Origin of the sequence: Streptococcus gingivalis, from assembly GCF_035544715.1 — a bacterium.
Classification (GTDB): Bacteria; Bacillota; Bacilli; order Lactobacillales; family Streptococcaceae; genus Streptococcus; species Streptococcus gingivalis.
Map to the genome: position 1 here is coordinate 1 of NZ_JAYKTO010000002.1, position 57,671 is coordinate 57,671.

Genomic DNA, 57,671 nt, shown 5'->3' on the forward strand with positions numbered 1-57,671 from the left:
TATCCTTTCTAAGCATACTTTCAAACGTGCGGTCTAATTCACTCTGTGGTAGACTTTCTGGTGTGTAGTGATTCGCTAGTTTTGCAAGCATATATATCGCGTCTACTTCTACTCCTCTAAGAAGCAGACCACCGATAAAACTTGCAAGAGCATTATTTCTACCACCTTTATCACCCAGCCCGTATACGACCTGTTCAAAAAGTTTTGCTGTTTTGCTCGAATACTCACCTTTCTGATAATCCGTGGTAAAATTCACCTTGGATTTTTTCTTCTCAGTTTTTAGAATTTCTAAAATCTCTGGTGGACATTCAGCGATAGGATGCTTATTCTTCCACTTATACTGACCTTTAGAATTATTGCTAGGCGGTACTAAGATGTAATTGTTTTTATTAGCTTTAATGTCTATACCAGCTTTAATCCGTATATCTTGACTTATTTCAACCCCTTGCGGTTTCTTTAAGTAGATATGTTCACCACCGCTTGGGGTTGTAACTCTCAAGGTGTCTGGTATGTATTGTGATAATTCCCAGTCGTTTAATGATTGGTAGCCGTTTTCGGTTTTATTGATATCTATATCAATCACGAAAAAATCTACTGTTCTAAGCGCTATATTCGCTTCTGGTTCTTCGTGCCAAAACCGTTTGATATCGTCAGCGGTAAAGGTGCTATCTTTAAATTTAGTGATAGCACGTTTACTACGCTTGTCGATTGGAATGACAGAAAAACCATTTGCTTGATAATTCAGCGCATAATCTACCATTCCTACCATAGTCTTAGAATGGCAAATCTAAATCTTCGATCTGTTGATTCGTAGATGGTTTGATCTCGCCTGCGAATGCTGGCAACTCTGATTGTTCCATCTTCGTTACGTTCAAATTCTCGTAAGTCTGACCGTTGTACTCAGATGTAACGTTTTTTACGGTTACTTTCAAAGACTTACCACGGATCAGTTCTAGGAATTGGTCGATAGAGTTGATCTCTACCCCCTCTTGGATTTTAACCGCTTTGGCATAACGTTGAAGTGCCCATGTTGGATACTGAAGTGTTTCTTTGTTAATCCAAATCTTGTCAAAAATTAAGTTATTTCGGAATTTTTGCTGAAAATCATCACGAATTTTAAGGCGGATGTCCAGAAAATCTGTACCGTTCTTGCTTGCGTTCTGCTCCGCCTGTGAGACGAATACCTCATACGTTCCATCTGTGATAGATGCGAATTGTTCTGCTGCTTCATAGTTTACTGAGAATAGTGACATAGTAAGTTACCTCCAAATATTTAACCTTTTCTGTTGAAACCACAACCAACCGTTGGCATATCCTTTTAAATTTCGGAACGCTTTTAATTCGGCTAGGTTCTGACATTTTGTATATTGCTTTCCATATTTTTTAACACGACAATATACCATCGCTTCATCTTTTCTGACCTCGATTTCTTCACCATTTACGTTGATGAATACCATCTCTTGGTCTATCTTTGTAAGCTCAATCTCTGAGCGTTTATCGTCTAAGTTTATGACGATTTTTGGTTGAATGATAACCGCCCCACAATATGGACAACAATTATCTTTCATCTGCTCTCTCCAAAATGTTGCAAAACATTGTTCACACGTTTTGGGAGATTTTTCGGCTGGTTTTTTCGTTTTCGAAAGTCCAGTTAGTGTCCAGTCTCGATCATCATTTGGTAATCCGTGTCTTAAATGGTTACCTACGTGGTCGATAAGGATTGCACGTTTCCCCTCTCTGGGGTTAAGTGGTCGCATAGCGAATTGCAAGTATAACGATAATGATGCCGTTGGTCGTAGCATGATACAGACATCTACATTCGGTAAGTCAATTCCCTCAGTAAAGAGGTTAACGTTTACCATGATGGTTATTTCACCGTCTCTAAAGGCTTGCATATATTCTTCACGCGCCTTTTTGTCTGTTTGACCAGTCACGACTACTGCACGATAACCGTTATTATTAAATCGTTCTGCGACTTTATCAGCGTATACTACGCTATGGACATATACGATAGCTTGCTTACCGTCTGCTAATCGTTTGTAGTGGTCAATAAAATCACCATACTCACCTTTAAAATCAAGTGCATCGTCTATCGAACTATTGGTAAATTCTCCAGATCGTTTTCTCAATTTCTTGAGGTCTAACAGATTGATAGAATAGTAATCAAATTCGGATATGTTCCCGTGTTTCTGTAGCCATCGTATGGATTTACCGATGACTAGATCATCTGCTAAATCATCAAACCCAGCCCCGTCTAGTCTGATTGGTGTTCCCGTAAAGAATAACTGAGTAGCGTTTTTAAAGTATTTCAATATCGTCTGATACTGCTTGGCTTTAATGTGGTGAGCCTCATCGACTAATACCACATCGAATTTTGGGAGGGTGTCCAGTTTTCGGACTAGACTGCCAACCGTACCGATGGTTACATAGTCAAGATTGACTTCACCACGTTTAAATGTTTCTTCGACCTGCTCATTTATTTCTTTCCGATGGCTAAAGAATAGTACGTGTTTTTGTTTATCAGTAGCATTTTTCGCGATGTGCGACATGACTACTGTTTTGCCAGATCGTGGTTACGGGGGTGATTGAACCATGATTTTTTTGTTACCGTTCATCATAGATTTTTTAATGTCCATGATTAACTCTTTCTGATAATCACGTAATTCAAACACCACTAATCATCACCCCCTTTAAATAACTCTTCGACCTTACAGCCTTTACGGTTGTCTAAGCGATTTTTAGCATAAACGCTTGCAGATGGTTGTAGGATAAACCCTCGTACTTCTTCACCATCGTCCGTGGTTTTCTTCACCAGACGGGCGACCACATCAGTCAGTCCAAGGAAGTTATTTAAAATTTTAGGGCGAATGTCTGGCATAGCACGGTTGTAGATCATACCGTTTTCGTCCGTCCATTGGTCGCTTGCCTCCCACGCTGTAAATACAATGCGTTTATTAAGTTGTAACAAGGCTCGTAAACTATCTAAGATCGTAAAATCTACCCGTTGGTAATCTGCTTGCGATGGTACACGATGGTTTTTACCGTCACGACCTAAGTTGGCAAGACACGCACGGAATAACTCAGAAACGTTATCAACCACGATTGTGTCGTATGGTTCACCAGCTCCGTTTAACAATTCTTTAACGACTGTTAACCATTCATCCCAGATCTTGTGTGTATCAACATCTGCGATGTCAATGTTTTCGCATCCTGCTAAGACCTTAGCAGACTTGTCGATATTAATGACTAACGTTTTACCATCAATGTATTTAATCGCACTGGTCTTACCAAATCCTGGGTTTCCGTAGATTAAGTAGCACGCATCATCATTCGTGATTTTCGTCGCCTGTGTGATCTTCATTTATCTTTCCTCCATCCATATACTCGCTCAGAATAGCACTCGTATCGCACATCATTCGCACTTGTCTCTTGCGCTCCTTAAAGAGTTCTTCTACTAATTCCTTTGGGATTGTGTGCCGATACCGTTTTAAAACTTCATTTACTGCCAGATTGATTTCTTCTTCCAGCATATTGGTATATGTGCCAGTGTTGATCATCAATGAATCTGCTGTAACATTGCCGAATTTATCGTGATAATCTGGCGCACATACTAGCTCGTATTTTGTGTTAACGTAAAATCTCATCTTTAAGCACCTTTCAAAATTTCAGCAAGTTTTAAAATTTGATTAGCTGTATCTACGACTTCTTCAATAGTTCTAGCATCGCTAACCGAAAGTGCTTTTTGCTTTAGAAATTCCAGATCGTTATCGTTGCCAATAGCTTCAACTTCCTCTTTCACAACTTTAATTTCTTCAATGTTTTCATCTTCATTAATTGCTTCCGATTCCATCATTATTGGCGCAGATAGTCCAGCCAACTCAAAACTTTCGTTAATCATTTCTGCTACGTCAAAATATTCACTATTAATTTTGACCCCGTCCAGCTTTTTTCCTCTTGAAAACATACCAATAGTTTGACAAACTTTCATCGCAATTTTAGCGTTTCTTGGAGTGGGATTGTTATAAGTGTTTACCAGCGCTTGTCTTGGATAACCTTTTGTGTAGCCTAGTCGGTCATCGAGTTCCTCTGCAGAAATATTGTGGTAGCGCCTCAATTCCTTTAAACGGTCTATATTGATAGCTAATAGCAACTTTAAGTGAAAGTAGTAAACAGGATTATCATCAAACACTTTATCAAACCTGTATGGATCATTTGCAAACATTTTTTTGTATTTTTCAGATAATCTTTTGTACTCTTCTTCTTTTTCTGGGTGTTGTTGTCTTACGGCTTTTATAAACATCATTGCAATTTCATCTTTATGTTCTTTCCGTTTTTTATTTTTGTATTTACCTTTAGCCATTGTGTCATCTCCGTTAATTTTTAAATTTCATCATCATCGCCTAACCAGCGTTTGCCAGACCCGTACCAGTGCCATAGATCTGGATCGTGGTAGTCGATTTCTTCGTTTTCGTCCATTTAATAGCACCCGTAGAACATTCGTATGTTCGATGTCCCTTTTCTCGTAGATTTTTAATAGAGTTTCAAGTTCTTTAATTCTTCTTGCTTTCTTAAAGAACATCTGCTGTACCCCAATCATTATCAGAGTGAGAGTGCTTGCGTGCGTAAGCTAGATCAGCTTGAAATGCTTGATAGCCCTCTTCAAACTTCTCTTGCAAATCTTCCTCGTACTGTTGCATGATCGCTTCCTGTTTGGCCAGTCTTGCTTTCTTCCGTTGCGCACGTTTAAAGTCCCAAACCGCTCCGATAAATCCAGCCGTGAAAAATGTTCCTGCGATTGTTATTCCTGCGATAATGTCGTTATACATGTTGTATTTCCTTTTCTAGTTCCAAAATCTCGTGTACATCGTTTAGATCGTACATAATGTATTTTCCTTGCTTGCGAAATTTCAAGCCTTTGCGTTTCAAGCGTTTTAAGTATTCGTTGCTAAAACCAAACATCTCTTGCAATTCTGCTTGACTGATTGGTAACAGTTCTTTCTTAGCCTGTTCTTTCGCTTCGAGGTAAATTTCTCTGATCTGTTCTTTGATTAGTTCTTCAATCATTGCCCACCTCTTCTTTCTGTGGTATAATCAAAGTGGTTAATTTTGTGAAGCGTTCCATTCTGTGGGGCGCTTTTTTATGTTCATAAAGCATGAACTTTATATTTAAAAAAATAAGAGGGGATATCTTCTGGATTCACTCCAAGAATCTCAACCGCCTTTGAAATCTCACTATCTTTCCAAGATGTTCGATTATTCAATTTCAGCGAGATACTGCGTTCTGACATTCCCATAGCCTCAGCAAAGTTGGCTTGTGTTCCAAACTTCTCTGTGATTTTACCTAAAAGCATTGAATAGTCATTGCTCATTTTATCACTCCTTTCTTGTTCACGTCACGTGAACTTTGATCATGGTTAAAGTATATCATGCGTCATGAACTTTGTCAACACTTTTTTTCATTTTTTTTGAACTTTTTTATTTTTTATTTTCAAAATTTGTGTTATACTATAGTAGAAATAAGGAGTAAAGATCATGAGAAAATTTGAAACTGCGGACAGAATCCGAGAATTAATGCAAGAGAAACAATGGAAACAAGTAGATATAATTAATAATTCGAAGCCTTTCCAAGAAAAATTAGGTGTTAAACTTGGAAAAAGTGCGTTGTCTCAATACGTGAATGGTGTACAAGCGCCAGACCAAAAGAAATTAGCTTTGCTTGCTTTGACTTTTAATGTATCAGAAGCATGGTTAATGGGTTATGATGTCCCAAGGGAGCGTGATACTTCTACTTCTACCACCACCACTGGCTATACCGAAACCGACCTCCGCAAAATGGCAGAAAACGCAAAAACATTTGACGGTAAACCACTAAACGAAAACGATATACAAGCAATACAGAACATTATAGAAATATATTTAAAAGGCAGACTATGAGTATAGAAGAAATTTGCGACCTGCATGGTGTCCGTATTGCCTATTTCGATCCCGATCTATGGAATAGGCACGGCATCTATGTGGACGAAATAAAGATAGTATTTGTGAACAAATCACTATCTAGTGAAGCCCAGAAGAGGGTTATACTGCACGAATTAGGCCACCTCGACCATTCGAAGGGAGAATACACCATCAACCCGATTAAATGCGAAAACGAGGCCAATAGAGCCATGATACATGAATTATTGAAGGAGGAATTGAACCACGTAGACAAGGAAAATTTCAACTATTTAAATTTTATGGAACGGCACAAATTAAAAACGACCACGGACGAACTCATGGTCATTGATGAATTTTATAGATTGGTAGGTTAGATTATTATGGATTTAGAACAAGCAAGATTAAAATTAAAATGTGAACACTGTAAGAATGACATTATCTTAACATTCCACACTCAGCGATGCCCAAAATGTGGGTTTAGATTTAATCCAGATGAAGTGAAACAGATTTTTTATGATTATGAAAGTCATGTTGAAAATAGCAAGGCCACGCAAGTAGGCAATGCTCTTGATGGCTGTGGTACTGCTCTGCAAGGCTGTGGACAATCTCTTAGCAGTCTAGGTTGTTTAATCATGATTATCTTGCTACTAATACCACTACTGCATTTTATTTTTAGTTTAATGTAAATAAAAAAACCGCCCCGAAAAACGGGACGGTAGATAGGAAAGATATTGAAATCTATATAGATTATATCATATCAATGGTAGATTGTCATGATCAAAAAATATTTAACAAAGGACGGAGAAACACGCTATATGCTCCAAGCGTATCTGGGTGTTGATCCGTTTACTGGCAAGCAAAAACGAACGACCCGTAGAGGGTTTAAAACTCAAAAGGAAGCAAAGAAAGCAGAACGGGAACTACTGCTATCTATCGAAGAGAATGGCTTTACAGATCACTCTAGCAAGCCTACGTTTAAAGAAGTAGCTGATCTGTGGTTAGAGAGTTATGAAACGACTGTAAAGCCTACGACTTATCAAAATACAAAGAATTATCTTGAAGCAATCATAGAGAATCATTTTAAGGATATCCGAATTGAGAGCGTGTCCGTGGCTATGATGCAAAAGATTGTCATAGAATTAAGCAAGAAGTATGTAACTTACTTAAATTATCTGTCTATCATTAACAGGGTGTTTAAGTACGCTCTGCATCTGGATATCATCCAGACTAATCCAGTTGATAGGATCATACGTCCAAAACAGCAGAAACCACGGAAAGAAAAAATAGCACTCACTAAAAAAGAATTAAACAAATTTCTCACGCTGGCAAAGAAAGATGCACGACCTGTCTTATACACTGCGTGGCACACACTCGCTTACACTGGGTTAAGGCGAGGGGAATTGTTAGGACTTGAATGGTCTGATATTGATTTTAAAACCAAGACGATATCAGTTAGTAAGACACTTGTTACAATTAATGGGAAGCTGTCTACTCAGTCGCCTAAAACCAAACGTAGCACACGGACGATCTCGCTAGATGATAGCACGGTACAGATACTTAAAGAATGGAAATTAGAGCAGAAGAAACTATTCTTTAAATATGGTGTTAAGTCAAAAAATATCGTCATCACCAATACCAAGGGTGGCTACTTCGACTTTGCACATTTTCGGGATGAACTGCGATACTTTCTTGGCAAGCACAAACTAAAACAATTTAGCGTGCATAGTCTGAGACACACGCACGCAAGTTTGTTATTCGAAGCTGGCATAGAACCTAAAACGATATCAGATAGATTAGGTCACTCGAATATCCAAACGACACTCGATATGTACACACACTTAAATGACAAACAGCGGTCAGATGTTGCAGATCGCTTATTAAAATTTCTTGAAGCGTAGTCAAAAACGTAGTCAACATACTAAAACCCTTGATACACAAGGGTTTTTACTTTTATACCAAAAAATGAGAAATAAGGCTGGATTGCTTGATAAGAAAATCTGCAAGAACTTCCTGTAACAGGTTGTAGTCTCATACTGTCTATGGTTTTCATGTTAGGGACTTTGACGTGTTTCCTTTTTTTCCTTGGCAATTTTCCTAAAAAGTGTATAATAGAACTATGCGGAGGTGGTGGAACGGCAGACACGCATGCTTCAGGCGCATGTGCCCCTTCGGGCGTGAGGGTTCAAATCCCTTTCTCCGCATCTTGGAAAGGTGGCCCAGCTTGGTACGGCACCGGACTCGAAATCCGGCAAGTGGATTTTCTTCACGCGCGGGTTCAAATCCCGTCCTTTCCTTACGATGCAAATAAGCCATAGGTTATAACCTATGGCTTTTCTGTTATTTTATTCCTGCTTCTAGAAGACCATCTGCTAAGCGGGCGAAATCTTCTAAGCTAAGAGCTTCTCCTCGCACAGATGGTTGCAGGCCTGCAGCTTCAATCCCTACTTCTAGTTTGGCTTTGATTTCTTCGGTCTTGCCAAAGCGACTAGTCAAGTTGTTCCAAAGCGTTTTGCGGCGGTGGACAAAGCTAGCCTTGCTGACAGAGAAGAAGAAATCTTCATCCTTGACGGCCACTGCTGGTTCTTCGCGACGCACCATCTTGAGGATGGCAGAGTCGACATTTGGCGCTGGCACAAAGACGGTGCGTGGTACGATAAAGGCCACCTTAGCTGTCATATAGTATTGGACTGCAATAGACAAAGACCCATAAGCCTTGGTGTTGGGCTCAGCTGAAATACGGTCGGCGACCTCTTTTTGCATCATGACCACAAATTCTTGGAAAGGAATTTTAGACTCAATCAAGTGCATGAGGATGGGAGTCGTGATGTAGTATGGAAGGTTGGCTACTACCTTAATTGGAAGCTCTGGATTTTTAAACTCTGCGATGTACTGGTTGAGATCCACCTTGAGGATGTCTTGGTTGACAACCGTCACATTATCAAAATCACGCAAGGTATCCGCTAAGATGGGAACTAAGCGGTCATCAATCTCAAAGGCCATCACTTCTGCAGCATTTTCTGCCAAAAACTCAGTGAGAGCTCCAATTCCGGGACCGATTTCGATGACATTGACCTGCTTATCAATCTCAGCAGTGTCCACAATTTTTTGAAGGATGTTGGTATCGGTCAGAAAGTTTTGTCCGAAGGATTTTTTAAAGGTAAAACCGTGACGCTCCAGCACTGCCTTGGTCACGCTATAATCTGCAATTCTCATTTTTTCTCTTTTCTAATATAGTATGCTTCCGGGGTAGAATGATAGAGTAAAACAAACAAGGGAGTCCCAGCAATTCCTTCCAACATCTCTTTTAATACTGCTTCCGGATGGATAATCTCTCGTGTTTTAGTAAAATAAACACCTTGTTCCCCATTTCGATTTCGAAGTTCCCAGGCGACATTGTTTCCTTGAATAGATGGTAAATAACGTTCCTTTTCTAGAAAATCAAAAAATTCTTTCACCGTCATGTCTTCAGAGACTTCAAATTCCACTTCATGAGGTAAAACATCGTCCCCCATACAGACAGATTCTCTATCAACGATTATTTTCATATTGTTATTCCTTTACACATTTCTATTTGATTTTTTTAAGATGAATCTCCTAGAAATAACTTTATTTACTACTATTGCAACACCTTCTACTTACATTTGAGGTTCACTTAGTTATTCTCATAACTTTTCATAGCATCCTCAACCTCAGCCAAGCTGATTCCAAACAACTCCAAGCGTTTGATCAGTTGTTTGCCATTGCAGTAGCCAATACGGAGTTCTTCTCCTAAGTATTCCCGTCGTTTGCGACTATCGTTGCCCATCAACAGGCCAAGACGCATCAAATCAGTCTTTGTGATATCAAAGAAATTCTCATCTTCATAGGAGCCAACCAGTCCAGCCAGGGCTTTTTCTAAGTCTTCAAAACTAGCATGCTCCACTCCCAAGGAACGCCCCTTGGTCTTGGACTTGGGTACTGCTTCGCCACGATTCAAAAAAGCATGCTTGGCTTGCGGAATTTCTTGCATGATGATCTTGCGAATGCGCTCGCCATTATAGTCTGGATCGGTAAAAACAATGACCCCACGCAACTCTTGCAAGGTAGCAATTCGTTCCAAGTCATCTTGATCGATCGCAGAGCCTCGTGTTTCATAGGTATCCACCTCATAATAGCGTTTCAGATTGACCGTATCGTCCTTGCCCTCCACGACAATCACTTCTGGTATTTTTCTTTTCTCAGTCAAGGCCAAATACCTTTCTTGCATTGTCATAGGTTGCCTGAGCCACTTCTTCTGTTGTTAAGCCACGTAGTTCTGCAATGAAGTCTACTACATAACGAGTGTAGGCTGTTTTATTTTCTCGGCCACGTTTGGGAACTGGTGCCAGATAAGGGGCATCTGTCTCAACCAAGATTTTATCGAGCGGCAGGCCAGCTGCGGCTTCTTGGACATCTGTGGCTTTCTTAAACGTCACCACTCCAGAAAAAGAGATCATCATTCCCAGATCCATAAAGCGTTTGGCTTCTTCTAAACTTCCTGAGAAGGAATGCATGATCCCACCGCGAGGCCCGACTCCTTCGCTCTTGATAATGGCATAGGTATCTTCTAGCGCATCACGCGTATGCACTACAAAAGGCAAGTCCAGTTCCTTAGACAGCTGAATCTGACGACGGAAGACCTTTTCTTGAATGTCTTTTGGTGCTGTCATCCAGTGGTAATCCAGACCAATTTCTCCTAGGGCGACAACTTTGGGATGTTTCAACTGTTCAAGTAAATAGGCCTCTACCTCAGGACTATAATCGCCCGCCTCAGTGGGGTGCCAACCAAGCGTGAGATAGAGCTCTGGGTGCTGGTCTGTCAACTCCATGGCTCGCTCAATCGTCGGTTTGTCAAAACCAACAATATTATGAGCTACAACGCCCATTTCCTTGGCCAAGTCCAGCTCTTCTTGTTCTTTTCCTGCGAATTCTTCCACATTGAGATGGGTGTGGGTATCAAAAATCTGCATGATCTTCCTTTTCTTCCGAGTTTTTCTTCTTTCTATTATAGCAGAAAGCGCCTCTAAATTCACTTTCGGATAAAACAAAAACCAGTAGTCTCGAGTTTCTACTGGTTTTTAGGTTTTTATCTGAATTAGGCAGCCAAAACTTTGCGTCCTTTACGACGACGAGCTGCCAATACGCGACGACCATTTTTAGTTGCCATACGGTGACGGAAACCATGTTTGCGCGCACGACGAAGTTTACTTGGTTGATAAGTACGTTTCACGATGAATACCTCCTCATAGATTTTGTATTCGTTTAGCCGGCTAGTTGTGATCAGTTACTAAACATACTTTACTATTCTATCGGATTCAGCTCTATTTGTCAATAGCTATGGCAAAATTGTTGCAAATACAGGTCGGAGAAAACCTTTCTACACCTGACGGGTTGCCAAGTAATAGGGTTCCAGAGCCACCAGCGCCTCTTGCAACTGATCTAGGATATCCTCAAGAGAACCCTCCTTGACTAGAGAAACATCGTATTTGACGAGGACCTTACGAACCACCCCTTCTGCTACTGCTTGCAACAGATCATGGCGATTCTTTTCTGTTCCTTCTACTCTTCGACTCTCCCCGTTTTCCTGAGCTAGATAATAGACTGGCTGAGTGATGGGTACAGATAGAACCTTGTGTTGCTTTTGTAAGCTCTGCTCATCTTTTTTTCTCTCAATGAAACTCACCTCTAGGGAAACACCAAAATCAGTTGCGTCTCCATAAAGTCTCAAAGCAAACATGGGTTCTGCCATCGTCCCTTCACCTTTTAGATAGGCCCAAAAATGAGGCCGCAAGATCTGAGCCTGGTTCATCCACTGGCTGGTTCGATCTTGCTCCAAATAGGGGTGACGCTGCTGAAAGGCTGAGACTAATTCTGTAAACTCCTTACGAGCCGCTTGAGCTAGGGCACGATACTGTTCCATCTCTGGGGCTAGCACTCCTGCCTTTTCTGGTGCTTGGTATTTGATTCCTTGAAGCTTTAAAAACTCTCGAATCGCTGCAAATGCCATCTGTTTCCTTTCTAAACCCAATAAAAAAGAGAGAGAGGCCCAATCCCATCTCTCCCTCATGAGAAATAATAGCTAGATTATCCTTCGATGTCTACCACCACGTAACGATTTGGTTCTTCGCCTTCAGAGTAGCTGGTGACCCCTTCCATCTTAGAGACGATACGGTGAATGATTTTCCGTTCACTGTTTGACATTGGATCTGTCTGTTGGGCTTGCCCGTCTTCAAGGGCACGCGTTGCCAACTTCTGAGCATAGCTTTGAAGAACTTCCGCCCGGTGTTCTACATAGTCATTAACATTAATGGTAATGTAAAAATTCTTTGAGTAGCGGTTATAAAGATAGTTTTGTGCCAAGAGTTGAAGAGCCTTCAAGACTTTCCCATGGTAGCCGATGACACGTCCTGGCTCATTGGTATCAATTTGCATATTGACCGTACGGCGGTTGTGACTACTTGAGATGGTCGCATCCACATCCATTTCATCGATTACTGTTTGAACATAGGCTGTCACATCTGTGACGACTTCTTCGATATTGTAGTTTTCCTCTACTTCGATACCAAGGTTTGAGAAATCAGACTCATTTGATTCTTTTGCTACTGGTTCTTTAACTTTCTCAAGGATATGTTCATGCCCTTTTTCTTCAAGAACGGTATCTGCTTCTTTGTCATGTTTGAGGATTTCTGTCTTGATTTCTTCAGAGACAACTTCTCCTTCTTCTTCGACCTTTTTGATCGCTGCAACGACGCGTCCGAGATCGACCGTTGCTTCGCTCACTGTCTTAACCGGCTCGTTTTGCGCATTGATTTCATCTGGGACACCTTTGACGGCTTTTTGATTGGCTTTCACAACCGTTGTTTCTGCAATCGGCTCAATCTCAACCTGGGCTGGTTTTTTCCCAAACAAGCCAAGAAAACCTTTCTTCTCACGCGCTACAACTGTAATATGTGCCTTCATACGGGGAATATTTAAATCGTTCAGGCCTTTTTGAATAGCTTCTTCAACAGTTGCTCCAGTATATAGGACCATATGTCCACCTCTTTCTTATTTTTTCTTTTTCTGTGCTTTGTTTAGGGCACGGCGTTTTTGTTTTTCCATGTCTCGCGAAGCTTGCTCTTTTGCTTCACGCTCTGCGATAATCTTGAAGGGGTTGTTCAAGAGATAGGTCTGTCCGACTTGATAAGCATTGGAAGTCACCCAGTAGAGTGCGACCCCGCTGGCTGAGAACAAGGCAAAGAAGAAGATCATCACAGGCATCACATACATCATGGTTGTTGCACTCCCATTGCGCTCTGGCATGGCTTTATTGGTCAACCAACTACTGAAAAATGTGAAGAGCGCTGCAAGAACCGGCAAGATGTAAGTCGGGTCGATCGCGCCAAGGTCCAACCAAAGGAAGTGACCGACTTTAAGGAATTCGACACGGCTCAGAGCTTGGAATAAGGCCATCAAAACCGGCATCTGAATCAAGAGAGGAAGAAAGGCTGAAGATGTTTTGACGCCTTTTTCCTTGTAAAGGGCCCGCATCTCTTCAGAAAGCTTGGTCCGACTATCTAGATCCTTTCCAGGATACTTGGCTTGCAATTCCTTGAGTAGGGGTTGAATTTCCTGCATCTTGCGGGTTGAATTCATTTGATATTGGAAAAGCGGCAAGAGGACCGTCCGGATCACAATGGTAAAGACGATAATCCCCACACCGATACTTCCGCCAAATGACAAGAAGCGAATGGCTTCGGCAAAGAAGTAGACGAAGCGTTCCCAACCACCTGTCGACTGAGCTGTCACTTGAGAGGTTCCACAAGCTGTCAAGACCAATAAGGCCGCTCCTAATAATCCAGTTAACTTCAGTTTCTTTTTCACATTATTCCCTTTCTTGGTAGACATGTGCTAATTTTAAGACATGTACAAGATTTTTCTCTACTTGATGAAAGTCGAGCTCCTCCACTCCTTTACGAGCAATGACAACAAAATCATCGGTCGTAAGGAAGGCTTGGTGTTTGATCAAAACATGGCGAATCAAACGTTTGATGCGATTTCTGGTCACAGCATTTCCCAGTTTCTTACTAACAGACAGGCCGACTCGAAAATGCGGTTGGTCTTTGCGCAAGCGGTAAACAACGAATTTCCGATTGGCAACATTTTGACCACTTTTAAAAATAGCATTAAAATCTTTGTCACGTTTGACGCGGTAGCTTTTTTTCAAACCTCAACTCCCTCTTTTAAATTTATTCTATTATACCATATTTTCAAAAAAAACCAATCTCACTCAGGAAATCGGTTGTTACTTAAATACAGATAAAAGTAAAGGCAAGGTGTAGTAGAGATTGAGCAAGATATGAGCCAAAATAGGAGAAAGGAGCGTCTTGCTCCGATAATACAGGATCCCAAAAATCACACTCGGCAGGAGATAGATGATAGAAGCTCCCAGCGAAAAAGGATTGTGGAGAAAATGCAGGCCACTGTAGATGAGGGCTGGAAGCCAAATCTCTGCATAGAGTTTCCAGCCTTTGAAGTAGGCATTCACCAAGGCTCCACGAAAGATCAGCTCTTCTGTCACCGGCCGGATGACGACCATTGCGATCACTAAGATAAGCACCCCTGTGGGACTAATTTCCCGTGGAAAGAGACTCAAAACAGCTGCCCGTCCTTGAACAAAACCACTGATGAAGTAGTCCAACCAGTAAACCAAACAGGCCGCAAAAACGGCTTCTATCAGAGCTTGAAGAGGGTTCTTCCCCAGCTTAAACTGCGCTTTTTTAGAAAAACGGTAGACCAAAAATCCTGTAAAGACTGCATAGAGGCCTTCTAGGCCAAATAAGGTCCAATAATAGCTATTGGCGCTTGCTACACTGTTGGAGACATACTGGGCCAAGGGGCGAAATTGAGGCCGAACATAAAAATAAAACAAGAGCAGAAAGAGGGGATAAAGCAGTGAGAGCTTTCCTTTGATGAATTTCATAGATACCTTTCCTATAAAGTATGACAAATCGTATAGTGCATCTTACCATAATCGTGACAAGGTTTCAATGAAAAAGGATGCCTTCCTACTCTCTGAGATAGGCTACATAACCACCTACGACAGCGACTAAAATCAAGAGACAAAGAAGAGTTTCCAGCCATACGAGAGCTGTCAAGAAAGGCAGTTGCAACAAGCCTTGGGCCATTTTCAAAGAGGTCGCTGTGATGACTGTTGGAAAGGTCAGGGCTGAAAAAGCAGGTTGAAAACCTTCTTTGATCATTTTCGGTAGGCGCGTCAAAACAAAGAAATAAAAACCTTGCGAGGCCACCACCATGATCAGTAAGAACCAGGTGGGCAGGCTTGCTCCACCCACACGAACCAGGGCTGCTAAAAGAAGGGAAAAGGGAGCACAATAGATGCCTTCTTGGCCCAACAGATGACTGGGTAAGGGGGACTGCTTCAAATCATGATAGATAAGGGGATAAAGAAGAAAGGTCAAACCAAAACCAATCACTAAAGCGAGATAAGCAATCTCCCTTATTCCCACAACGGGATAGGTCAAAGCTGCTACTGCAATGCCCACATAGAGAACGGTCCAACTGGGAGTGGCATTGGCTCTTGGTCGCGCTAGGACATGTGTCTTGGTAAAATAGAGAATTAAGCCCAGATCCAAGAGAAAGGCAGACCACCAGACCAACTGTGATAGACCCCCAAAGGCTGGAAAGAGGCGCAAAAGATAGGTGGATAGAATCATCCCTGCCATGGGAAAAGTCGCCATCCCAGATAAAAGGGCTGGTTGTTGGAATTCTATCTTGGTTTCTTGCCAGCGAATCGCATGATAAACGACAAAGAAAAACCAGAAGAACAAACCTGTCAGACTAAAGGCGTGAGCAAGGAAGGGTAGCGAGTCTGCAAGAAGATTTCCAGCGCCAACCAGTCCTAACAGACATCCTGAAAATACTAAGGGAATCTTTTTCATCGGGAGCTCCAATCATGTTGTCGCTTTCAGTATACCATAAAAGAGAAGGAAGCAGGATAAAAAAAGAGAGTGGGACAGAAATCGGTAATTCGTTAGAATTCGATTTCGTCGTCCCACCTCCGCACAGTTGAGTAGGGCTGTAAAAGCTGATGAAATCAGCGTAGTAGAGCCCACTCAACCACTGCGTCTTACTCGACAATCCAAAAATAATTGAGAGGCTAGGACTTTTGTCCCAGCCTCTTCAAATTGTAGATATCTCTTTAATTTTTTAAGTATCATTTAGGTTGCATTATCTAAGAAACAGATGGATTACATTCTAAAAGAAGTTGGAGAATACCAACTTCTTTTTATCCATTCTATTAAAGACTAGGCCTGTACGACCATCATATAAAGAAATAAGGATAGGAGAAAGACGATGCTAACAACAAGGGTCGCTAACTTGAGTCCACGGTGGGAGCGCCAGTAACTTGGCTTTCCTAGGTTACTGGTCGCATCTGTTGAGAGCGATTGTTGTTGGCGAGGCTGCAGGGTGATCAGAACCACAAGAGTGAGGGATAAGATCGAGATCCCGATTGCAAATACCATTTCCATCTTAGGATCCTCCTAACACTCTGAAGAGGGTAAAAATAACTCCCAGCAGAATCACCAAACCAATGATCACATTAAAAGTAACATTGATCTTTTCAGAACGTGTCGTCTTTTCTTTTTCGGCAGGACGGCGTTTGAGAGACTCCATCCGTCCTTCTACTTCTTTGTAAAATAAATCTTTCTTACGATCACTCACTGTATCCACCTATCCCTTCTTGCAAGCGAGCTTTGAAAACAGCTGGCTCAACGCTACTTGATTGGGCAGTTTGTTGCGCGACAGCTTCTCTGTAGTTATCCACAGATTGGTAGATTTCCTGGATACGGGCCACCATATCTGCTTCTTTTCCTTGATCAAAGATATTGGCTTGTGCGAGGAAGTGGCGGTCATGCAGGGTATGGCTAAAGGCAAGGATGACTTGCTGGTGTTCGAAGGCCTTGCGAACAATGCCTTGCACCTCTGCATAGTGGTTGATATCCAGATAAATACTAGAGACCTTAAGCAACTCTTTGATCCGCTCTTGACTGATATTTTGGTACAAGACTACATTTGGATAGCGAACCATAGACAAGAGGCTCGCAGACATCTCCGTCAAAGCTGCTACACGGAAGGTCACATTCGGCAAGTTCTCTACTAGGTAGGTCAAGGCTTCGATCTGATCCGAATTAGTCAAGACAAAGGCGTCTTTACGGATATCGTCTTTCACCTTGAAATCATACAGGTAGCCAAGAGGTCCAAAATAGCTATGCTGATCTTGCGAGGTCAACTGCAAAGCGCGATGATAGGTCGCGTTTTGCGGAATCAAGATCTTCTTGGTCCGGATTTCTGGGCTCTTTAGAATCAACTGCATGTTGCCCGGAAGGCTGTCGTGAAGAGGCTCTTGCCACACCAAGACGTCGCGTCCTTTGATGCCTTTATTGCCTAGCTGGAGACTAATGCTAAAGGAGGTAGCCAGCGTATTGTAGACCAAACCATCTAGATCAAAACCACGATACTCTAGATAAAAGACAAAGTAATCTAAGCGATTCTTGAAAATCCGCATGGGTTGATGGTCCAAGGTCAAGATCAAATCCCCTGTTTGGTGATTCTCTGTCAAGCGCTCGATATCCCCTTCAAAATAAGTGGTCACCAAATACTGTCCCTGATCGCCACAAGTCGTTACAGCAATCTTACGACCGTATTGGTCATAGTGCTCAACCATGACCACTTGCCCTTTGCCATCTAACCACTCTAAGCGCTCGACGATGCGTTTATAAGAAGCAGCATGGTAAACAATCCGAGCCTTTTCTTGACCATAGTAGGTCACTTTCCCCGAACTGTTGTCCCCAGAAACTTCCCAGAAATCAGGCACTGGAACTTCATTAAAGTAGCGTCCCCGCTTCTCCCCTTTTGCTTGTCCTAAGAAATAGATAAAGGGAGACTCGACACCGTCTGGTAAGAAACCATTTGGCTCCAAAATAACGGTCGGATGGTCAAAACCAGACTCTTTCATGGAGTGGAGCAGGTCTTGGCTTTCACGAGAATAACTATCAAATACGTTCAGCATGTGTCACCTCTTCTATCAATTGTGCCCAAGCTTCTTCTACTCGGCTGGTCAAAAAGTCTTCTGCACGCGCATAAGATGCTTGACGCATGCTGGCTAGATCATCTTTTTTGTATAGCTGGATCATTTTTTCCGCAAAGGCAGAAGCAATCTGGTCGACCACTTGATCTGCTGAAGGCGGAATGAGATAGCCATTTTTACCTTCTGTAACAAAGGTCTGGTTGCCATAAGGAACGTCAAAACCGATTATCGGAAGACCAGAACCAATCGCCTCCATCAAGGTCAACCCAAAGCCTTCACTGGTCGACGCTGACAGGTAAACCTCATAGTTCTTATAAATTTCCTCTAAATTGGCATGCCCTTTGAGGTGGATATAATCTGCTGCCCCCAATTCATCAATTAGAGAACGCAACTTGCCTTCTTCTCCACCTTTTCCATAGATGTCAAAAGACAGTTCTGGCAATTCTTTTTTGGCGCGAACCACTGCTCGCACCAACCAGTCAATATGCTTTTCTGTCGCCAAACGAGAGGCAGTAATCATAGAAAATGGGGTGCGATTTTCGTTTTGTGGCAAGCTTGCAAGACTCCCAACTGGAATGGTATAGATAGCTGGCTGATGGTTGGTGTATTTGGCAAACTGCTCGGCCAAGATTTCTTTTTGGCGGTCAGTCGCGACAATAAAGAAGTCCACCTTGTCTGCATTGGTAAATTGGTACTCGTAGTAGTTGTTCCACAGGATATACTGATCATCAACATTATTGGCACTGAAGTGCTCGGCGTGAACGACCACACCCAGACGGGCTTTTTGCGCTTCTTCAAAGATAGGCTGACCGATATTAGTTTCCCGATCCAAAATTACCAGATCTTGTTTGGTCAATTGAAGAGTTTGCATGAAGTAGCGGATCAATTCTTGGCGACCAACTAGGTAGCGATCTGGAAAACGATAAATTTCGCGGCCATCTGCCATCTGCATGCTGTAGGCAACCGTCCCGTCTTCATTGTAAAAACGGCGCTCAATCAAGTTGGCTTGATTGTTTTTGGGAATGAAGTACTCAGTACAATAGCGGGTATAGGAGAAATAATCCTTTCTCACCAAAATTCCTCTAGACACGTACTCGCAACGTTCAACATAGGGACTGTTTTCTGCGCACAGGTAGCAGGTCAAAAAGTTGTCCTGGTCCTCATAAAAGAAACGCTTGATCTTACCATCGACTTCTTCACGAGTCGGTTTCCCGGCAAAACCTGCTAAGACCTGATCAATGGTATAGGTCGTTGGCGCAATTTTTATATCTGTAAAATGGCTATAGAGCCAGATGATTTCATCATTTTTAAAACCGATATTTTCTGTTAAATGTTGGATATTATCGGCTAGAATCATATCCATAAAGACAAACTTGGCTGGTTGATGGATATTGCGTAACAACTGGGCACGGTAGGCCTGGGCATACTCAACACCACTGCTGGCCCAACCGATTCCAAGGTTGATATTGTATACTGTCATAATGTCCTCTTTTATGGGAAATGCAAGACAATTTCCCCTTTTTTATTGATTTCTACTCGACTCAGTAAGAGATTGCGGACCATTTGTTCTTTGGCCGCCTCTTTCATTCGTTCAAAGGATTGGTAGGCTTCTTGGAAAAATTCTACCAAAGGGTTTTTCTGACTGGTGTACTGACCAGAGAGCGCCATGCGCAATTGTTGCAGATAGTCTACCTGCTCTACCCAGTTTTCATCGATAGCTTTTAGGATCGCCATGCGCTGGAATTGGGCGATCACCTCATCGGTGCCTAAGATCTCATACTTAGCTTCCAACTCGCTTTTAGCAATCTCCCATAAGAAATTCTCTTTGGTTTTCTTGCTACGGAAGGTTTGGTGGGCCTTTTCCGGATCTACTTGGTAGCTCACATTGTCTAACATATAGCGATAAAAAGCTACCGGTTCCTTGTATTCTTTTTTATGGGCTACACTTGAAAAGACGGAACGAAGCACTTTTTCAACGATATCATCCAAGCGACCTTCTTGTTTGATCAAGCGATCGCGCTCTTCGTAGACGATGGCACGCTGAATATTCATGCTTTCCGCAAATTCTAGTGTCATCCGACGACTGGCCTGACCAGAACTTTCACTAGCATTTTGAGCTCGCTCCACCAAGTTTCTATACTTGCGCTTGGTCAGAGCTTTGGCTGAACCAATTCGCTCATCCACATCATAGTCTTGATAGGTATCCTGGATCCAGTCTGGCCCCCAGTTTTTCATCAAATCGTCTTCCAAAGAGACGAAGAACTTGGTCAAACCGGGATCTCCTTGGCGACCTGAACGTCCCCGAATTTGAAGGTCAATCCGCTGGTTCATCATCCGCTCAGTCCCAACAACCACCAAGCCACCTAACTCAGCGACTCCTGGTCCCAACTTGATATCGGTTCCCCGACCGGCCATTGAGGTCGCAACCGTCACAGCTCCTTTTCGACCTGATTCCTTAATGATCTGGGCCTCTCGAGGAGCATTGTTGGCATTAAGAAGATTGTGTGGAATCCCTTCCCGCAAAAGAAGATTCGAGTAAAGAATCGACATCTCAACGGATCCGGCAAAGACCAGAATCGGATTGCCCTTTTCGTGGATCTTCTTCACATAATCCAAGGAAGCCACGATTTTCTCTGGCAAGGTCTGATAGATTTCATCTGGCAAATCCTTGCGGATCTTCTTGCGATTGGTTGGGATCTTGATCACTGACATGGCATAGGTATCAAGAAACTCTGCCTCAGCGACCTTCCCAGTCCCAGTCATGCCACCCAACTTCCGAAACATCTTAAAGAGGTTTTGGTAAGTAATAGAAGCCATGGCCCGTGTTTCTTGGGTGAGCTTGAGACCCTCTTTGGCTTCAATCGCCTGGTGGAGTCCTCCTTGCAAACGGGTCATTTCCATCAAGCGCCCCGTCGCCTGGTCTAGTAAGACAATCTCCGGTTGCCCTTCGACATTGGGATGGATGACATAATCCTTATCCTTAATAAAGTTTTTATTGGCCTGCAGGGCTAAGCTGATATGGCGGACCAAGTCACGGTATTGGGGATCATAGAGGTTGGGAATGGCTAGAAAGGCTTCTGCTGCATGAGCTCCTTTTCGAGTCAACCAAACTCGTTTCTTTTCTTCATCAAACTTGAAGTCTTCCCCTTCTTTGAAGGTTTGGATCAGGGTATCAATAATCCCATAAAGGTTGGACTGAACCCGAGGAGAACCAGAAATAATCAAGGGAGTCTGAGCACTATCAAGGAGCACCGAATCAATCTCATCAACAATGGCGTAATTGAAGTCTGCCAAAAATTGGCCATCTGCAGAAGCCGTCAAGTTCTCTGTTAAATAGTCAAAGCCCAAACTGGTATTGGTCGTATAAATGACATCTGACCGGTAAATCTCCCGTTTGACTTCTGGATCTAATTCTTCGTCTTCTGATTGTTTCAAGGGAACTCCAACAGTCAAGCCCAAAAAGCGGTAGACCTGTCCCATCTCTTCTGCATCCCGAGTTGCCAGATAGGTATTGGTCGTAATAACCATGACCCCTTTGCCCTCTAAGGCATTGAGATAAACCGGCATAGTTGCCGTCAAGGTCTTTCCTTCACCGGTATTCATTTCAGCGACATTGCCTTGGTGGAGGACAATCCCTCCCATGACTTGCACGTCATAAGGAAACATGCCCAAGACCCGTTTATCAGCTTCCCGCGCAACTGCAAATGCTTCCGGTAAGAGATCATCCAAGGTCTCACCCTCTGCTAGACGTTCCCGAAATTCCACAGTCTTCTCCTGTAGTTGTTGATCCGTCAAGCGGGCCATGTCATCCTTCCAGCTATTGACTTCTTTTAAGATTTTTTTGATGTTTCTTAATTTAACGTAATCCAATGTAATCCTCTTTTTTTGCAGTGATGTTCGTCTATTCGAGAACTTCTGCTCCCTCAGACGATATTGGTTGAATCGTGAAATAGTGGAAGGTAAACTCTTGCAAACCTGCACTGAGCAAGCGTACTTCATAGGCGTATGCTTGATCTGGATAGGTAAACGGCAAGCGACCTTCTGCGGTTACTCGACGGCCAACGACCTCTCCAAAGCGATCTTTGAAGACGATTTCTACCATAACGGTATGAGCCGGAGTCGCTTCCATCGTGATAACCAGTTCATAATCTTGCTCTCTTTTGAGCAGAGGCAGACTAGGAATTTGACGAGTTGCGCCAAAATTTGTCTGCGAATGCCAAGTTTTCAGCACTTGACCAGATGGCATGAGGGGGTTCTGAAACTGAACGCTTCCTTGGGCAGTCGCCTGAATGGTCGACCCCCAAAGATAATCTGCTAGAACAGTATCGCCCCAGTAGATTCGTCTGCTTTCATTTTCTTTTATTTTTATCATTGGTTTCTTCCAAAGTCTCTTTCCATGATTTCTTTGTACTGGGTCACAAACCACTCAATGATCGGACCACTCGCATCGTTGTGTCGACCAGCACGACTAGTGCTGATAATACGAACCGGCAATTCATACAAGGTCTCTAAAATATCTGGATAAGCCTGCTGGTCGTAGTCATCATCTCTCATATAGGCAAGGGCTAAAATCGTATCCTTGAAATCTGCCTGGTTAAACCGGTCCCAGAAGCGTTGATTGAGCTGACCGATCCCTTCTTGCGACACTTGACCAATGATCAACTGCATCATATCCAAGGACGTTCCAAACTCATCTGGGCGTTTAAATTTCAGGTTGGCAGCGACATCTCCCAGGTTGACAATGGGTTTTCCGACCAAGATCGCATGAGGAGAATAAAGAGCCCCATAGTAAAGGGCACCAAAGGTCCCCATGGACAAGCCAGAGAAATTCATATCTTTTGGCTCAAAGCCGAGCAAGTCCAAGTGCTGATCAATAAAAGCAGTGATTTGACTTTCCAATTCTTCTGAGCCCATATAGAAGGATCCACCTTCCAGTCTTGGGTCAGAAAAGAGAATAAAGGGACTCCCCATCGCACGCATCATCCCAAACCCTTCAAATCCTTCAGCCGGACGATACCCAGAAAAGTAAATGTTTAAAGGTGGCTTCAGATCGCCAGGATGGAAATAAGCAAAAATTTCTTGGCGTTTGTGGTCCCGTAGCGTCTTAGCTCCTACGGTCATCTCTCCTAAAGGACCATGTGACAAGCGCTTATGTAAGGCTCCGATCGTAAGCGTCCCTTCTCCTTTTGCTTCCAGCGAAAAGGCTAAGTAATAAGGTTCTGCTCCGTCCAATTCTAGTGGTTGCTCCATCTCTTCTTCTGAAAAGACTGCATCTTTGACCCACTCTCCCAGAGCACCAAAGCGGTAAAATTGAATCCGCAATTGCAGCTGACAGCTTGGATCTTTTTCATATTCCAACCAAAAATTGATGGGACGACTCGCATCATACACGTAGTTGTAGACCCACTGAGCAATCGGTGTAAACTCTTCACCGTATGATCCATCTAGCTTCAGAAAATGTTGCCCCAGCACCGTTTGCTGGCCAGCAAAATCCGGTCTCACTCGCAGGTCACGAACCGTAAAGGCATCTCCATATTGATTGTCGTATAAAAAGCGCTCTAAGACATAGAGAAATTGATGCTTATTTGAGAAATCCCAGGGTCTTGCTTGCTTGAGTCTTAAAAGGTGGGCCAATTCGTCAGAAGGCGCCTCTAGTTCATGGCTTTGATCATAAAAAACAGTATAAGGCTGAAAATAAGCCAGGTCTTCTCCTAAAGCTAATAAATCTTCTGGCTTTTCTAGAATCAAGGCTTTGAATTTGGAGATTTCCTCTTCTTCCATATATTCTTTGAGCGATGGAAGAGCGGTAGCTTGAAAAAAGTGCCAGCCTAGTCCAGCAGGAAGCTCCACCTGATCCTGCCAACTACTTGAGCCGATTTGGAGAATATGGGGTATTTGTAGTTTTTTATCCATGACGTTCTTTCATCCATCCTTCCCATTTCTCGATCAAGCGTTGACCGGTGTATTCTTGAATTTTTTCGATCGAGTAGACCAAGGCTTCGTTCCAAGGCTTCAATTCCAATAAGAAGTGCGTGATTGCCTTCTCTAATTCCTTGTCTCCCTTTGATAAGACATAGCCATTTTTCAAATGATCGACATATTCTGTCTGGACGCGGTTGACCTGTGGAATTCCAGCAGAGATCCCTGCAATCTGCGTATAGAGGTTGGGTTCCTCGCTTAAATCTACGATCAAGCGGGTTTTTTCCAACTCTTGAATAATGTCATTTTCATTTGAAAAATTCTTAACTACAAAGCGATAGTCCGGTGCGTCTTGTACAGACTCTTCATCGATGATCTGGTTTTCCCCAAGTCCTTCCATTTGGGCTGGTGATTGAACCAGATGCAAGTCCTGCTCGCTAGCGATCAATTCCTCGAGTTGCCCTTCTAATTCCTTAACACGCTCCGGTGATCCATTGTAAAATGCAAAAACAACTTCAAATAAAGGATGTTGCGCCAACACTTCTAGTACCTTCTTAAGCTGGCTCTTACTTGGAAGCTCGGCTTCGTTGACATAAAAGTAAATCTTTGATTCCTTGCGCTCCTGACTAGAGCCCAAACGAAGGCGGGAGTCAAAAGAGGTAATTCGGTGTGTCTTCTGAGCCAAGCTAGGAGAAAAGACCCCAATCGCTTCTTTGGTTTTTTCACTATCTGTAATCAAGAGTTGGGCATCAATCATATCAAAATAGAGGGCAAAGTTTTCGGCAGACAAGGGCTGACGATCCCCGTAGAAAGACAAGACTTTCTTGACACTACTTGCTGTATCTTGTAAAAAAGCCAAATTTGCTGGATGAGCTGCCAAAACCAACTGATCTCGTCCTGGAACCAAGGTTGCTAGCTGCTCCTTCATTTTTTCAGCGACAACGTCTCCCATATTGGCATAGCTTTCTTTTTTGAAGGCATGAAAGAAAGCTTCATTAACCATGACGGAGTGGTTCTCTTCGATCAACATCTCTCTCAAAACCCATTGCCCATCAAAACTCAGATACTCTTGGAAATAGGGTTTTCCCTCATTGTAGTAGATTCTACTAGAGATAAAGCCACGATCATCTAAGTACTCGATGTAGCTGATCTCGTCATTCTTATAACGGGTCAAAGAGAGAAGGTTTCCATCCACTCCCATATCAATTTTCGCTAGGTGGTGGCCCTTACGAAATGCCATTACCAAAAAGGGAGTGTAGGAAAAAGTGGTCTCACTTGGCCATTCGATGTCCTGAAGCTGGACTGGGCGCATAGTCAAATCAGACGGAACCTGTTGGATTTTATCAAAAATCGAGAGCACATCTGTCTCTAACAAATCTTGGCGGTGCAAAAAATAGCGCAGTTGCGGACTATACTGAGGCAACAATAAGATCCGATCCATTTCTGCTTCTTGAAAAATACGAACTTGATTAATGGTATCGTCAAATTCAATAGACTCTCGCATCCAGTACCAAGGGGTAGCTGTTTGCTGCCAGATGCGGTCCGTTCCATACCAGGCTGGTACAAAATAATACATGGTTACTCCTAGAATATTCTTGTATAACGTTGATTCACACGAAGGGCACGAATTTCTTCTCGGATATTGTAAATCATCCCGACAAACATGAGGAAGGTTCCTGGAATCATGGTCAAGCGCAAGAGATCTTTATCCCATAACAAGAGAGAAAAAGGAAGCGCCGTGAAGAGGATCAGATACAAGGTCCCAAAAACCGTCAAGCGTAGCACAATTTTATTGATATAGCGACGTGTATCTGCTCCAGGATAGACATGATCGATATACTCGGAAGCCTTCATCATCTTATCTGCAATTTCTTCTCCGTTCACATTGACAAAGGCAAAAGCAAAAGAGAGAAGGGCGATCATCAGAATGTAAAGAAGGATCCAAATCGGATCTCCCATCACCAAGTGTTTGGCTAAACGAGCAGCCCACTTGGCATTGGAATCCATTGACAAGATCAAGAGCATAGCATACTGAGGAATGGACACCAAGGTCATGGCATACATGAAGGGCATCCCTCCTGCCGGGTTAAGCTTGATATCCAAAAAAGTATAACTTTTCAAGTTGTTGTGGATCCCTAATTTATTGACAGGAATCTGGTACTTGGAATATTCCACCAAGACTGCCACATAGACAAAAATCAAGATGAAAATCACGCCCAGAACATAAGCGATTTCTGGGATATTATTAACATTTGAAAGGGTCTGCATCACGTCTTCTGGCAGGTACATAACCATCCCAGCCATCATGATCACAACAGAACTTCCAAGCCCCAAAGCGGCATTTAGATCGGAGAGCCAAACTAAAAAGAAGGCTCCGGCTACCATAATCATGGTATTGACCGCAATGACAAGCCCGGGGTTCAATCCTGTCTTCAAGGGGAGATACATGGCCACTGCCAAAGACTGGACAATAGCGAGCGCCAAGGTCACGTACATCTTTCGCCGCTCCACAATCTCCGTGCTGGTTTTTTCGAGGTTAAAGCGTTTTGAAACGGTAAACATCCGCCACAAAATCATGGAAGACATCCATGGGGATAGACCGATCGAAAAGATCGACATCCCACGGAGGTTTCCCCCCATCACAGCGCTTGAGAGCTGCAAGCCCGTTGTCGTTCCCTCGTTGAGTCTCAAGGCCTTTGATAAGTCAACAAAAGGCAGGGAAATTTTACTTCCCAAAACATAAATAAAGACGAAAAATATCGTCCAACAAAATCTCTTTCCTACTTCAGATTGTTTTAACATTTCTTTTAAACTTTCTCTTACTCATTTTGACTCTTCCACCAGGGAAACAGCCTTTAAATATGTGCCTTTAGAGCATTTTATCTCAACTTATTTTACCATAATTTGCGACTTTTCCAAACTCATTTGTCACTAATATTTGATAATATTTCAATTTCCCCATTTGGTACCGTATTCAACAAAAAATCCTTCAGATGTTTATCTGAAGAATCTTGTTTACTTGGATATTATTCTCCTAAAGCCATGATGGTATCGACAAATAATTTCTTCGTAAAATAGCCATTACGGATCAAATAAGAAGTATATTGAGCCTTTCGGACCATTTGGGCATACTCTTCTTCTGTACAGTCTTGGACCAAACGATTGGCTTCTTCAAGGCTGGAGGCTACAAAGCCGAGCCCTTTTTCTCGAATATAGTCTGCATTTGACAAATAGTCTGGCACTACTACCGGAAGACCTGCAGATAGATAAGTCGATAGTTTGTAGGAAATATTTTCTTTGTAGTAATCCCGCTCATCCTCAGGATTCTCAGAATTTCCCCAGACAAGCCCAAAACCACCCTTGGAAAGCTCGAGAAGCAACTCTTGCTTAGTCCGCCAGCCTTCCATATGGATCTTAGAATAATCGACTCCTTCAACTGGTTCGGTATAGACATGAAGGGGTGTCTCATATTTCCAATCGATGATATGTGGGAAACGTGAAGGATTTCCTGAGAAGATCAGTTTTTTCTCAAATTGCGGAGTGTAAAGATCCAAACTGTGGGTCAAATCCCACAACTTTTGGACCACATATTTTTTCACTGTGAGCCCTTCTGATACTAGACGATGGTACATTTGCTCTGACGGAACAACGACCAGATCACTCTGATTGTACATGTCGATATAGTTAGGCATTAGGTAATAATTGCTCTCAAACATGAGTGGTGGAACATCATGGATAAACATGACCAGCTTGGTTTGAAGGAGTTTTAACTTATCAACCAAACGGCGGTCCCACTCAATTCCATTCCAAGAAGGAGATTGAACGAAGACGATATCCCCAAAAGCAACGCCTGCTAAAATCCCATCCATTCGCGAGTTCAATTCACTAGCTGGTTCATTGCTATGATCATAAAAGTAGATCCCTAATTCATTGACCCCAAGCTCGCGAACGACATTCATAATATCGTTTTGTGCCATCAGAGCAACACTTTTTGAAGATTGCCCAAATAAATTTGTAAAATGGATTTTCATCTCTTTCCTCTGACTCTTCTTTTTTTGTCCCATATTTCCTGAAGATATGAAGGCAAACTGAGCTTTCACAAAGCAACCTTTTTCATACCCTTCAACGAAAACTTCCTCATTCATTATAACATATTTCACAACTTCTTAGACATTCTAGATCAATAAAAGACCGGTTCATTCCGGTCTTTTAAGGTTCTATTTGCCATCTTTTTTCCGGATTCCTAAAAGGGCTAATCCAGACAGAAGAATGGAAACTACCGTAGCAAGGATATTACTTGAAGGATGGGCTCCTGTCTCTGGAAGAGCAGGTCCTGAAGAATGCGTCGCACTTAGCGAGCTTGCATCTGATGGAGATTCTGAGTGAGAGGTTCTTGATGAAGACACGACAGACTCCGAAGGACTGGTCATAGCAGAGAAACTTGACGCATAAGACACACTGATCCATTCAGAAGCTTCATGCGATAGGGATTGACTCTCTGTCGATGATGCGCTCATAGATTCTGAGACACTCGTCAAAGGAAACTCAGACACTGGCATGGACGTTGAAGTAGATTCACTTGCAGAAAAAGTTGATTGGCTATAGGAGTCAGACTTCGATAGCGAGGCTGACGCTAGAGATTCTGAATGAGATGCCCATTGTGAAGCAGATAGACTCTCTGAAACTGATCGCGAGAACGATCCAGACTCTGAAACCTGCGATGCAGCTACGACATGAGAAGTTGAAGCTGATTCGCTTGTTGAGGCAGAAGCTTGAACTAACGAATCTGATTGACTTGAAGAAATCGAAGCTTGAACCAAGGATTCGGATTGACTTGCTGAAACGGATGCTTGAATCAGCGAGTCTGACTGACTGGCAGATACAGACTCCTGAACCAGGGAATCGGATTGACTGGCCGATACAGATGCTTGAGCCAACGAGTCTGATTGGCTGGCAGAAACTGATTCTTGTACCAGCGACTCTGATTGACTGGCTGAAATCGACCCTTGAACTAGCGAATCGGATTGACTCGCTGAAACGGAGTCCTGAATCAACGATTCGGACTGACTAGTAGAAACGGATGCTTGGGCCAAGGAGTCGGATTGAATTGTCGAAACGGATTCTTGTACTAACGAGTCTGATTGACTAGCTGAAATCGACTCTTGAACTAGTGATTCTGATTGGCTGGTCAATACAGATGCTTGAACCAACGAATCTGATTGGCTAGCAGATACTGAGACTTGAACCTGCGACTCTGATTGACTGGCCGATACAGACTCCCGAACCAATGATTCCGATTCACTCGCAGAAACTGACTCTCGCACCAACGATTCTGATTGACTCAATGATGTTGATTGCAAATCAGTCGATACTTGCGATTCCGACTGACTCATTGAATCAGAACGAGAAAAGGACATAGATTCTGTAATTTGAGACTTAGATTCGATATCAGAAGTAGATTGCGATTGACTTTCGGAAACTGATGCTTGAATCAAGGACTCAGATTGACTAGCTGAAATCGACTCTTGAACTAGCGAATCGGATTGACTCGCGGAAACTGATTCTTGAATCAGCGAGTCTGACTGACTGACAGATACTGATTCCTGAACCAATGACTCGGACTGACTTGCGGAAACGGATGCTTGAACTAACGAATCTGATTGGCTGGCAGATACTGACTCCTTAATCAATGACTCTGACTGACTTGCTGAAACCGACGATTGAACTAACGACTCTGACTGACTGGCTGAAACGGAGGCTTGAACCAAGGATTCTGACTGGCTTTCGGAAACGGAGGCTTGAACCAAGGATTCTGATTGGCTAGACGATACAGATGCCTGAACCAGCGAGTCTGATTGACTAGCAGAAACTGAGGCCTGTACCTGTGAATCCGATTGACTTGCAGAAACTGATTCTTTAACCAGTGACTCTGACTGACTTGCAGAAACTGATTCTTTAACCAGTGACTCTGACTGACTTGCAGAAACTGATTCTTTAACCAGTGACTCTGACTGACTTGCAGAAACTGATGCTTGAATCAACGACTCAGACTGGCTTGCTGAAACCGACGATTGAACCAAGGAGTCTGACTGACTGGCAGAAACGGATTCTTTAATCAATGACTCGGACTGACTGGCAGATACGGACGCTTGGACTAGAGCCTCCGATTGACTCGCAGAAACGGATTCTTGTACTAACGACTCGGACTGGCTAGCAGAGACTGAGGCCTGAACTAACGAATCGGACTGGCTAGCAGAGACCGAGGCTTGAACCAAAGATTCCGACTGACTTGCTGAAATCGATTCCTGAACCAACGAGTTGGATTCGCTTGTCGATACAGATTGTGACAAGGAAATCGAGGTTGAAACCTGTGAATCTGACTGAGTGACTGAGCTAGATGCTTGTGACAAGGAAACGGACTCACTGACCGAAACAGATTGAGAAGATGAAATGGATTCTGAAACTAGTGACTCTGAAGTTGAAATCGAGAAGTTTTGAGATTGTGAAGCAGATTCTGACGGTGTCATCTTCCGATAGTAATAATTCACACTCGTTAAGGGATATGAATCTACTATTTTTTTGATCGTTTGTTTGAAGTTGGAAAAACCATCTGCTCCTTGAGGTGTTGCATCTTCTCCAACGACCATGGTCGTATTTTTATCGAGGTAGGCCGATTTTGGAAGTTCCGTGAATGGTTTTGGAACAGTATATTCTATTCCTGTTTTTTCATCAGTGTAAGTAACTGTCTCCTTACTAGAGAACCAACCTGTAATATCCAACTCAAAATGTTGGTAATCTATTCGTCTTGGTGTGACATTCAGAAAATAGTCCTTGTTTTTACTTTCAACTTTACGAGTTCCACCTAAATCTGAAAGCTTATCCGTACTATCTTGTTTAAATTCTTTTTCATAAACAAGTGTATATACATCGGTTACCTGAGTATTGCCTACATCACCACTACTAACATCATGGATTTTAGAAGGATCTAAAACATAGTAGCGAAGAGAATAATCACCATTTTGATTAAGGGTGACAACTTCACTTTTAATGAAATGCTCACGCGCATCCCCTAATAGTTCAATTCTTGATTTCCCATTCTTACTATTATCGAACACCCCACTTTTACGATTCGGGAACACGGTGTGCGCTGGGACCTGTACATAACCAGGAAATTCGCGTGGATTGGAAGCTGTATAATGCTGGCCTTCCAATCCGTAGATTCTATACTCTAGTAAGGATCTTTCTTTCCCCGTTGGTTCATATTGCCCATTGAACCATCTACCATTCGGGTCCACTTCTCTATAGAAGGTCGATTGTTGTCCCATCATAGATGGAATTTTGATACTAGGATACGTCCTAATCAATTGCCCTTGATTCTCAGGCGTCATGACATCATAAATACTCCGGAATAAGAAAGCCTGTTCCGGAATAAAATTCGTCAACATTCCAAAAGTCCCATTACCTGTAGTAGGTTTCGAATTAAAAACCTTGTTCCCAAGGGGAGCCTGACCAATTAGTACTTCTTTTGGTAATTGAATATCTTGGCCATATCCTTCTGGAGATACAGTTTGTGAAAAAATTTCAGCCCCATCTGATTTCCGAACAATGCGGAAATAAACATCCATTGCCTTATGCTTTTCCGGGTCTATCTCACTGATATCAATCGACATGGTCGCATAGTAACCAAGTGACTCTCCTTGTTTATTCACAAAGTCCCAAATACCAAATGTATAACGATTGGTGTAGGGCTCACCTAAAAAATTTTTCAACTCTTCAGGCGAAAACCTTAAGAGATCTTTATCTAGATGAGGATCCTTAGCATATCCTGGTGTGTCAAGTGTAGGATCTTCTACACTCGCACCATTGGGATCTTCTGGGTTCGGGGTCATATCCAATACATCATCAGCCAAGTATGTTTCCTCAGCAATGGGAGCCAACTGAGCAGAGATCGCAGGTTTCCCATCTACATTTGTATTTCCCACAAAACCTGCAGCTGTCAAGGTCGTCATCATCTCATCGACAGCTTTCTCCAAACGATCGCGCTGGTCAGCATAAGCTTGCGCACTGGCATTGGTATGGATCAAGTTATTACTTGCAGCCACTTCGGCCTGCACTTTGTTAATGACCGCTTCGACCACTGCTCGACGCTCAGTGTCCGTCATTTTAGATGCATAGTTTCCTGCAATTTCTTTGAGCAATTCAGCTTCAGAAGTATTTTGTTCCAAAACAACAGCTTCTTCTAAACTAGTCGGCTCTTCAACAACTACCTCTGACTCTAGAGCTTGAGCAGACTCACTAAGTGCCGTTGATAATGCAGTTGATCCAACTTCGCTCAAGGACAAAGACGTAGATTCACTGATCGAAGCAGATGCACTCACAGATGTAGAAAAACTAGTCGATTCTGAAACAGAGATGGATTCTGAAGGCTGGCTTGAAGTTTTTGCTAAGACCACACTATCCACTTCTGCCAAGGTTTCCTCTTTTGTCTCAGAAACCGTTGGTGCAAGTGATGTTGCATCCTCCGCCTTAGTAGTCGTAGCAAGCACAGCACCACCAAAAACAGTCCCTACCGTAATCAAACCTTTTAAGAAGGCTTGGTTATTCTTTTGACTTTCTATTTGATCTTGCTGTACGTTGGCAATGATGGTCTCCTCCACTTGCCCACGCACCACGCGAAAGAGGCCTAGAGCAGCTGTTGATGCCCGAAGCCAATTTTTTCCTGATTTAATTAATTTGAAGCGTACGACACGATCTGTTTCACGAAAGTTTCCTTTTGAACGCTTAAATTGCATGATATTCCCCTTACATTGTTGTCATTATTAATTATACAGGAATACTACGTAGATTCAAGTAATTTGCTACAAAAAACTTATATATTATCGTTTAATTTTCAAATTTTTTTGTAACACATTAAAAACACTTCATTCTACTAGTAAAAAAGTGAATCTCCTATGAGATTCACTCGAAAAAAATGATATTTCCTACTAGATCATTTCCCCTTCTTTTTACGTCGGATAAGTCCAGCAATTCCAGCTAACCCTGTAACAACCCCAAGAAGAGCTGATGTTACAGATCCTGTTTCGCCAGTATTTGGAAGCACTACAGACTGGCTGTGTTTTTGTGATCCACTTGCTGATTCTGATGCAGACAATGACTCTGAATGAGAAATTGATTGGCTCATTGAGTTAGAGTATGAACCGCTACCAGATGTTGATCCTGATTGTGATTGACTCACTGAAACTGAAGTACTTACTGATGTTGAAGTTGATTCAGGTGCAGAGGTACTCAATGATGCTGACGCTGATGCAGAGACTGATGTCGAAACTGAAACCGAAGTAGAGACTGACTGGCTTTCAGATACTGAACTGCTCAACGATGCTGACAATGATTCAGATGTCGAGATTGATTCAGACGTTGATGCTGATTCAGAGGCTGACGCTGACTCGGACGTAGAAACGGATTCAGATACAGAAACCGATTCGGACGTTGACACTGATTCTGATGTTGAAACCGATTCAGACACTGACACTGATTCTGATGCTGATACCGATTCAGACGTTGACACTGACTCAGATGCAGATGCTGATTCGGACGTAGACGCCGACTCTGATGTCGAAACTGAAACTGAAGTAGATGCCGATTCTGATGCAGACACTGACTCAGAGGTAGAAACTGATACTGACTCGGACGCAGATGCTGACTCAGAGGTAGAAACTGACTCGGACGTTGATGCTGATTCATACGTTGAGACGGATTCTGAGGTTGATACCGATTCTGAGGTTGATACTGATTCTGAGGTTGATGCAGATTCAGATGTTGAGACTGATTCAGACGTTGAAACTGATTCCGAGGTTGACACCGATTCAGACGTTGATACAGACTCAGATGCTGATGCTGATGCCGATGTGCTCAATGATGCTGATTGGCTCACTGATACGCTTGCTGACTCAGATGCTGATGTGCTTAATGACGCTGATTGGCTTGCTGATACTGATGCTGATGTTGAAACTGACTCAGACGTTGAAACTGACTCGGACGTTGAGGCCGATTCAGATGTTGACACCGATTCGGAAGTCGACACTGATTCAGACGTTGAAACTGACTCGGATGTTGACAGCGATTCAGATGTAGATGCTGATTCAGAGGTTGATACTGATTGACTTACTGATGTTGAAGTGTATTCAGAGGCTGATTCTGATTGACTTACTGAAACTGATTCGGACGTTGAGACTGATTCAGACGTTGATACAGACTCGGATGTCGACACTGATTCAGATGTTGAAACCGATTCAGAGGTTGAAACCGATTCAGAGGTAGACACCAACTCGGATGCTGATACAGATTCTGAACTTGAAACTGACTCGGATGTCGACACTGATTCAGATACAGAAACCGACTCGGATGTCGATACCGATTCAGACGTTGATACAGACTCGGATGCCGACAATGACTCGGACGTAGACACCGATTCAGATGTTGACGCTGACTCTGATGTTGACGCTGACTCTGATGCTGACACTGACTCGGACGTAGACACCGATTCAGATGTTGACGCTGACTCTGATGTTGACGCTGACTCTGATGCTGACACTGACTCGGACGTAGACACTGATTCTGAGGTTGACGCTGACTCGGACGTTGATATTGATTCTGAGGTAGAAATCGATTCTGACGTAGACACCGACTCTGATGTCGATACTGACTCGGATGTTGACACCGACTCAGACGTTGAGACTGATTCTGAGGTTGATGCTGATTCAGACGTTGAAACTGACTCGGACGTAGACACCGATTCTGAAGTAGATACTGACTCAGAGGTTGAAATCGATTCAGACGTTGAGACTGATTCGGACGCTGAAACCGATTCGGATATTGACACCGATTCAGAAATTGAAACTGACTCGGACGTTGAGACGGATTCAGAAGCTGAAACCGACTCTGATGTTGATATAGACTCAGATGTAGAAACAGATCCTGACGCTGATAATGACTCTGATGTCGATACTGATTCGGACGCTGAAACTGACTCGGATGCTGACAATGACTCAGACGTAGACACCGACTCTGAAGTAGATACTGATTCGGATGTTGACACCGATTCAGATGTTGATACAGACTCGGATACTGAAATCGATTCGGACGTAGACACTGATTCGGATGTTGAGACTGATTCTGAAGTCGATACTGATTCAGACGTTGATATAGACTCAGATGTAGAAACAGATTCTGAGGCTGAGACTGACTCGGATGTAGACACTGATTCTGAGGTAGAAATCGATTCAGACGTTGATACTGATTCAGAGGCTGATACGGATTCTGATTCTGATTCAGACGTTGAAACTGACTCTGATGTTGACGCCGACTCGGATGTAGACACCGATTCAGATGTTGAAACTGACTCGGATGTAGACACCGATTCTGAAGTCGATACTGACTCGGATGTCGACACTGATTCTGACGCTGATTCAGATGTTGACGCTGACTCGGATGTTGAGACCGATTCAGATGTCGACACGGACTCAGACGTTGAAACCGATTCAGATGTCGACACGGACTCAGACGTTGAAACCGATTCTGAAGTAGAGACTGACTCTGAGGTTGATACCGATTCTGAAGTAGATACTGACTCTGAGGTTGACACCGATTCAGATGTCGACACGGACTCAGACATTGAAACCGATTCAGATGTCGACACGGACTCAGACGTTGACACTGACTCAGATGTTGAAACTGACTCGGATATCGACACTGATTCAGACGTTGAGACCGATTCTGAAGTAGATACTGACTCTGAGGTTGATACCGATTCTGAAGTAGATACTGACTCTGAGGTTGACGCCGATTCAGATGTTGACGCTGACTCGGATGTTGATACCGATTCAGATGTCGACACGGACTCAGACGTTGAAACCGATTCAGATGTCGACACGGACTCAGATGTTGAAACCGATTCTGAAGTAGAGACTGACTCTGAGGTTGATACCGATTCAGATGTCGACACGGACTCAGACATTGAAACCGATTCAGATGTCGACACGGACTCAGACATTGAAACCGATTCAGATGTCGACACGGACTCCGACGTTGACACTGACTCAGATGTTGAAACTGACTCGGATATCGACACTGATTCAGATGTTGACGCTGACTCGGATGTTGATATAGACTCAGATGTAGACACTGACTCAGATATTGAAACTGACTCAGATATTGAAACTGACTCAGATGTTGACACCGATTCTGACGCTGACAATGACTCAGATACAGAAACCGACTCAGATGTCGACACTGATTCTGAGGTTGAAACAGATGCTGACACTGACTCGGATGTCGACACCGATTCAGAACTTGAAACTGATTCAGACGTTGAAACTGACTCGGATGCTGACACTGACTCGGATGTCGACACTGATTCTGAGGTTGAAACAGATGCTGACACTGACTCGGATGTCGATGCTGATTCAGACGCTGAGACTGATTCAGATACAGAAACTGACTCTGATGCTGACACTGACTCGGACGTTGAAACAGATTCGGACGTTGACACTGACTCACTCAGGGATACTGATGCAGACTCAGACTGCGATTGACTCACTGATTTTGAAGCCGACTCACGAGTAGATTGACTTAGTGACTCCGATACTGACTGTGAAACCAATGCTGAAGCAGACTGACTCACTGAAACAAAGGCGCTCATTGAAGCGGATGTCGATCTTGAGATAGACTGGCTAACCACTTTGGATGCACTCGCTGATACCGAAGCAGACTGCAAGGCACTGACACTTGCAGAAACTGATTCCGAAACCTTCACAGATTCAGATTTTCTTGCCGATACAGATTGACTCGTTGAAGCGGATTGAGATTGAGAAATCTCCTTGCTCAATGATTGACTGCGAGATAGACTAGCTTGAGCGGATACACTTGCCGACGCTGATTGGCTTAGTGAAGCCGACAAACTTCGCGAACGAACCGAGCTCAGTGATTGGCTCAATGAAACACTCTGCTGTGTCGATACGCTCTGTGATTGCTTCGTACTTAAAGACTGACTAATCGATTGCGAATTCTTCGTAGATGCACTCTGACTGTTTGAGACAGACTGACTATGATCGCTATCTGACAATTTCACAGCTACGACATTGGTCGTACTATCTTTATAAGTAATGGTGACTGTACCATCACTATTAACCGTATAGGCCTTAATGCGGTTAGCCACCTCTGGATTAACAGCCGACACAGCTGCAATCACCTTGCTCTTATCTGCATCTGTCAATGCAGTTAGACTCGTCACCTGAATAGTGCTTGTCGGCGCCACACCTGGCGTACGATCAGCGAGACGCCCCTGGGTAATCCGAATCTCACCCAAACCGTTTGGACGGTTCATATTGGAGGCATTGTCAATAGCCGCGACGTTGCGTTGCCATGTATTTCGGTAGGTATGGTAAAGATCATCCTTCAAATGAATGGTCGTTGTGATGGTTGCAGGGTTTGCACTGGTAGCCGTAATATCTCCCGTGATAGGAGCAATATCACCTGTCCCATACTGGCTACTACCAAAGAAATTGCCGTTCAAGGCATTGTCGTTCAAATCTGCTCGTGCAACGACTTTCATTTCTTTCAACTTGCCACTGTCATCAGTAGCTGTAAAAGTCACAACTGCATCATCACCAGCATAAATGGTATAATTCTTCCCACCACCCTCAAGAGGGGTTGATTTCGGTTCCACACCATTGACAGTTAACTTAGCCGTCACTTCAGGACGTGTGGCATCTGTTACAGCAACCATATTACTGGCATCAGAATAAACCGCGTGATCACCATACATGATCCGTGCTTTAGCTGTTACTCCACCCGTCTGTAAGGGAACATTCGGTGTTACGATCGCTTGTCCAGACGCATCCGCCACTGCTGTTCCGATTTCATCATCATTATTGTACAAAACAACAGCAGACCCTGGCTCAGCCCCCGTCACCGTTACAGGTGTCTGAGTATAGGCTTTCTCTAGTAAGCGAGTCTCAACCATCGGTGCTGCTAGGCGCTTAACAGGAGCAGTCACATCATTTGTGGTGTTATCTTTATAAGTAATAGTCACCACACCAGATGATGAAACCGAATAAGATTTAAAGTCCTTTGAAGTGGCAATATTGGGGTTAGCAGTCTTAAACGCTTCCCAAATCTTCTCTTTTTCAGCCTGGGCCAAGTTAGTAGTATCATTGACAAAAGTCGCTGTCGTCACAGCCGTAATCGGGTTTCGAATGCCATCATTTTGTGGCAAAACCTGAATACGAAGCGTACGTGTCACTGACTGCTTAGCCGTATTAGTCACTACAAAAGAAAGATTATAAATGTTCCCAGGCGTTACGACCTCTGTCTGCCCAACAGTCCCCACGATATTAAAAACAGCTGCACTATTTTTCAAGGCCGATGTTTGCGGAACATAAATGCCATTCACACGATCGCTACCAGAAGCGTAGCCAATGCTCTTAATATTATTTCGTGTAGGATTGGTTTCAACAACATTATAAACCTGATTGATGTAATCAGAGTTATACACAGAAATCAAGGCATTGTTGGCAGGACCTGAATTATATTGAGGCGCACGGAGGCTCGTATCTGTGTCAATACGGTTCCCATTTCGAGGGTCGCGCTGACCAGATGTCGCGCGCAGCACCGCGTTGGCCAAGCGATTGCGAGCAATCTTTGCTTGGCTTTCCACGGCATCGATTTGAATTGCCGGATTAGACAAGCCAGTTCGAATAGCCTCTAAGGCCAGATCTCCATTCTCAATTGCAGATGCGGTCCCCGGGATTTCCAAAGCTCGCGCTCGATAGGTGTATAAATCCAAAGCCAAAGTTTGCAGACGCTTCACATGGTCTTCCGAGCGAGTGGTCTGAGTCGTTGCTTCTTTCTCACTCGTTTCAGGAGTAGCCCTGTGAATTGAATCGTCCTCTGAGAGACTGCTACTAGCAAATTCTGATGTGGACTGACTCGCTGAATGACTAACAACATGTGATTCGCTCAAAGAAACCGACTGAGATAAAGAAAGGCTGTCACTAGCCGACTCTGAAAATGAGATAGATTCACTGATAGATTGACTGGCTGATACAGAATCTGTGATAGAGGTCGTCCCCAAGACAAGACTATCCGAACCCGCTACACCGGTCGATGGGCTGATTTCAGACCCAACAGTCGCATTCATCTCATTTTCCTCAGCAAATACTGGATTGGCAACGGTTGTCGCTCCAGCAAGAGCTCCTAGCACAACCATCCCTTTGACCAGATCTTTAGGCATAGAAGATGATGATGCTTCATATTGAACCACGATATTTTCATCCACACCACCTCGCATGACACGAAATAGGCCTAACCGAGATACAGATGCCCGTACCCAATTCTTTCCTGATTTGATTAATTTATAACGCGTGATTCGCTCCGTTTCACGAAAATCACCCTTCGAACGTTTAAAAAACATGTTCGCTCCTTAAATTTAGATATCGAGTTATTATACACTAATTTTCCCCAAAAGTAACTAATTAAGACTAGTTTTTAACATAAAAAACAGCACACAAAAAGAGAACCCGGAGGTTCTCTTTTTGGATCCTTTTTCATTTCCCACATACCTGAAATGACCGAATCAAATTAGGATAGAAGATTATTTTTCATCTTCTTTTTTGCGGCTTCCAAGTGCTGCAACCCCTGCAACCCCTGCAACTGCTCCAAGAAGAGCTGAAGCTACAGATCCTGTTTCACCAGTATTTGGAAGTTGTTCAAGAGCTGGAGCTGGTTTAGCTGGTTGCTCAGGAACTGGGTTCACTGGTGTATTAGGTGTTGGATCTACCGGTGTGTTTGGTGTTGGATCCATTGGTTTATTAGGTGTTGGATCTACCGGAGTATTTGGTGTTGGAGTTGGTGGCACTGGAGTGTTTGGTGTTGGAACGTTTGGAGTCTTCACAAGTTTGTAAACATAAGTAACGTTCTTATCACCTTCGATAACTTTACCAGTTGTTGGGTCAGTTGTTGTCAAGTGACCTTCACCGTCAACCTTACCTACTGGGTAGTTACCTTGTGGTACCAATTCATAGACTTTACCATCTGCAGTTGTGATTGTCTTAGGACGGTTATCCACTACTGTATCGTAGTCTTTACCTACTGGTTGGTCTTTTTCATCCACTACTGAAGTCTTGATAGTGTTACCATTTTCATCTACATAGTGTACGTATACGCTACCCTTAGGTTGAGTTGGCTCTTCTTTCACTTCTTTGTAAACGTAAGTGATGATTGAACGTGGTTTATCAACTTTACCTTTAATTGGATCAGATGATTCCAAGTGTCCATCGCCATCAACTTTACCTACTGGGTAGTCACCTTTCGGCACGATCTTGTAAGTCTTACCGTCTGGAGTCTTGATAGTGTTAGGTTTTTCACCTTCCTCAGTTGTGTTATATGGTGTGTCATATGGTGAGTTTGGTGTGTCTTGACGAGGTTTTTGAATTTCTTTACCATTTTCGTCTACGTAAGTGATGATTACGTCACCTTCTTTAGGTTTCGTTGGATCTTCTTTAACCTCTTTATAAACATAAGTAATCTTAGAAACTGGTTTTTCTACTTTACCTTTGATTGGATCAGAAGTTTCAAGATGTCCTTCACTATCAACTTTACCTACCGGATAATCACCAGCCGGTACACGTTCGTATTTCTTACCTTCAAACTCAATGTACTTAGGTTGTTCATCGTTCTCAGTAGTGTCATAAGGCGTGTTGTAGTCTGACTTAGGAGTATCTTGACGTTGGACTTTAATTTCCTTACCATCATTCTCACGGATATAAGTAATAATAACTTCACCTTGAGGTTTTTCACTTTCAGAATTTGATGAAGAGTTAGATGCTGATTGTGATACAGATGTAGAAAGTGATGTTGAAGCTGATGTGCTCAATGATGCTGATTGACTTGCAGATACGCTTGCTGATTCAGATGCTGATGTGCTCAATGATGCTGATTGGCTCGCTGATACAGAAGCTGATGCTGAAGCCGATGTGCTCAATGACGCTGATTGGCTCGCTGATACTGATGCTGATTCAGACGCTGATGTACTCAATGACGCTGATTGGCTCGCTGATACTGATGCTGATTCAGACGCTGATGTACTCAATGACGCTGATTGGCTTGCTGAAGTAGATGCTGATGCTGAAGCCGATGTGCTCAATGATGCTGATTGGCTCGCAGATACTGATGCTGACTCAGACGCTGATGCGCTCAATGACGCTGATACTGATTCAGATGCAGATGCTGATTCAGATGCTGATACTGATGCTGATGTGCTCAATGACGCTGATTGACTAGCTGATACAGAAGCTGATGCTGAAGCCGATGTGCTCAATGATGCTGATTGACTAGCTGATACAGAAGCTGATGCTGAAGCCGATGTGCTCAATGACGCTGATTGGCTCGCTGAAGTTGATGCTGATGCTGAAGCCGATGTGCTCAATGATGCTGATTGACTTGCTGAAGTTGATGCTGATGCTGAAGCTGATGTGCTCAACGATGCTGACTCAGATGCCGATACTGACGCTGATTCTGATGCTGATTGGCTTGCTGATTCTTGCGCAGACGTGCTCAACGACGATGACTCAGATGCTGATACCGATGCTGATTCCTGTACTGATTCAGACAATGATGTAGAAGCTTGTTCTGATATAGACTGTGAGTTAGATACAACTTCTGATAATGATTGTGAAGCTGATTCTGATGCTGAACCTGAATCTGATTGAGATTCGTCTTTCAACTTATAGATATAAGTAACATTCTTCTCACCTGAAGCCACTTTACCAGTCGTATCATCATCACCTGTCCAGTGACCTTGGCTGTCAACTTGACCTACTGGGTAATTACCAGCTTCTACAAGTTCGTAAGTTTTACCTTCAAATTTAATTTCTTTAGGACGATTATCTACTACAGTATCATAATCCTTATCAAGTGGTTGATCTTGCTCATCAATAACAGATCCCATGATCGTATTTCCGTTAATATCTTTATAATGAACAAAGACACTTCCAACTTCTTCATAAACGTAAGTAATGGTTGATTTTGGTTTGTCAACTTTACCAGTAATAGGGTCTGAAGACTTCAAATGACCGTTTTCATCAACATCTCCTACTGGGTAATCACCTTTAGGAACAATTTTATATGTCTTACCATCAGTTGTCTTGATGATATTTGGCTTTTCACCTTTTTCAGTTGTATCATATGGTGTATCATATGGAGATTTAGGTGTATCTTGACGAGATTTTTGGATTTCGTTACCTTTCGTATCTACATAAGTGATAACAACTTCACCTTCTTTTGGTGTTTCTTTCACTTTATAGATATAGGTTACATTCTGATCTTCTTTAGCAACTGAACCTTTAATTGGATCTGAAGTTGTAAGGTGACCATCTGAGTCAACTTGGCCAACAGTATATGTACCTGCTGGTACCAACTCGTAAGTTTTACCATTGTACTCAATTGTATCTGGACGGTTATCTACTACTGTGTCATATGCTTTGTTAATAGGTTGTTTATCTTCATCTGTTACTGAAGCTTTAATCGTTGTTCCTTCAGTATCTTTATAGTGAACGTAAACACTTCCTTTTTCATCTGACTTAACAAAGTAATAGTTCACATCAGTCGATGGTTTAATCGCAGTTGGAATTGAGTAGTTGTTTGAGAATGAAGAGTAACCTTTCAACTCTGTATAAGTAATGCTTCCATCTGGTTGAGTTACCTTAGATTTTGCAACAATATCAGCATTACGTCCTGCGATCAAGTTCCAATCGTTGTTTCCTTTACCAGCAGGAGTCAATGAAGGATCTGGAGCACCTGTAAATGGTTTGTCAAATGCTTCAGTAACCTTGGTTTCGTCATGAGTTAGATTAACTTTCTCAGTATTAGACTGCCAACCAGTAATAACGAGCGATTTGCTTCCGGCAGTTTCAGTGACATCAATATGATAGTCACCGTTTTTGCTGTTTACTTTTGTAACTTTAGACTCATCAGCCTTCCACTCTTCCCCAGCTTTGTTAACTTTACTTGTATAGATGAGTGTGTACTTAGATACATCTTCAGTACCAATATCTGATGTAGCAAAATTGTTAACCTGTGATGGATCAAGGGCGTAGAATTTCGTTACAGTTGAGCCATTTGTATCCACGATTTCAGAAATACGTTTCACATAATAGTGGTTGGCTCCACCTTGAAGTTCGACAAGTTTTTGTCCAACGACACCCTTACCAAGGATACCAGATGTTTTTTGAGTTGTATCTGTTGTTGCTGGAACTTGTTCATACCCCTCAATATTACGGTTTCCTGAAGCTGTGAATTGTTGACCTGCAAGACCTGTTTGCGTATAGCTTGCAAGGACTGTTTCATTTCCAGTTGGTGTATAAGTTTGTCCTTTTGTGTACTTGCTGCTATCAACAACTTTATAGTAAGTAGTTTGATCAGCTTTCGCATAAGGAACAGAAGTTTGAACATTTGGTTTATCTTCATTTTCGTTACCTGGGTAGTTGGTATCACGAATTTGAAGTGTTTCATACTCAAGGTTATCGTTTACCAATGAGAAGGTTACGTTACCTGGATCAGTTCCGTTAGCACCTGTATAAGTCAAAGTATTTGTTACATCAGAGTTATTGTTTGTGATGTAGTTTGGAAGAGAGATATTGCTTTCACCAGCATGAATAGTACGTGTGTAAGCTTCTGAACCATCCGATTTCTTCACAATACGTAAGTAAACATCTGGGTTAGCTGAAAGGCTACCAGTGATGGCAGAACGGTCTACTGAAAGAGTAGCATAGTAATCAAAGTTGGTTTTAGCACCAGTAGTATGGTTTGTTTTAAGGAATTGCCATACACCAAAAGTGAAGCGATCAGCGTTTGGATCCAAAGCATAACCAGATTTATTGAAGGCTGCATCTTCAATCGTTGCACCATTTGCATTTGTAATAACTGGTGTAGTATCTACACTACCAGTAGTGCTTGTTGAGATTGGAGCCAACTGTGCTGAAATGGCTGGAGCACCATTCACTGTTGTGTTGCCAGTAAAGCCTGTTGCAGTCAAGGTTGCCATCATGTCATCTACTGACTTGCTCAAGCGTTCGCGTTGGTCTGCGTATGCTTGCGCTGATGCATTTGCGTTGATCAAGCTGTTGCTTGCTGTCAATTCAGTTTGAACTTTAGAAATGGCCGCATCAAGTGCTGCTTTCTTCTCTGGAGCTGATACAGTTGTTGAGTAGTCTCCTGCAATCTTGTTCAACAATGCTGCTTCTGAAGTGTTTTGTTCCAAAACAACTTTATCTTCAGCTTTCGCTACTGTTGTAGTGCTTTCTACACTTGCTTCAGAGCCAGCTGCTACAGTTGATTCGCTTGAAGCTGCTGAAAGTTCTGCTGAACCTTGTTCGCTCAATGAAGCTGAGTGAGATACAGATACGCTTGTAGAGGTTGAAGCACTTGCAGATGCAGAAGCGCTAGCTGATTCTGTTGTTGACTCAGTTGTTGATTCAGACTGAGATTCTGTTGTTGAAGTTGTACCAAGTACTGTACTTCCTTGTTCTACAAGAGCTTCACTTGAAAGCTCAGATGCAGTCGCAACGTCTGATCCTGTCTCATCTGCTTTGGCAGTATTCGCTACTGTAGCTGCACCAAGAACAGCCCCTGCTGCTACGATCCCTTTGAGCAAGCCACGGCTTGTCATTTCTTTCACTGATACTGCGTCTTCACGCACTTCAGCTACAACAGTCTCTTCGACTTGACCACGAATGACTTTCAAAAGACCAAAGTTAGAAGTCGCAGCACGCAACCAGTTTTTACCTGATTTGATCAATTTGAAACGAGTCACACGATCTGTTTCACGGAATTCACCGTTCGAACGTTTAAAAAACATTTCTGTCTCCTTATTACATTTTTTATTTCCCTAACATTATAGACTAATCTGTCGATTTTTGGAAGCAATTATCCTTAATTATTGCTATTTTTTTATAATTTTTGTTTTAGATAGTGATAAAATCGTTTTCAGTAGGATCAATTTGTCAAACCGGGGCAATTTTTTGAAAAAATCCTATAATACTTTTACTTTAGAGGTAAAACAAAAATCCCCATTTAATAGGGACTTTCCTGATAATTATCTGATTTTTTCCAACATGCTTTCAATATGTTGGATGGATTTTTCGCGTCCAAGTAAGTAGATGGTATCTGGTAATTCAGGACCATGCATTTCACCTGAAACGGCGATTCGGATTGGCATAAAGAGATTCTTCCCTTTGATCCCAGTTTCTTTTTGAACCGCTTTGATTTGTGGGAAGATATTTTCTGCCACAAACTCATCGTCTGACATGGCTTCAAGTTTTGCTTTGAAGGCTTCAAGTACAGTTGGCACTGTTTCACCAGCCATGACTTCTTTCTCTGCTTCTGTCAATTCTGGGAAGTCTGAGAAGAAAAGATCTGTCAATGGAACGATTTCATCCACTGACTTCATTTGTGGTTTGTAAAGTTCCACCAATTTCTCAGCCTTGTCTGTTAGACGACCTGCTTCTTCAAGGAATGGTTTAGCCATTTCAAAGATAGTCGCAAGATCCGCATTCTTGATGTACTCATTGCTCATCCAGTCCATTTTCTTTTGGTCGAAAGCCGCTGGAGACTTGCTGAGACGGTTTTCATCAAAGAGCTGGATAAGTTCTTCGCGAGAGAAGATTTCGTCTTCCCCACCAGGGTTCCAACCAAGCAAAGCGATAAAGTTAAAGACTGCTTCTGGAAGGTAGCCCTTCTTACGGTAATCTTCGATAAATTGAAGGGTGTTGGTGTCCCGTTTAGACAACTTCTTACCAGTTTCAGAATTGATGATCAAAGTCATGTGACCAAACTCAGGTGCTTCCCATCCAAGCGCTTCATAAACCATGAGCTGTTTTGGTGTGTTAGCAATGTGGTCATCTCCACGGATAACGTGAGAGATTTGCATATCGTGGTCATCGATCACAACGGCAAAGTTGTAAGTTGGGTAGCCATCTTTCTTCTGGATGACCCAATCCCCACCGATATTGCCACCTTCAAACTCGATATCGCCTTTGACCATATCATGCCACTTGTAGATACCAGACTCATTCACTGCCAAACGAACCGTTGGAATGATGCCCGCTGCTTCACGTTCTGCGATATAAGCAGCTTTTTCTTCTTCGCTCATGCCGAGATATTCGTTGATATAGCGAGGTGTTTCACCCGCAGCTTCTTGGCGTTCACGTTCAGCCGCTAACTCTTCTTCAGTGACGTAAGATTTGTAAGCTTTTCCTTCCGCCAAGAGTTGGTCGATGTATTTTTGATAAAGTGGTAGCCGTTCTGATTGGCGGTAGTTTTCGTGCGTCTCAGGGCTTTCATCCCAGTCCATGCCCAACCAACGAAGGTTTTCAAGCTGTGAACGTTCTCCGTCTTCGACATGACGTTTGCGGTCCGTATCTTCGATACGGATGATAAAGGTTCCACCATGGTGGCGCGCATACAAGTAGTTAAACAATGCTGTACGAGCATTTCCGATGTGTAGTAGCCCTGTTGGACTTGGTGCATAACGCACACGAATATCTTTTGCCATATTTCTCTCCTCTTATCTTGTTCGCTATTTCTAGCTCATTTTTCAATCGTTCCTATTATACCACAAAGAAAGCAGGACTGAAATGAATAAGTGGCCTTTCTAGCTTTTCTTCCTATATATAAAAAAAGCCAGAACAAATGCTCTGACTGATATCCAATCTATTTGTATCTTATTAAACGAACACGGGCTGCGGATTGTGTCAAAAACGCAAGCTGAATAGCAATTAATTCAAGACACAGTAGCTGATTGGATTCTTCTGTCGCTTTCTAAGCTCAGAAGAATACCTAATCAGCCTTGTGGGGGTAGGACAACGAAGCGTTTATAAATGATATCGCTTCTGTCCTACTCCCTATTTTGACTGTATCCGCTACGCCCTTTGTATCTTAACTTAGTCTTTCTTCTAATTCAAAGTCGATTGGTAGGGTTTGTAAAAAGTGCTCCAACTCACGTTCCCAATAGAACCATTCGTGCTTGCCTGGGCTGTGGGTATAGGTGACATCCAAACCTAACTTTTCTAGTTCCTTGACTTCAAAATTATTGGCCTCATAAAGGAAATCCTGCTCTCCACACCAGATCCAGAGTTTGGTCTTCTTATCTGAAAACTTCTTGGCAGCAGTCTCTAGCGAATAGGGACTGGTCGTCCAATCCTCAATCTCTCCAAAGATCCCCTTCCAAAAAGCTGGTTGTTCCAAGTCATTGTTTTCAAAGTCCCGATCGTGGAAACTCAGAGCACCGGAAAAACTAGCCGCATGGGAGAAACGATTTGTCTTGAGAGCCAAGAGCATCGATCCATAGCCTCCCATAGATAGACCAGCAATAAAGGTCTTCTCCCGTTTCTTGGTCATATTAGGGAAGAAGCGAGAAAGAGTCTCTGGCAATTCCTCTGCAATGGCCGTGTAGTAGTTGTAGCCATACTGGGTATCTGTGTAAAAGCCATTATTGGTATTAGGCAGGACCACGATCAGATTGGTATTTCGCAAAATGCGCTCCACATTAGTCCGCTTCAACCAGGAGTGGTGGTTGCCATTCATCCCGTGTAAGAGATAGAGAACTGGAATATCCGTATCCGCTGGATCTTCTACGCGCGATGCATCGGGATAAAGGACGGACACGCCCCACTCCATCTTCAAGGCTTCTGAATAATACTCAATCTGCATAACTGCCATTTGATTTCCTCTTTCTACTGTTAAAAACACTCGGCAAACCTCTGGCTGCCAAGCGTTTCGTTTTCTACTATTATTTCACTTCCATCACGACTGGTAGGATGGCTGGACGGCGTTTGGTTTGTTCAAACAAGAACTTAGACAAGTTGTCGCGTACCAAACCTTTTAACTCACCCCAGTCAAAGCTGTCTTGTGCCAAATAGTCTTCAACGCTTTGGTTGACCAATTCGCAACTTTCACGAAGAATATCCCGACTCTTCTTGACATAGACAAAACCACGGGTGTGCACGCGCGCTTTAGAAATAATTTTCTTCTCTTTGCGATTCACGGTGATCGCCACGATAAAGATCCCGTCTTCTGACAAGACCTTACGGTCACGAAGGACAATATTGCCCACATCACCAATAGCATTCCCATCAATCATGACATCTCCAGCTGAGACGCTACCGGCAGGGACGAAGTCCCCCTTTTCGTATTCCATCACCGTTCCGCGTTTTGGAATAAAGATATTTTCAGGCAAGATACCAACTTTCATCGCTACTCGTGCATGAGCATCCAATTCGCGGTATTCCCCTTGGATTGGGAAGAGGTATTTAGGACGAAGAAGGTTGATCATCAACTGCAAGTCCCGTGCGTTTCCGTGACCAGACACGCGCAAGCTTGACGTGATCAATTTAACAATGCCACCTGCTTGGTAGATCATGTTTTCCACACGAGCCACCACAGCTTCTTTAGCAATAGATGGCGTTGTGACGACGTAGACCAAGTCCCCATCTTTGATTTCCACATAGCGGTGACGGCCAATCGACATCTTGCGCAAACCGTTGATCGGCTCACCCATCCGGCCTGTTTCCAAAATGATCAATTCATGATCCTCGAAACGGCTCATTTCTTTTGGCTTGATCAAGAGTTTTTCGTTGGCAAGAGACAATTTGTTCAAGCGAATAGCTGTGCGGACGATGTTTTCCACATCAAACCCTGTCAAGACCACTCGACGGCCAGTCTCAGCCGCAGCATCAAAGACCTGCTGGATCCGAGAGAGGTTGCTGGCTACCGCCGCTACGATGACACGACCATCCCAGTCTGCAATCGTATCTAAGATGGCATCGCCTACTTCTTGCTCACTGGCAACTTGAATATTACTATCCGCATTGGCCGAGTCACTCAAGAGAGCGAGTACGCCTTCGCGTCCAATCTCAGCTAGGCGAGCAAAGTCTGTCGCGTAGGACTCGCTGGCAGTTTGGTCAAATTTAAAGTCTCCTGTGTAGACGATATTGCCCTCAGGAGTGCCAATCACAATCCCGATACTTTCAGGGATCGAGTGGGTTGTTTGAAAGAAAGAGACGACAGCATCACCAAAATCAATCTCAGAATTCTGATCGATGACATGGAAGTCGTTGAATTTCTTCACACTGTCATTGCTTTTTACAAAGAGTTTAGCCAACTCAATGGTCAACTCTGTCCCGAATACAGGGACTTTCGCTTCCGCCAAAAGATAAGGCAAGGCCCCAATGGCATCCGCGTGACCATGGGTCAAGAAAACACCCGCAATGCGGTCCTTGTTTTCAAATAGATAATCCATGTTGGGGATAACGACATCCACCCCAAGTTGCTCATTTTCTGGATACTTCAAACCTGCATCCAAGACAAAAATCGAATCGTTCACTTCGGCAACGTAGAGATTTTTCCCATTTTCTCGAACACCGCCAAGAGTGACTAATTTAATACTACTCACTGTTGTCTCCTTTAGTGTGATTATTTTAATACTTACGGTCCTTGGTCGCCCAAGTCGAATTACAGCTTTGCAAATACTTGCATATCCACTCTATTATACAATTTTTTTCTCTTTTTTTCAAAAAGCTTTCCACAGCAAAAAAGTCCTCTCATCTATTTCAGATGAGAGGGCTTCTAGGCGCCTATTTTTAGGGGGAAAAGACCCTAAAGATGGTAATCTCCCCGTTTATTTTCAATGAGCCGCATGGCTGCCTTGATCACATGAAACTTGCCTAACAATTCCTCTAGGCGCCTACTATTTCGCTCGCTCAATTGGCCGTTCTTGACCGCTTGGGACAGGCGATAAAAATCATCCAAGTCCTCCCCAATGTTTTCAAACAGCTCTTTGGCTTCCTTGAGTCGGTAGCGATTGACTAGGTGGTTCACATCTTTTTTGAAGGAAACGACATTGTTTTCGTGAATGTCCGTATAGGCTTCCTCTTCTTCCTTAGACTCTTGGTAATTAACCGCCTTAAAGCAGGTGATAAATTCCCGACTTTTGATATTGCAGACAAAGATGACGCCATCACTGGCTACATAGGCTTCTGTGTTGGCGGGTTGAACCACATTACTATCATAAGGAGAGAGGGAGGAGAGGTGTTGGTTGATCCACTTATTCAAGTGCTGATCATCTACGCCAAAGCGCTCAAAAGCTCTTTGTCGAAAATGGTCCCGACAACTATATTCTTGCGCATACGACAATCCCATACTCTCACCTCCTCCTGAGTATTTTATAAAAATGGCCTCCAGTCTTACGGGACTAGAGGCCTGGTCTGCTTCACTGACTTGGTGCAATTAACCTTTTGGCTAACAAAACAATGTTTATGATGTTGATTTCATTTAATAGTATTTGTGTAAAATACCAGAGGTTTTCTTTGCTATCCTAAATCCAAATGATTAGTTTTCGACTGGACGCATTGAAGTTTGAAAACCTTTACAAAAAGCTTCTACCTACTATTTCCACGTTTTCTTATGTCTCCGGACAAACTAAGCAGGTTTGCCCGACCGTCCAACCGATCCGACACACACGACATGACTGCTCTTTTACGATAAGAGCATGAACAGATATCAGCAAAACAGGCCTAAAACGAAGTAACCTAAATTTTAACTCGATAAGGCATTGGTATCAATCCCTTCTTTATCTTTCTAACTATATTATACTCAGCTACCTAAGTAATTGCAAGCGATTTCAGCTGAAACTAGTTCCAATTTTTATGCGGTTTTATTGATGATTTAAGAAAAAGAAAAGAGGCTGGGACAAAAGTCCTAGCCTCTCAATTATTTTTGGATTGTCGAGCAAGACGCAGTGGTTGAGTGGGCTCTAGTACGCTGATTTCATCAGCTTTTACAGCCCTACTTAACTGTGCGGAGGTGGGAGGACGAAATCGAATTCTAACGAATTACCGATTTCTGTCCCACTCTCTAGCATGCAGACAAACTACTTCTACATCAAACAACCTAAGTGATGTCGCTTCTGTCCTACTCCCATTTTACGGGCTTTGTATCTTAGTCTTTCTCAAACAATTGATAGTAGTCTGCGATGGTCATTTGGGCTTTTTCTTCTTGATTGAGGTCTTGGACGATGTGTCCGTCTTTCATGACAATCAAGCGATTTCCATATTTCAAAGCATCTTCCATATGGTGAGTGATCATAAGAGCTGTGAGGGCATCTTGTTTCACAAACTCATCCGTCAAGGTCATGAGCGCCTGACTGGTTTTGGGATCCAAGGCAGCAGTGTGTTCGTCTAGAAGCAAGAGTTCTGGACGTTTCAGTGTCGCCATCAACAGACTCAAGGCTTGTCGTTGCCCCCCTGATAGAAACTCAACGGCTGTATCGATATGATTTTCCAAGCCATTGCCGATCTTAGCAAGGACTGTTTGAAACTCTTCTTTATAGCTGGCCAAGTGACGCGGAATCAAGCCACGTTTTTCTCCGCGAAACTTCGCTACCAAGAGGTTTTCTGCTACTGTCATGCGAGGTGCCGTTCCCATTTTAGGATCTTGAAAGACCCGCGATAGGTACTTGGCTCTCTTTTCAGGAGAATAGTTGGTTACATCTTCCCCCAAAATATAAATCTTCCCACTGCTCACCGGAAGCGTCCCAGCAATGGTATTAAATAGGGTTGATTTTCCAGCTCCATTGCCCCCCAAAATCGTGATAAAATCATGCTCTCGAATTTCCAAGGAAACATCATCCAGAATGACTTTTTCTTCGTTCATCCCATTGCTCACGGCTTTGGTTACATTTTTTAATTCTACAATTGCTGTCATTTACTGAGTTTCGCTCCTTTCATGATTTTTCCCTTAAAGGTTGGAATCATCAGGCAGATAGCCAAGATCAAGGCACTGAAGATTCGAATATAGCTGGTATTGATGCCAAGCGCAATCACGGCCCAAATCAAAAATTGGTAGGCGATCGATCCGATCGCAATACTGAGCAAGCGCTCTGTCAAGGTGACATTTGAAAAGAGCACCTCTCCAATAATGAGGCTGGCAAGCCCGATAACGATAACACCAATTCCACGTGAAGCATCCGCATAGCCTTCTTGCTGGGCCATCAGTGCACCAGAAAGAGCAATAATCCCATTTGAAATGACCAAGCCCATCAATTCCATCCGGTCTGTGTTGATCCCAAAGCTCTTGGCCATATCTGGATTGTCCCCTGTCGCAATATAGGCTTGACCCAAGCGTGTATCCAAGAAGAAGATCAAACCAAGGATCACAAGCGTGACGAAAATCAAGCCAATCAGAATCTCATTGAACCCACTGGCAAAAGGAAGAAATTCCTGAATTTTTTTATAGCCCAGAAGTCCCAAATTGGCCCGCTGCATGACAAATAGAATGACCGAGTTACAAGACGTCATCACAAGGATCCCTGATAAGAGTGTTGGTATTCTCCCTTTTGTGTAGAGAAGACCCGTCGCAAGTCCTGCCAAGCACCCTGCTCCAATAGCAGCCAGCGTCGCAAGGAGTGGATTGACCCCTTTGGTAATCAAGGTCACCGCCACCGCTCCTCCAAGCGGGAAAGAACCTTCTGTCGTCATATCTGGAAAATCTAGAATTCGGAACGTCATAAAGATTCCTAACCCTAAAATGGCCCAAATCAAACCTTGTGAAACAATTGAATTAATCATAGTTTCTCCCTTCGATAATAGTAGTTTAATTGTAACATAAATAGGGAGGAGAACCTATAGGAAATTGATGCTTCTCATTGCATTTATTTTTTTACTTTTGCGCTTTGTTCAATTTTATATCGAAAAAACGAATCAAATTATCTTTGCGGTTCATTTTTTTGTAAATATTTTTTTGGATATAAATATCAATATTTAAAAACTCACATTTAAAGCTATTTTCTGGCACTTTTATGAAAACATCAAATTCACTTTCTTTCCAAAATTGACACTATCTAGTGAAAAATCGTATACTTATTTGGTATAAAATGAACAAATAATACAGAAACGTTGATTTACTTATTTAGACTGTATGTGGGAGAAAAAAATGAAACAACAAAAAAATAGTGTCTCTGAAAAAGGGCACGGCTATTTCCGCAAACGCAACAAGGCATTGGTCTCTATGATTACCCTTTTTGGAGCCTTGATGGTAAGCTCTGTTGCCATGGCTGACGAGGTCAACACCAGTCCGACTTCTGAAATCACAGCAACCGCTCAACCAGTAGCAACCAATACCAGTACTCCTACCACTACTAGTGAGGAAGGTGCTACGACGGAAGCGACTTCTTCGCCATCGGAAACAACACCAACTGTAACTGCCACTCAACCGGTCAGTGCAACTCCAGCAACTACTTATAATACTCCAAAAATCACCAACGACGTCACCTTTGATAAAGCGACTTATAAAAGTGGGGAAGACGTTCGGATCTCCATCAACAACCCTGAAGTGGTTTCTTCTGATATCACTGTCTCTCATTTAGATCAGGTCATTTATGAAAAGAAAAACGTTGAAGGTGGCGAACTGACAATTCCAAGTACAGTCTTTTCACCTAATGCTGGATTTATCGTAGATGTTCTTGGTAAGAAAGCAGATGGTTCCCAAGCCTTTCATAAGGCAGCGGGTCTTGCTGTTGAAGATGACTGGACGATCTACCCACGTTATGGGGTGGTCGCCGGCTCTAAAGACAATCACAACTCCATCACCAATGATCAGGTAGAAGGCTACAAGAATAGCATTGACCAATTGGCCAATATGCACATCAACAACTACTTCTTCTACGACGTTTACAATACACCTGCCAACCCATTCCCAGCAAATGTTGAACGTTTCACTCAAGACTGGGCGACTTTCTTGATTCCAAATAGCGAAACAGATCCTGACAAGCGCAAGTCCTACTTACCTGTCATCGATACAGAAGCAGTCAAAGAGCTAGTGGCTCATGTCCATTCAACTGGTGCCAAAGCCATGCTGTATAACATGATTTACGCAGTTTCCCTCGAAGAAGGGGTCCCAAATGAAGTGAAAAGTGCCATTGTTCGCAATCTAGCAGACCATTTCAACTTCGGTAAAAAGGGTGATGTCACAGCGACTGATATCCAACAATTTCTCGATCCGGGTGATCCAAATTGGCAAAAATTTATCATTGAAGTCATGACCAAAGCCATGAAAGAAGGGAATTTTGATGGATGGCAAGGGGATACCATGGGCTCTAACTGGGTGGAAAAAGTCAGTGAACCTGGAAAAAGCTTCTCTTTGAGCGAACACTATCCAGAACTGGCCACAGCTGCGACAGAGGCCCTCAAAAAAGAAGGCTATGACTTCATGATCAACGATATCTCTACTGGAGATGCTGATCGACTAGGCAAGACCAATGTCTCTGCACCTTATGCGGAAGTTTGGGGAGATAGCATTGCCTATGACTCTACCTACCAAGCCTTGACGCGCCTTACCGAACGGATGCGTGATTTATACAAGGGGAAATCTCCTATCATCGCAGCCTATACCCATCGTGGTAAAAATGCATCAGCCCTCAGCAAAGACAACGAATTGCTGACAGATGCTATTATCGCAGCGAGCGGTGGTTACCATATGACAACTGCTGCCCTCAATACTTCTCAAGATGCTAAAGGTTTTGGGGTGATCCAAGCAGAATGGTATCTCAATCAAAACCTACCAGTCAATGCTGACTTTGCCAATACAGAATTCAACTACCAAGAATTCATCGTTGCTTACCAAGAGCTTCTCCGCGGGCGCGAAACCTTGGCGCATGATACTCGTCGGATTGTAGACAATACCAATGTACTGGTGAACGGCAACTTCATCGGATCCAACCTGGATAATGCTGATGGAGTTCAACCTGGAACCGTTTATACCATTACAAAAGAAACCAAGACGGGTGATCGGATTGCTCACTTGATCAATTTGGTCGGCATCACTGAAAACAAATGGAACAGCGCTGTGAATACAACCGAAAAATTGACCAATATTCAAGCTTTTGTTCCACTCGGAAAAATCACAAAAGACCAGGCTGAACACGCCAGCATTTACTGGGCAACACCCGATGCTGTTGAAGGAAAATACAACATCAACCTCCGAGAAACAAGCGCAAATGTTTATTATGACGGAGGGGCTGGCCAATGGATGGCTGCTATCGATGTTCCTAGTCTAGATGTATGGGATATGCTCTACGTCAAACTCAATGAAGCCGCTCATGTTCTTTATCAAGACGAAAACGGAGTTGAGCTCGAGCGTTCCAGTGACTTGGTTGGTCATACAGGTGAAAAGATCAACTACTCTACAAAAGAAACCATTGCCAACTATTTGAAGAAAGGCTATGAACTAATAGAGAATGGCTTCGATGCAGACGGACAACCAAACTTTGACCGCGACGCTACCAACACCAATGAAGATGGCGTTCAAGAGTTTATTGTCCGCTTGGCACCAAAAATTGTAGAATTTTCTGCAACACAGCCCATCCAAGCCGGTCAAGTTGTTCCAGGAGACAGCGAAGGTCGTGTCTATCCAACTCCTCTAGCTCCAGCTGGTCAAACAACGGCTGATCTGGATCATTTATCTGAAACAGTGACCCGTACGGTGACCTATGTAACAGAGGACCAGGATGGATCTAACCGCCAGCCTGCAGGAATAGCTGACCAAACTGACAGCCTTCATTTCACTCGCAAAGGTACCATCAATTTGGTGACGGGCGAGACAAGTCTTGAAGACTGGACAGCTCAAGACGGTACAAGCTTTGCAGCTCTTGAAAATCCCGTCAAAAAAGGCTATGTTGTCGTAGCAGAAGAATCAACAGATGCCATCACTTCTGATCTGACAAAAGCAGGAGAACATACTGGCATTCATGCTGATGCAGCAGACATCACAGATACGGTCATCTATCGCCCAGTCGGGGCTTATAGGATCAGCTATGCTACTGGTAAAGAACCAGCTCATGCTCAAAAAGAGATCCCTTATCTAAATGATCCCACAAATCCAACCGCCATTTTGTCTCCCACTGCTATCCTTTCGTACGTGGAGGGATTAGAGCCAAAAGATGCTCGTGGACAAGTCTTAAACCTTGTGGATCCTCTTGACGAAACAAAAGGCTATCTTCTTCCAAGCCCTGAGTCTCCAACAGTTGATACTGCTATTTCCTACACTATCACCAAAGGATCGGTCAGAGTACGATTCCTCACTGAGGGAGGCGACACTGATCTGCAAGAGGCGCAAGACCTTGCTACAGAGATGGATTTCGGCACCAAGTACAGCAGTGAGGCCCCAACAGAAATCACAAAAGATGGTCGTATCTACCATCTAGTTGGACACCGTGCTGATTCTGCTGATCCAAGTGGCACAGTCACTAAGGGAATGAAAACTGTCATCTATGATTACAAGTTAGCTACAGGAACGGTCATCGCGCGATTTGTCATCCAAGATACTAACACTGAATTGCAACCAGAGCTTGCTGTTGCAACAAATGTGGACAATGGAACCCATTACGTCGCTAGCGCACCAGATGAAATCTCCAACGACGGCCACATCTATGAACGGATCGGTGCAGCTGAACAAACTGGGAACGTAGAAGTGGGAACAACCATCTTGATCTTTGCCTACAAGGTCAAAGAAATCCCTACTCCACAACCATCCCCAGAAACGGAAAAAGAAGAAACAGTCAGCCCTCTTCCTTCCGTGACAAAAGCAAACACGACTGATGCTCATGAAGAAAAGGGATCAACACTTCTCTCTAACAAAGAAGAGGAGAAACCTCTTGAAACAACAAGCCAAAAAGAGGAACTCCCTGAAGTTGTTCCTAACACCCCTCAAGAAGGAACTCATCTACCTGCAACAGGTGAAGAAACCTCTCAGCTAGCCCTACTTGGACTTGGCCTCTTAGCAGGTTTGTCCAGTCTTATCCCTTACAAAAAGAAACAAGAGTAGATCCCAAACACAAAGAAACTCCCTATGGAATTCTGTTCCAAGGAAGTTTTTTTATATTTATACAACTCATTCAGAGTCTAGATCCCTTTTATGAGGGTGACTGACGACAATAAGGGTGTGAAGTACTACCACTCCAAACCCTACTGTATTCCAATTCAAAGTGGATTCATTCCCCTTGTTGCCGGCAGTTTGAAAGATCAAATTGCTTTACTAGTATACTGTTTTCTCTACTTCAAGTCAATGGAATTTTACTGAAACTAGTAACCGAATGAAATGAATATATAGAATTTTACTGAAACTTTTTCATCACATTTATGCATGTTTTTCTAAGTTTCCAATACCAAACAAAGAGGCCTTGCTCTTTCGAGCAAAGCCTCTTCCTGTTGGATCTAAAATTGTCACCTCATCAACAAGTTTGCTGATGTCACCTCAATTTTAGTCTTCGCGTTTTTTGCGTTTTGCAAGTCCCGCAAGGCCAACCATACCAAGTGCAGCACCTAACAATGCAGCAGATGCTGATTGTTCTTCACCAGTTTCAGGAAGTGCTGGAGCTGGAGGAGTTGTAGGTGTTGGCGGTGTTGGCGGTGTTGGTGGTGTTGGTGGTGTTGGTGGTGTTGGTGGTGTTGGCGGTGTTGGTGGTGTTGGTGGTGTTGGTGGTGTTGGCGGTGTTGGCGGTGTTGGCGGTGTTGGTGGTGTTGGCGGTGTTGGCGGTGTTGGTGGTGTTGGTGGTGTTGGCGGAATAACAGTGTTGTTAAACTCTGTATCTTCCGGCAACTTAGTA

45 protein-coding genes, 2 tRNA genes and 1 pseudogene (1 of these 48 running past the window's edge) are annotated in these 57,671 nt (G+C 43.1%); 7 read left to right on the top strand and 41 right to left on the bottom strand.

Going from position 1 to position 57,671, the window contains the following annotated elements; all coding sequences use genetic code 11:
* The 10 genes and pseudogenes from SM122_RS06395 to SM122_RS06440 all read right to left on the bottom strand — a co-directional run.
* Positions 1–769, bottom strand: a 769-nt coding sequence (locus SM122_RS06395; RefSeq protein WP_324737903.1) for a bifunctional DNA primase/polymerase, incomplete at its 3' end; no start/stop codon positions are given.
* A 4-nt stretch (positions 770–773) separates the two neighbouring features.
* Complete coding sequence (locus tag SM122_RS06400) at positions 774–1,253, bottom strand: DUF669 domain-containing protein (RefSeq protein WP_320909843.1); 480 nt, start codon at positions 1,251–1,253, stop codon at positions 774–776.
* 6 nt (positions 1,254–1,259) lie between these two features.
* Entirely contained in the window at positions 1,260–2,129 is an 870-nt protein-coding gene (locus SM122_RS06405; protein ID WP_320909995.1) for a DEAD/DEAH box helicase, read from the bottom strand.
* A 141-nt stretch (positions 2,130–2,270) separates the two neighbouring features.
* Positions 2,271–2,555, bottom strand: a pseudogene (locus tag SM122_RS06410) (DEAD/DEAH box helicase family protein); the annotation flags it as partial.
* Between the two features lie 119 nt (positions 2,556–2,674).
* Positions 2,675–3,361 (bottom strand): AAA family ATPase, encoded by a 687-nt coding sequence (locus SM122_RS06415; RefSeq protein ID WP_320909842.1) that lies wholly within the window; start codon positions 3,359–3,361, stop codon positions 2,675–2,677.
* Positions 3,327–3,644 carry a hypothetical protein gene (locus SM122_RS06420; RefSeq protein ID WP_324737904.1) on the bottom strand — a complete coding sequence of 106 codons (318 nt, stop codon included), beginning with the start codon at positions 3,642–3,644 and terminating at the stop codon, positions 3,327–3,329. Before SM122_RS06420 ends, SM122_RS06415 begins: the two co-directional genes overlap by 35 nt.
* A 2-nt stretch (positions 3,645–3,646) precedes the next feature.
* Positions 3,647–4,360, bottom strand: coding sequence for a hypothetical protein (locus tag SM122_RS06425; protein WP_324737905.1), 714 nt, complete (start codon positions 4,358–4,360; stop codon positions 3,647–3,649).
* Positions 4,361–4,568: 208 nt separating this feature from the next.
* The gene (locus SM122_RS06430; protein ID WP_320909840.1) at positions 4,569–4,826 is read right to left on the bottom strand and encodes a hypothetical protein; all 258 of its coding nucleotides are present in this window, start codon (positions 4,824–4,826) and stop codon (positions 4,569–4,571) included.
* Complete coding sequence (locus SM122_RS06435; protein WP_155169989.1) at positions 4,819–5,064, bottom strand: helix-turn-helix domain-containing protein; 246 nt, start codon at positions 5,062–5,064, stop codon at positions 4,819–4,821. Before SM122_RS06435 ends, SM122_RS06430 begins: the two co-directional genes overlap by 8 nt.
* Positions 5,065–5,144: 80 nt before the next feature.
* Entirely contained in the window at positions 5,145–5,369 is a 225-nt protein-coding gene (locus tag SM122_RS06440) for a DUF739 family protein (RefSeq protein WP_320909839.1), read from the bottom strand.
* Between the two features lie 163 nt (positions 5,370–5,532).
* On the opposite strand from SM122_RS06440, the gene SM122_RS06445 reads away from it, so the two are divergent.
* From SM122_RS06445 to SM122_RS06470, 6 genes are all read left to right on the top strand, one after another.
* Positions 5,533–5,934 carry a helix-turn-helix domain-containing protein gene (locus tag SM122_RS06445; RefSeq protein WP_320909838.1) on the top strand — a complete coding sequence of 134 codons (402 nt, stop codon included), beginning with the start codon at positions 5,533–5,535 and terminating at the stop codon, positions 5,932–5,934.
* Positions 5,931–6,308 carry an ImmA/IrrE family metallo-endopeptidase gene (locus SM122_RS06450; RefSeq protein WP_320909837.1) on the top strand — a complete coding sequence of 126 codons (378 nt, stop codon included), beginning with the start codon at positions 5,931–5,933 and terminating at the stop codon, positions 6,306–6,308. Before SM122_RS06445 ends, SM122_RS06450 begins: the two co-directional genes overlap by 4 nt.
* A 6-nt stretch (positions 6,309–6,314) precedes the next feature.
* Positions 6,315–6,620 carry a hypothetical protein gene (locus SM122_RS06455; RefSeq protein ID WP_320909836.1) on the top strand — a complete coding sequence of 102 codons (306 nt, stop codon included), beginning with the start codon at positions 6,315–6,317 and terminating at the stop codon, positions 6,618–6,620.
* Positions 6,621–6,707: 87 nt separating this feature from the next.
* Positions 6,708–7,832, top strand: a complete 1,125-nt coding sequence (locus SM122_RS06460) for a site-specific integrase (protein WP_324737906.1) — start codon at positions 6,708–6,710, stop codon at positions 7,830–7,832.
* A 220-nt stretch (positions 7,833–8,052) separates the two neighbouring features.
* Positions 8,053–8,135: transfer RNA gene (locus SM122_RS06465), tRNA-Leu, on the top strand.
* Between the two features lie 4 nt (positions 8,136–8,139).
* Positions 8,140–8,228 (top strand) — tRNA-Ser (locus tag SM122_RS06470).
* Between the two features lie 43 nt (positions 8,229–8,271).
* Here the strand turns inward: SM122_RS06470 and rsmA are convergent.
* The 30 genes from rsmA to SM122_RS06620 all read right to left on the bottom strand — a co-directional run bounded on the left by rsmA (position 8,272) and on the right by SM122_RS06620 (position 52,638).
* A complete protein-coding gene (gene rsmA / locus SM122_RS06475; protein WP_021153984.1) occupies positions 8,272–9,147 on the bottom strand; it encodes a 16S rRNA (adenine(1518)-N(6)/adenine(1519)-N(6))-dimethyltransferase RsmA in 876 nt (291 codons plus the stop codon).
* Positions 9,144–9,479: a hypothetical protein gene (locus SM122_RS06480; protein ID WP_049486197.1), complete on the bottom strand. Its 336-nt coding sequence runs from the start codon at positions 9,477–9,479 to the stop codon at positions 9,144–9,146. Before SM122_RS06480 ends, rsmA begins: the two co-directional genes overlap by 4 nt.
* A gap of 107 nt (positions 9,480–9,586) precedes the next feature.
* Positions 9,587–10,180 carry a ribonuclease M5 gene (rnmV, locus tag SM122_RS06485; RefSeq protein WP_173018908.1) on the bottom strand — a complete coding sequence of 198 codons (594 nt, stop codon included), beginning with the start codon at positions 10,178–10,180 and terminating at the stop codon, positions 9,587–9,589.
* Complete coding sequence (locus SM122_RS06490) at positions 10,152–10,922, bottom strand: TatD family hydrolase (RefSeq protein ID WP_155170286.1); 771 nt, start codon at positions 10,920–10,922, stop codon at positions 10,152–10,154. The genes rnmV and SM122_RS06490 overlap by 29 nt, the downstream gene beginning before the upstream one ends.
* Positions 10,923–11,047: 125 nt before the next feature.
* The gene (rpmH, locus tag SM122_RS06495; RefSeq protein ID WP_003003086.1) at positions 11,048–11,182 is read right to left on the bottom strand and encodes a 50S ribosomal protein L34; all 135 of its coding nucleotides are present in this window, start codon (positions 11,180–11,182) and stop codon (positions 11,048–11,050) included.
* Between the two features lie 147 nt (positions 11,183–11,329).
* On the bottom strand, positions 11,330–11,959 hold the full coding sequence (locus SM122_RS06500; protein ID WP_155170288.1) for a ribonuclease P: 630 nt from the start codon (positions 11,957–11,959) through the stop codon (positions 11,330–11,332).
* A gap of 77 nt (positions 11,960–12,036) precedes the next feature.
* On the bottom strand, positions 12,037–12,984 hold the full coding sequence (gene jag, locus SM122_RS06505; protein WP_155170290.1) for an RNA-binding cell elongation regulator Jag/EloR: 948 nt from the start codon (positions 12,982–12,984) through the stop codon (positions 12,037–12,039).
* Between the two features lie 15 nt (positions 12,985–12,999).
* A complete protein-coding gene (locus tag SM122_RS06510; protein WP_003015944.1) occupies positions 13,000–13,815 on the bottom strand; it encodes a YidC/Oxa1 family membrane protein insertase in 816 nt (271 codons plus the stop codon).
* Position 13,816: 1 nt separating this feature from the next.
* Positions 13,817–14,158: a ribonuclease P protein component gene (rnpA, locus tag SM122_RS06515; protein ID WP_003002960.1), complete on the bottom strand. Its 342-nt coding sequence runs from the start codon at positions 14,156–14,158 to the stop codon at positions 13,817–13,819.
* A 78-nt stretch (positions 14,159–14,236) separates the two neighbouring features.
* Positions 14,237–14,914: a CPBP family intramembrane glutamic endopeptidase gene (locus tag SM122_RS06520; RefSeq protein ID WP_031573875.1), complete on the bottom strand. Its 678-nt coding sequence runs from the start codon at positions 14,912–14,914 to the stop codon at positions 14,237–14,239.
* A gap of 85 nt (positions 14,915–14,999) precedes the next feature.
* Positions 15,000–15,893, bottom strand: coding sequence for a TDT family transporter (locus SM122_RS06525; RefSeq protein ID WP_155170292.1), 894 nt, complete (start codon positions 15,891–15,893; stop codon positions 15,000–15,002).
* A 366-nt stretch (positions 15,894–16,259) separates the two neighbouring features.
* A complete protein-coding gene (gene asp5, locus SM122_RS06530) occupies positions 16,260–16,484 on the bottom strand; it encodes an accessory Sec system protein Asp5 (protein WP_155170293.1) in 225 nt (74 codons plus the stop codon).
* Between the two features lies 1 nt (position 16,485).
* Positions 16,486–16,686, bottom strand: coding sequence for an accessory Sec system protein Asp4 (gene asp4 / locus SM122_RS06535; RefSeq protein ID WP_023919249.1), 201 nt, complete (start codon positions 16,684–16,686; stop codon positions 16,486–16,488).
* Positions 16,670–18,025 carry an accessory Sec system glycosylation chaperone GtfB gene (gene gtfB, locus SM122_RS06540; RefSeq protein ID WP_155170295.1) on the bottom strand — a complete coding sequence of 452 codons (1,356 nt, stop codon included), beginning with the start codon at positions 18,023–18,025 and terminating at the stop codon, positions 16,670–16,672. Before gtfB ends, asp4 begins: the two co-directional genes overlap by 17 nt.
* Positions 18,009–19,523: an accessory Sec system glycosyltransferase GtfA gene (gtfA, locus tag SM122_RS06545; protein ID WP_023919253.1), complete on the bottom strand. Its 1,515-nt coding sequence runs from the start codon at positions 19,521–19,523 to the stop codon at positions 18,009–18,011. Before gtfA ends, gtfB begins: the two co-directional genes overlap by 17 nt.
* Before the next feature lie 11 nt (positions 19,524–19,534).
* Positions 19,535–21,919 (bottom strand): accessory Sec system translocase SecA2, encoded by a 2,385-nt coding sequence (secA2, locus tag SM122_RS06550; protein WP_080674705.1) that lies wholly within the window; start codon positions 21,917–21,919, stop codon positions 19,535–19,537.
* Positions 21,920–21,944: 25 nt separating this feature from the next.
* Positions 21,945–22,415 carry an accessory Sec system protein Asp3 gene (gene asp3 / locus SM122_RS06555; protein WP_023919257.1) on the bottom strand — a complete coding sequence of 157 codons (471 nt, stop codon included), beginning with the start codon at positions 22,413–22,415 and terminating at the stop codon, positions 21,945–21,947.
* The gene (gene asp2 / locus SM122_RS06560) at positions 22,412–23,956 is read right to left on the bottom strand and encodes an accessory Sec system protein Asp2 (protein ID WP_155170298.1); all 1,545 of its coding nucleotides are present in this window, start codon (positions 23,954–23,956) and stop codon (positions 22,412–22,414) included. Before asp2 ends, asp3 begins: the two co-directional genes overlap by 4 nt.
* Positions 23,949–25,538, bottom strand: coding sequence for an accessory Sec system protein Asp1 (gene asp1 / locus SM122_RS06565; protein ID WP_155170300.1), 1,590 nt, complete (start codon positions 25,536–25,538; stop codon positions 23,949–23,951). Before asp1 ends, asp2 begins: the two co-directional genes overlap by 8 nt.
* An 8-nt stretch (positions 25,539–25,546) precedes the next feature.
* Positions 25,547–26,764, bottom strand: coding sequence for an accessory Sec system protein translocase subunit SecY2 (gene secY2, locus SM122_RS06570; RefSeq protein WP_155170302.1), 1,218 nt, complete (start codon positions 26,762–26,764; stop codon positions 25,547–25,549).
* A 224-nt stretch (positions 26,765–26,988) separates the two neighbouring features.
* A complete protein-coding gene (locus tag SM122_RS06575; RefSeq protein ID WP_070665694.1) occupies positions 26,989–27,993 on the bottom strand; it encodes a sugar transferase in 1,005 nt (334 codons plus the stop codon).
* 186 nt (positions 27,994–28,179) lie between these two features.
* A complete protein-coding gene (locus tag SM122_RS06580) occupies positions 28,180–32,754 on the bottom strand; it encodes an accessory Sec-dependent serine-rich glycoprotein adhesin (RefSeq protein ID WP_324737907.1) in 4,575 nt (1,524 codons plus the stop codon).
* A 197-nt stretch (positions 32,755–32,951) separates the two neighbouring features.
* A complete protein-coding gene (locus SM122_RS06585) occupies positions 32,952–39,431 on the bottom strand; it encodes an accessory Sec-dependent serine-rich glycoprotein adhesin (RefSeq protein WP_324737908.1) in 6,480 nt (2,159 codons plus the stop codon).
* A gap of 180 nt (positions 39,432–39,611) precedes the next feature.
* Positions 39,612–44,873, bottom strand: coding sequence for an accessory Sec-dependent serine-rich glycoprotein adhesin (locus tag SM122_RS06590; protein ID WP_195327010.1), 5,262 nt, complete (start codon positions 44,871–44,873; stop codon positions 39,612–39,614).
* A 237-nt stretch (positions 44,874–45,110) separates the two neighbouring features.
* Positions 45,111–46,568: a glutamate--tRNA ligase gene (gene gltX, locus SM122_RS06595; protein WP_151379418.1), complete on the bottom strand. Its 1,458-nt coding sequence runs from the start codon at positions 46,566–46,568 to the stop codon at positions 45,111–45,113.
* Positions 46,569–46,951: 383 nt separating this feature from the next.
* Positions 46,952–47,734 (bottom strand): alpha/beta hydrolase, encoded by a 783-nt coding sequence (locus tag SM122_RS06600; RefSeq protein WP_003008948.1) that lies wholly within the window; start codon positions 47,732–47,734, stop codon positions 46,952–46,954.
* Between the two features lie 70 nt (positions 47,735–47,804).
* A complete protein-coding gene (locus SM122_RS06605) occupies positions 47,805–49,466 on the bottom strand; it encodes a ribonuclease J (protein WP_195327011.1) in 1,662 nt (553 codons plus the stop codon).
* Positions 49,467–49,669: 203 nt separating this feature from the next.
* Positions 49,670–50,212 (bottom strand): hypothetical protein, encoded by a 543-nt coding sequence (locus SM122_RS06610; protein ID WP_324737909.1) that lies wholly within the window; start codon positions 50,210–50,212, stop codon positions 49,670–49,672.
* A 798-nt stretch (positions 50,213–51,010) separates the two neighbouring features.
* Complete coding sequence (locus SM122_RS06615) at positions 51,011–51,775, bottom strand: ABC transporter ATP-binding protein (RefSeq protein WP_003012490.1); 765 nt, start codon at positions 51,773–51,775, stop codon at positions 51,011–51,013.
* Complete coding sequence (locus tag SM122_RS06620) at positions 51,772–52,638, bottom strand: ABC transporter permease (protein ID WP_003008955.1); 867 nt, start codon at positions 52,636–52,638, stop codon at positions 51,772–51,774. The genes SM122_RS06615 and SM122_RS06620 overlap by 4 nt, the downstream gene beginning before the upstream one ends.
* A gap of 364 nt (positions 52,639–53,002) precedes the next feature.
* Between SM122_RS06620 and SM122_RS06625 the strand changes: the two genes are divergently transcribed.
* Positions 53,003–56,890: a glycoside hydrolase family 66 protein gene (locus SM122_RS06625; protein ID WP_155170311.1), complete on the top strand. Its 3,888-nt coding sequence runs from the start codon at positions 53,003–53,005 to the stop codon at positions 56,888–56,890.
* Positions 56,891–57,325: 435 nt separating this feature from the next.
* On the opposite strand, the gene SM122_RS06630 is transcribed toward SM122_RS06625, so the two are convergent.
* Positions 57,326–57,671, bottom strand: partial view of an SspB-related isopeptide-forming adhesin gene (locus tag SM122_RS06630; RefSeq protein ID WP_324737910.1) — the 3' end only. It continues 10,754 nt past the right edge of the window; 346 of the gene's 11,100 nt are visible here — the last part of the coding sequence; the start codon falls outside the window, past its right edge — the gene reads right to left on this strand; its stop codon occupies positions 57,326–57,328.

Coding starts and splice junctions, on each gene's coding strand:
- SM122_RS06590 (WP_195327010.1), bottom strand. CDS start 44,873: ATGTTTTTTAAACGTTCGAACGGTGAATTCCGTGAAACAGATCGTGTG.
- SM122_RS06425 (WP_324737905.1), bottom strand. CDS start 4,360: ATGGCTAAAGGTAAATACAAAAATAAAAAACGGAAAGAACATAAAGAT.
- SM122_RS06520 (WP_031573875.1), bottom strand. CDS start 14,914: ATGAAATTCATCAAAGGAAAGCTCTCACTGCTTTATCCCCTCTTTCTG.
- SM122_RS06415 (WP_320909842.1), bottom strand. CDS start 3,361: ATGAAGATCACACAGGCGACGAAAATCACGAATGATGATGCGTGCTAC.
- SM122_RS06580 (WP_324737907.1), bottom strand. CDS start 32,754: ATGCAATTTAAGCGTTCAAAAGGAAACTTTCGTGAAACAGATCGTGTC.
- jag (WP_155170290.1), bottom strand. CDS start 12,984: ATGGTCCTATATACTGGAGCAACTGTTGAAGAAGCTATTCAAAAAGGC.
- SM122_RS06525 (WP_155170292.1), bottom strand. CDS start 15,893: ATGAAAAAGATTCCCTTAGTATTTTCAGGATGTCTGTTAGGACTGGTT.
- SM122_RS06420 (WP_324737904.1), bottom strand. CDS start 3,644: ATGAGATTTTACGTTAACACAAAATACGAGCTAGTATGTGCGCCAGAT.
- SM122_RS06615 (WP_003012490.1), bottom strand. CDS start 51,775: ATGACAGCAATTGTAGAATTAAAAAATGTAACCAAAGCCGTGAGCAAT.
- secY2 (WP_155170302.1), bottom strand. CDS start 26,764: ATGTTAAAACAATCTGAAGTAGGAAAGAGATTTTGTTGGACGATATTT.
- SM122_RS06440 (WP_320909839.1), bottom strand. CDS start 5,369: ATGAGCAATGACTATTCAATGCTTTTAGGTAAAATCACAGAGAAGTTT.
- SM122_RS06430 (WP_320909840.1), bottom strand. CDS start 4,826: ATGTATAACGACATTATCGCAGGAATAACAATCGCAGGAACATTTTTC.
- asp5 (WP_155170293.1), bottom strand. CDS start 16,484: ATGGAAATGGTATTTGCAATCGGGATCTCGATCTTATCCCTCACTCTT.
- SM122_RS06500 (WP_155170288.1), bottom strand. CDS start 11,959: ATGGCATTTGCAGCGATTCGAGAGTTTTTAAAGCTTCAAGGAATCAAA.
- SM122_RS06575 (WP_070665694.1), bottom strand. CDS start 27,993: ATGAAAATCCATTTTACAAATTTATTTGGGCAATCTTCAAAAAGTGTT.
- rnmV (WP_173018908.1), bottom strand. CDS start 10,180: ATGCAAGAAAGGTATTTGGCCTTGACTGAGAAAAGAAAAATACCAGAA.
- gtfA (WP_023919253.1), bottom strand. CDS start 19,523: ATGACAGTATACAATATCAACCTTGGAATCGGTTGGGCCAGCAGTGGT.
- gltX (WP_151379418.1), bottom strand. CDS start 46,568: ATGGCAAAAGATATTCGTGTGCGTTATGCACCAAGTCCAACAGGGCTA.
- SM122_RS06625 (WP_155170311.1), top strand. CDS start 53,003: ATGAAACAACAAAAAAATAGTGTCTCTGAAAAAGGGCACGGCTATTTC.
- gtfB (WP_155170295.1), bottom strand. CDS start 18,025: ATGCTGAACGTATTTGATAGTTATTCTCGTGAAAGCCAAGACCTGCTC.
- SM122_RS06610 (WP_324737909.1), bottom strand. CDS start 50,212: ATGGGATTGTCGTATGCGCAAGAATATAGTTGTCGGGACCATTTTCGA.
- SM122_RS06460 (WP_324737906.1), top strand. CDS start 6,708: ATGATCAAAAAATATTTAACAAAGGACGGAGAAACACGCTATATGCTC.
- SM122_RS06435 (WP_155169989.1), bottom strand. CDS start 5,064: ATGATTGAAGAACTAATCAAAGAACAGATCAGAGAAATTTACCTCGAA.
- SM122_RS06455 (WP_320909836.1), top strand. CDS start 6,315: ATGGATTTAGAACAAGCAAGATTAAAATTAAAATGTGAACACTGTAAG.
- SM122_RS06620 (WP_003008955.1), bottom strand. CDS start 52,638: ATGATTAATTCAATTGTTTCACAAGGTTTGATTTGGGCCATTTTAGGG.
- asp1 (WP_155170300.1), bottom strand. CDS start 25,538: ATGTATTATTTTGTACCAGCCTGGTATGGAACGGACCGCATCTGGCAG.
- rsmA (WP_021153984.1), bottom strand. CDS start 9,147: ATGAGAATTGCAGATTATAGCGTGACCAAGGCAGTGCTGGAGCGTCAC.
- SM122_RS06600 (WP_003008948.1), bottom strand. CDS start 47,734: ATGGCAGTTATGCAGATTGAGTATTATTCAGAAGCCTTGAAGATGGAG.
- asp3 (WP_023919257.1), bottom strand. CDS start 22,415: ATGATAAAAATAAAAGAAAATGAAAGCAGACGAATCTACTGGGGCGAT.
- SM122_RS06445 (WP_320909838.1), top strand. CDS start 5,533: ATGAGAAAATTTGAAACTGCGGACAGAATCCGAGAATTAATGCAAGAG.
- asp2 (WP_155170298.1), bottom strand. CDS start 23,956: ATGGATAAAAAACTACAAATACCCCATATTCTCCAAATCGGCTCAAGT.
- SM122_RS06400 (WP_320909843.1), bottom strand. CDS start 1,253: ATGTCACTATTCTCAGTAAACTATGAAGCAGCAGAACAATTCGCATCT.
- SM122_RS06585 (WP_324737908.1), bottom strand. CDS start 39,431: ATGTTTTTTAAACGTTCGAAGGGTGATTTTCGTGAAACGGAGCGAATC.
- SM122_RS06450 (WP_320909837.1), top strand. CDS start 5,931: ATGAGTATAGAAGAAATTTGCGACCTGCATGGTGTCCGTATTGCCTAT.
- SM122_RS06480 (WP_049486197.1), bottom strand. CDS start 9,479: ATGAAAATAATCGTTGATAGAGAATCTGTCTGTATGGGGGACGATGTT.
- SM122_RS06490 (WP_155170286.1), bottom strand. CDS start 10,922: ATGCAGATTTTTGATACCCACACCCATCTCAATGTGGAAGAATTCGCA.